Source organism: Azospirillum sp. RU38E (assembly GCF_900188385.1).
Lineage (GTDB): Bacteria > Pseudomonadota > Alphaproteobacteria > Azospirillales > Azospirillaceae > Niveispirillum.
Genome location: NZ_FZOI01000027.1, coordinates 1 through 46,850, shown reverse-complemented (window position 1 = coordinate 46,850; position 46,850 = coordinate 1). Strand labels below are relative to the sequence as shown.

Here is a 46,850-nt window from a genome sequence, read left to right as displayed (position 1 = left end):
CCGGGGGCATGCCCCCGGTCCTGAACGCCCCTCAACCCCAATACCAAACCAGAGGCCTCTACTTATAAACGGTGACAATTAGGGGAGCAGGTCACTCCGGCGCCGGGTTGGGGGTAGGATTTTTCGGGTCAGGGCTTCGCGCAAAACCGGGACGAAATCCAGCCTCGACATAGCTGCCGCCGTTACCTTCAACAGCGGATCGTGGCGCAGAAGGTCGTGATCGCAGCCGGGCAATCCTATTCCTGCAAGCGGAGGTAGGTCACCTCGAACTGCTTCACCGCGCGATATTCCTGTAGCCGGTTGGCCAGACTGAAGGCGTCGTTCATGGGGTATTGCTGGAAAATATCCAGGCCCCGGTCCAGAGATATCTTCCAGCCGGTATCGGTTACGATGTGGCGGGCATGGGCGGTGCCGGTGCCATCATAGGCCCAGGTGAAGTCCACGCCGCTGCCTTTGCACGCGGCGGAGATGGCGTCCAGGTTCTCGCGCTGCTTGAGAATATTGCCCTCATCCGGGCAGGTGAGCAGGTGCAGGGCGATCTGGTCTTCCGGGGCTTTGCGCCGGACGATCATTTCCACCAACTCCATCACATTGCGGATCTGATAGAACAGACGAATGTACGGATCGGTGATGGTGATCTTGCGGGCACCATCCAGGTAAGGGCCGAACAGCCTTTCATAGCTCACCCCCTTCCGGTTCTCTGCGAACACCAAATGGCCCTGCTTTGCCGCAGGGGCTTTCGCTGGTGCGGCTTTTACCTCCACGGGGACCGGAACGGCCAATGCCGCCGCAACGGGCGCTTCTGCCGGCGGTTCAACCGCTGCCACCGGTTCAGAGGAACCCTGGTGGTAGAATTGCGGAAACTCCTCCTCCTCCACCGTTGTGACGGGATGCTTGGTGCCGTCGGGGCCGACATAATGGAAATCGACCTGGGGATAGGTGCTGTCGATCCGGGCCAGCTGGTCCTTTACCCGCTTGCGGCTTTCCATGGCCAGCCGCAACAGCTCTTCCACCTCTTCCTGCGTCTGGCCCCCATGGGGGAACAGCAGCTTCAGCATCCCCGACATGGTTTTGTGGATGGCATCGCGGTCGCGGGTGGAGATCTGCGGGCTGAGCTTGAAGAACGCCTCATGCCGGTGAGAGAAATCGTCATTGCGCAGATGGCGCAGGATTTCCGCCAGATAATCGACGATGAAGCCATAACCGCTGGTGAACATCTCCCCGCGGATCACATCCACCTCCCATCCCGGCAGATAGGCGTGCAGCCGGTCGATGAAGGCGCTGTCATGGAACTGCGCGGGCAGGCTTTCAAACAGGTCGCTGTTTTTCAGCATATAGGGGACATTATGGTCGGTATTGCCGACAAAGGCGAAGCTGGCCTCGGCCCCCATGGGCGTGATCCCGCGCGAGAAGCTTTTGTTGGCCATGTAGTTTTTCATGATATCGACCAGCGCCTTGTTCGCGGATTTCTCCCGCCCCGCGAACTCGTCAAAGGCGATGACGTCCCAATAGCCGACCAGCCCGATCCGGCCATTGGCATTGTTGACGAACAGCTTTGCCACCGTCACCTCACCGCCGGAAATCAACTGCCCGTGGGGTGAGAATTCGGAATAGATGTGGGATTTGCCGGTCCCCTTGGGCCCCAGTTCGATGATGTTGTAATTGCGCTCCACAAACGGGATCAGGCGCATCAGCTGCAACAGCTTGGACCGCCGGCCAAAGGCGGCGGGGGCAAAGCCGATGCTCTGCATCAGCAGGTCGATCCATTCATCGGTGCTGAATGACCCACGCGCGCGGATATAGGCGTCATGGTCGATATGGGCCACCTGGATCGGCTTGATGCTGTCCAGGAACCAGGGCGATTGCTTGCTTTCGCTGTCAAAGTCATAGCGCACATCGGCGATGCACCAGACCCCGGTGACCAGCAGGCGCGGATGTGCCTTCACGATGGCGCTGTCCACAGCGACCTTGCGGATGCCCAGATTGTCGAACACGCCTTCGTAACTGTCGGTCTTCTCGTTCAGGGAGACACTGACCTGATCGATGACGCGATAGCGGCCGCGCTCCTTGATGGTGGATTGCACCAGGCCGGCTTCGCTGCGATGGACATAGTGCTTGCGCAGTACCTCCTTCACCGTTTCGATGCCGGTCTGGATGGAGGCGGCATCGTCCGTGGCGCAATATTGGCCCAGCAGATATTCCAGCACATAGGTGGGGACGATGGCATTGCCCTTGACCGCCTTGACCAGATCCTTGCGGACGACATAGCCGGCGAAATGCTCGTTGATCTTGGCATCCAGCGTGGTCATCAAGGCCCCCTTCAGAAATCGAAATCCGACACGATGCCGCGTCGCAACTGGAACCGGTGCTGGGAATAATCCTGGTGGTGGCTGGTGCGGCCCACCCGTTCACGCAGCTTCAGGAACACATCCTTGGTGTTATAGGCATCGGCTGCCCGTGACAGCAGGAACTTCCGCGACAATTCCCGTTCGCGGGGATTGTCGGAACTGAAATCGAAGGTCAGCACCTGTTCATCGGAAATCAAGGTGCCATCCTCCGCATAGAGGCCGACCAGCAATTCGCGCGGCTGCACCTTGGCCGAAACCGGTTCAGCCTGATAGAAGGCGACGGCGATCTGGCCGGAGGTGATCTGGCTTCGGCCCGTGACGATGATCTGCACATCCACCTGCCGCAGATCGGCTTCCCGCCGCTTGGACACGCGCAGCAGCGGCACCACCACTTCCTGCAACGATGCGCCACCATGCACGAAGCGGGCGCCGGCCCCCTTGACCCGCAGCCGGTTGATGGAATTGGGGATCAGCACATCCGGCCCGTCGCCCAGGCCCAGTTGTGCTGCCGTGAAATGTTTCAGACCCGGCGTTTCCTGCAATTGCCGGCCCAGCACGAAACGGCGGTTGCGCACCAGAATGGCCGCCCCCTGCGGTTCGGCGATGGCGTAATCGCTCTCGTCCAGCGGGCGATGCTGGTAGAGGAAGCCATGGTCAGCCGTGATCAGGATGTTGGAGAAATTGGCGGAGGTCAGCCGCCGCACCAGTTTCACCAGATCGTCAATGGCGTCATCGGCGGCCTCTGCCAGCCGATCTTCCGTCGCCAGCTTGTCGCCCACGGCGTCGATGCGGTTGTGATAGATGTAGATGGTGTCATGGTCGCGAAACAGGTCGCGGCCATCATCATTATGCATTGCCAGCGCCTCTTCGGCGCGCATGGCCTTCACCCGCCCGCTGTCGGGGGCGGTGGCCAGTTGCCTTTCACGCGCCGCCGTGCCGGTCAGCAGGCTGTCACCGGCATAGACCTGGGCGCTGTCATCATGGGCGATGCGCAACCCGGCATGGGGCAGCAATGCGGCCATGCCAAGCTGGGTATAGCTGGGCAGGGCCCCCAGCATCGCCGTCAGTTCCGCATCGAACCGGTTCAGCGCGCGGATGCGCGACAGGCATTCGTCCGCCACCTCAAACCGCAGCGCGTCGGAGATGATGACGACAATTTTCTGGTCCTTGCGGCGGAACTTCGCGGCGTGGTCCTGCCAGAAATTGATCTGCCGGTCGATGCCGGGCAGGGTCCAGTCCCGCATCCGGGCCACCTGATCCTGCCAGGCATCGTTCAGCGCCAGCAGGAAGCGGGTGGAATAGCGGTTCTCTATGGTCGTGAACAGGTCCGCCAGCAGGCCCGGATGCCCGCTGCGCTGCATATGATGCACGAATTTGCGATAGAACTGATCGATCTGGTACCAGCTGGCGACATAGCGGCGGAAGCCTTCTTCCGCCGATGCCATGCCAAGCTCGGCCGTCGCCATCGCCTGCTGGAAACGGGCGGCATGGTCCAGCGCCTGATACAGGTCTTCATAGCGGCTGAACCAGTGGCTTTGCCGGCGTTCGCGGATCCAGCGCTGCACCTCCCCCGCCGCCACCGACTGATCGGACAGGGCGGCGACGCATTGGCGGATGACGTGCCGTTCCACGGCATCGAAATGGTCCACGGCCAGCAGTGACCGCACATCGCGGCCCGTGACCTCCCCTGCAATGTTCAGCACCTCCTGATAGCGCAGCGACAGCACCTCAAACGACGGCGCGCCCAGGCGGTTATTCTTCCAGCGGCGGAACAGCAGGCCGGCCTCCGCATTCAGCCCCGCATCCTCCCCCAGCGCCTGGGCATAGGCGGCCTTGAACAGGGCGATGGCGAAATCTTCCAGGTCCGGCGCGGCAGGGCGATAGAAATAGGATTGCGCCAGCTGTTTCCACAGAAAGCCGGTCAGGTTGGCGCGGTCGATCAGGTGCCAGCTTTCCTCCCGCCCGGCGGCAAGGTCGGCCAGCAGCGCCTCCACCACCTGATCCAGCCCGCCATCGGTCCCGGTGCAGACGGATAACAGGCACAGGCGCATCTGATCCTTGCTGCGCAGCCGGTCGCGCAGCGCCTTCAACCCCTCCAGCCGCGCCTTGGCCCGGAAGAATTCCACATGGTCGGTGATGACATCGGCATATTTGCCATCCAGGCCCAGATCGGCCAGCCATAGTGCCGTCTGGTCCGCCTTGAACAGATAGCCGCCCAGTTGCAGGTCCAGCAGCCAGTTATCCGCCGGCGCCGGCTCCGCGATCGGCGCGTATAGCAGGAAGCAGCGCTTGGGCTCCTGCCGCAGCACCCGGTATTTCAGGCCGAATTCATTGTTGGCGATGACGCATTTTTCGACATCGCCCCCCGTGTCGCTGAAGTCCAGCGCGTCGAACAGCGCCCGCATCTCCCCGCCCGCATCATACCAGACGATGATGCGGTGTTCCTCGAACAGACGGGCCAGGCTGGCCTTGATCCGTTCAATCATCCGTTGCCTCCAGCCCGGCGATCTTTTTCAGGGCGGGCCCGAATTTCGGGTAATTGGCCTTCACCCCGTCATCCAGATCAATCTCAATCTGCTGTTGGGCCAGCGGGAAGATGGTGTCGCGTTCCCATTCGGTCAGTTCCACAAGCATTTTGGCGATGGCCGCCCCATCCTTCACGGCCTTGGTGCGCTTGGCCTGCGGTTGCGACGGATCATCGGCCAGCCGTTCCAGCCGTTCGCGTTCCCCCGTCAGCTTGCGGATGAATTCACGCAAATAATCGTTCAGCATCACCGATACCGTGTCGGGGCGGTAGCGGTGCATATAGATCAGGGCCTGGAAACTGCCCTTCGGGCTGCTGAACAGCCAATAGATCGGCCGCTTCTTGTAGCGCTTCACATGGTCAGTGAAGAAATCACGGGTGAAATAGCGGCGCAGGGTGCCGCCCAGTGCCCCTTCCACAAAGGCCAGATTATCCAGGAACCGTTCCTCCCCAAAGGTCAGGCGCAGGAACAGGCGGAACCGTTCCGTGATGTCATCGGCAAACCAATCGCCATCCAGCACGGGGATGACATTGTCACGGTCGGGCAGGAAGCGCGGATCGGGCACCCGTTCCAGATATTCCGCCAGCCCTTCACCCTGGTTGGCCAGGATCAGGCCCGGCGCATCCAGGCTGTAGCGCCCGAACATGCAGCCCACGGCATAGGAGATCAGTTCGCGCACCGTATCGGCGCGCAACCGCTCCTCCCGCTCCGCCATATCGGCATTGCCGCCATAGCGATAGGCGGGATTGCAGGTCAGGGTGATCTCGGCCAGCGGCACCTCTGGCGTCAGTTCATCCTGCAGGCCATAGGCGTCGATGAAGATGCGGTTATTCTCTTCCTCCAGCCGCTGCATCTCGTCGGTCATGCCCTGCCAATGCGTGCGCAGGTTGGTATAGGTGGCCGCCAGCGTCTCGCCCCGATGCTCCGGGGCCAGCAAGGGCAGGCGGGTGAAGTCCCACGAGGTTTCGTAGGCGTCCCAATCGGATTTGGCGAGGGAGATTAGCCGGGTAGATACAGACTGCGCTTTCCTGCTAGCTTCAGGTAGCAGCGGTAGACTCAATAGCTGCCCTATCTTGTAGTCCAAGTTTGGACTTAACATACCAAGAAGGTGCCCGCTCACAGAGCTATTAAGAAAAGCGACAATAGAAATCGGTTCTATGCCATCGCGACTGAACCCCATGGGTCCCTTCGCATCGAACATACAACCTCCAAAGCTATATCGAGATGAAAATTTCCCGCTTGTCACGCCAGACCAAGAGAAGCCTTCACGAAAGCCATAGGTTCCATTATAATTATGAGATCTAACTCGGCCCGTCTCCTCGTCTTTAAATTCTCGAAGTTCGATGCCGTCTTTGTACCAATTCACTACAAAATCGTGGTTGCCATACCATTTGTTGAACTCTCCACCTTTCAAATATGGAAACCATCGCTTTCCCGAACCCCCGGCCTCAGCCGTCGAAGATATGGAGAACCCGATTTGAGAGCACGACACCTCATGCCAATTTCGCATGAATGTGTCATTACTCCCTGTGGTTAGCCCTTCACGAGCCTCCACGAAGGATTCGATGCTAGGCATCTTTTGAAATGCGGCCAATACGGCAGGGGATACCCAGTATGCGAACGGTGTTCCTGGTAGAATTCCAAGAGCCGTTTGTTTAACTACGTGTTTTTCTATGCCGCCTTCAGTAAATATTTGTCGAATTTCTTCTGGTCTGCGCACATCAACGTGTCGTGTAAAAAGCTTGAGGTAAGTCCCTACCTGATTAGGCTCCGGTCGAGAATTCTTGAGGCAGAAGGCCACAGTTCCAAAATCTGATCCGAACAATCCACGACCAATATGGAGCAGTGAGATAATAGATTGGCCAGAAACAAGGTTCCCGCGAAGCTTCTGAGATGCCGCGCCAAACATCCAAGTTGGTATGTTTAACATGGACCAGTAACCTTTGCTTCTTAAAAGAAACATGGACCGTTCCATAAAACATGTCATCATGTCCAATTTTGACGTTTTATAGTTTTGAGAAACCCAATCCTTAAGCTTAGAATTCATACCCCCGTTACCCATATAAGGCGGGTTCGCTACCACCACATGGTATTTCTGGCTGAGGAAATCGGCCATGCGCAGTACGGTCAGCACGCGGCGATGGGTATCGTGCAGGAACAGGTTGCCCTCGAAGTTCCGGGCTTCCAGCACACGGCGGACCTCCGCCACCTCCTTCAGGGCGGGGATGATCAGGGAGCCGAAATTCTTGGCCTGTCCGAACTGTTCCAGGGTCTGGCGCAGGTCGGCGGTGAACAGATCATGCCCCACCTCGGCCATATAGGGGCGCAGCTCATCCGGGCCGAACCGCACATCCTCCATCACGCAAATCTGCGGCTGTACGGCCAGCCGCAGGAAACGGCGGCGGCCCAGCCGGGCGGCGGCCTTCATCGACAGCGCAAAGGCGGCCAGCGCGCCGGCCCGGTCGTCAATCTCCAAACCATACAGATTATGGGTCAGGATCAGGGCCGGGATGGCATCGGCGTCGTACCCTTCCTCCTCATAAATCGCGAACAGCAGATCGAAGGCATAGGTCAGCATATGGCCCGATCCGCAGGCGGGATCGCACAGGCGGATATCCTGGGGCCGGTCGATGCGCAGGAAATCCTCCTCCGGTTCCACAGGCGCAATGTAATAATCCATGCGCTGGGCCAGGGTGGAATGCGGCCGGTTCAACAGCCACAGGCGGCCCAGCGAATTTTCCACCAGATAGCGCACGATCCAGTGCGGGGTGAAAAGCTGGGTGGCGGCGGGGATATTCTCCGCCGTGATCTTGATGTTCTTCTTCAGGCCGGCAAAGACCTGATCCTTCTTTTCTGAGATATAGAACTGGTAGAGCCAGCCGATCACCTCCACATCCTGGCAGGCATCTTCGTCCATCGCCTCGCGCACCCGCGCCAGGATGGAGGTGGCGGACAACAGGTCCGCCGGCATCAGCAGTTCGGTGTAATCATCAATCCGTTCAAACAGGAAGGGCAGGGTCTCGTGCCACTGGTTGCAGGCGGCCACCAGCAACAGGCGATAGGCCTCCCCCTGCGGATCGTCCGACGGGCTGGCCCCATCCAGCAGGGCGCGAACGCGGGCCGCCGTGGTGGCGGGCACCCCCTCGTCAATATGGCCCGCCATCGCCTCTGACAGCAGTTCCGGCCGCGTCTGCCCATCGGCGGGCGACACGGTGCGGGTGCTGGTGTAACCGTTCATATCCATGAAGCGCAGGGCGCTGAACCGGTTGAACCAGGTATAGGCAACCTGTTCCACCACCGCCTGCTGCCCCCGCGCCGCAATGGCGGCTTCCAGCACACCGACGGCGCGGGGATGTTCACGCCGCGCCGCACTGCCCACGGAAAGCACCTGGGTCAACCGCACCTCCACCTGTTCCAGCAACAGGTTGCGGGCGGCCTGGGCGAATTTCTTCAGTGCGTTGGTATCCATCAGACAATCACCTTCTTGCCTTTGGCGATTTCCGCCAGCAGCGATGTGCGCAGGGCCTCAATATAAACATCCACATCCGGGGCCGTGGACAGAACGGGCAGGGGGCTGGGCACCTTGATGTCCGCCGCATTCACATAGGCCACGGTTTGCGGGGCGGGCTTATGCACCGGGCGGCCCATGCTGTCCATGGCCCCCTTCGCCGTCGGCTCCGGTGCTTCCGGGAAGTCCAGGTCGGTTATGGCCGGCGTTGCCGCTTTGGTGCGGGCGGGGCTGGGCGGCGGCGGGGGCGGGGCCGTGTGGCGGTCCACCTCCATCAGCAGCGTTTGCAGCAGATCGCGGCGCACCCCGGCGGCCCGGTCACGCAGGGTGCCGATGAAGGCGATGCTTTCCACACCTTCTTTGTGTTTCTGGCCGTGGCGGATGATGTCGGCCTGCTGCGCCGCCGTCAGGCGGGTGAAATCCGGCACCCCGGCCAGCTTGGCCAGCACCTCCTCCACCGCCGCCGCGACATCCCGCCGCTCCGCCGACAGGCGCAGTTCCACCGCCGCCTTCAGATCATAATGAATGGTCTTCAGCGCCTGCAGCGCCGGGCCCTTGTAACAGGTGGGATCGTCGATGCCGCTGCGCAGCGATGCGGCCTTGGCGGCATCGACATAGGGCAGGTTGGCATCCTGCGCCCGCAGGAAATCCCGCACCCCATCATAGATTTCCCGCAGCGGCCCGGTCATGAACCGGCGGATCGGGTCCAACTGGTCGTCCTTGGCATCCAGCAGTGCGTCCGCGTGGGTCGGCAGATCGGTGATGAACCAGGCCGGTTGCTGCCCCCTGGCCGTGCGGACCAGGGCGGCCAGCGGGTCCAGCGCCGTGACAAAGGGATATTGCCCGCGCTGGGCCAGCAGCCGGTCCAGCTCTGCCGCCAGCTTCTCCAGCCCCTTCGCCCAATCGCCCGCCAGGGTGCGGGCATCGCTGCTGTCGGACGGGATGTCGAACAGTTCCTTGTACAGATCCTTGGATTTGCGGATCTGCGCCGGGGTGAATTCTACCTGCGGGGTCAACAGCACATTGGCCAGCACGGCGTTATTGCCCAAGGCACTGGCCAGCGCCTTGCCCTCCAGCGGGGTGCTGTCCGACCGCGCCTCCAGCTTGCCCTTGGACACCAGGGAAGCCACCATGGTCAGGATGGCCGGATCGGGCCAGCCATAGGGGCGGGTGCTGAACCGTTCCTTCAGCGCCTTGACCGACACTTTCACGCCGATGCGGGCCTGGCCCTGGACATGGTTCAGCACATCCTGTTCAGCCTCCGTCAGCCCGGCAGTGTCGCCCGTCAGCAAGGACCGTTCGGCATTGGCCGCCTTGGCGATATCCGCCTCGGTATAGACGGCCCCGCGCAGGACGGGCAGGCTGACATAAACCTTGTCCACCAGGGTCTGGAAGGCGCGGACAATGCGTTCCTGCGGGTCTTCGCCGCCAATCTCCAGCTCATCCCCGCGCACGAACAGCCGCGCCTCGGCCAGCAGGCGGCGCAGGCGCAGTTCCAGATCCTTGTACCGGCGGCTGTTCTGCTCCCCCTTTTCCGAGACGATGCGGTCGCGCCCCGGCTGGTGCGTACCGGTGCGGGCCTGGCGGACAAACTTGTCCGTCTGCCGGTACAGGCCCAGATCGCGCACGAAGCGGATATCCGGTTCCAGGGCGACCACCAGTTCCTCACGCTGCATGGATTGCAGGCGCAGCGCCTCGGCAGAGTTGGTATCGCCGCTCAGCGGGCTGATGATATTGACCGATAGTTCATAGTCGCGGCCCAGAAGCTGGTCATCCAGCTTGCGGGCATAGGGATATTCCGTGCCGGTGGTGGCGTGCCGGATCTTGCGCAGCTTGATCAGCCCATCGAAGGCCAGTTCTTCCAGCAGGCGGGTCAGTTCGGATTGATCGACCTCCAGCGACTTGATCTCCGCCTCGACATCCTTTTCCTCGTTGGTCAGGAACTCATACATCTCGCCATTGCGCTGGATCAGCGTGGCGCTTTCCAGCGTGTTCAGCGCCGCCTCGATCTGGCGGCGCTGGGCGGCCATGTCGGCATCCAGATCGCCCAGCAGCAGGATGGCGATGTTGCGCACCGTCGGCTTGAATTCCTTGACATATTTGACCAGGAACAGCGCCTTCAGCACCCGCACGGCGAAGGGGTCGATCTGTTCGACCTGCTTCTTCGCAATCTGGATGGATTGCTGGGCGGCGGATTTCAGGGCGGTTTCGATGCCGTCGAACATCAGGTCGAAGGTGGCGAACTGCCCCACCGGCATGTCGGTCAGCTTCTTCGCCACCTCCTGGAAAACGCCCAGCATCGACCGTTCACCGACGGAGCTGTGCTTGCCCTCGAACGCATTATGTTCGGACAGACTGGTGATGGCCCGCTGGAACAGCACGTACTGATAGGGGGGGAACGGGTAGCTGTTGATGAAATGCTGCCGGCCCTGGAAACTCTTGAACCGCATCGACCCGTCGGCAAAATCGAACAGGGTGCGAAGGTTGTTTTCCTCCCGGTCATACTGCAGGCCCAGCAGGGTCTCACCATCATCGGTCTTGACCAGCAGGCGCCGCTGAATCACCTCCGCCACGTCGGCGGAATTCAGCGGCATCCGGTTGGCAAAGCGCGCCTGGATTTTGGAGAAGTCATTCTTCTGCTGCGCCGTGCGGTCGCCGGTGATGGAATCCATGTCCTGCTGCGCCGTCACGATCAGCCAGGCCTGCCCCCGGCAGCGCGTGTTCAGCGTCTCAGCGATGGTTTGCAGGTTGGTCATCAGCTTGACGTTGTCGGCAATATACTGGCCCACCTCATCAACAAAGAAATTCAGCCGGAATTTCGGGCCGCGCTTGTCCACCCAGGCTTTCACATTGTTGGCGAAATCCTCGATCGAGATGCGGGTGTCGCGCCGGTACTGGCCCAGGATATCGCCGGTTTCCGTGGCATTGCCGCCGGTGGCCATGGCAAAGGCCTTGGCAATGTTGGTCTTCTCCAGCAGTGCCTGTTCGCGGCCCCGTTCCCACGGCTTGCCGGACAGTTCCTGGAACTCCGCCCGGAAGGTGGATAACAGGCCGCGCTCATCCAGGTCGCGCTCGAACTGTGCGACATGCGGCTGCTTGCCGTAATAGCCGCACATCTCGTCAAACACCTTCTGGAACACTGCCAGCAGCGCATCCACATCCGTCTTGGAAATGACATCGGCCTTCTGGTCGATGTTGAACAGGATGCTGCGGGACCGGATGGAAACGGCCTTGCGAAAGGCCCCCTCCAGCATCGGTTTGCCGACCAGCTTTTCCTTGAAAATATCATACGCCTGCACGCCATCGATGTGCCTGTTCTCCAGCAGCAGGGCCAGCATCTTCAGCAGATGCGACTTGCCCGATCCGAAGAAGCCGGAAATCCATACGCCATTGGCAGAGGTATAATTATTATAAGCATCCAGAAATTGTTCCAGCCGCTGTTCAATTTCAGTCGTGATGACATACTCGTCCAACTCGACCCGCAGGCTGGCCTCGTCATCCGCCTTGATCACGCCGTCAATCGGGCGATCAATCGGCTTTGCAAAGATGGCGTGTAACGGCGTCGTCATTGGATCAGACCTCGTAATTGAGGATGTTGAAGGCACGGTAGTATTTGTCATCATGCAGTCGCCCAAACAGATCAAGCGAGGCACCGGTCGCCAGGGCATGGGTGTATCGGCCGGGGAAGAACATCACCGTCGGCTTGTCCTTGGCCGTGCTTTGCAGGTTGTTCAGCACATTATGCGAGCGGATGTAGGGGTATACTTCGCCCACGCCAGACAGGAAAATCACGTCATGCGGCGTGGCGTTGATCGCCTGGGCAATGCGAGGAATGATGTGGGTCTTGGGGTCCAGCACCCCTTGCAGCAGTTCGCGCAGCTCTGCCTTGTCGGTGTCGGCCTCTACCGCCAGCACATCATCAAAGATGTCCCGTTCCCGCAGGATGTCCAGGGACAGGTCGTAAAGGTTGATATCAAGGATGCGGATACCCTTATTGGCCAGCCGCCTGATCAGGCCCTCCCGCATATCATCGGCAGCCAGCCCCTCAGAGGCGGGGAATGGGCAGATGAAGAAGGGGACCTCGTTACCCAGCCCTTGCTTGTGGAGGAAGCGCTGGCTGGAAATCACCTTGAACAGATGTTCCTGCCGCTGTGCGCTGGTCATCCCCTCCGCCATTCCTATCCCCGGTCAATCAGCATCCCTGGAAACACCGCCAGATCCGACGGATGGGATTGACCTATCAGATTACGCAGGCGAAGTGAAAGGTATGATGGCACTATCCGGTTGTCTTCGGTGATGATCGACGCCTCGCGCATCATCCGGAACAACACCTGCCGCAGCTTCAGGAAGGTAGACCGGCTGATTGCGGCCAAGTCCTCATCCCATTCCGCCTTGGCCTCGTACAGCCGGTCAAACGATTCCAGCGGCAGATCCATATGAAAAGAGAGGTATCGATCCTGAATCACCTCTACAGCGAACTCCCTGACGAGCCGGTAGGCACGACATGCCGCGACCCATAGCAGCGAAGCCTGTTCCTGGCGATCTGCTTCTTCCACCAAAAAGGACAGCTCATCATCGGAAAGACAGGAGAGGCGATTCACAATCTCCCGCAACGTCCGGCGGCGCGAAGCTGATTTCGGCAGGGAGGTGAGACCTTCGATAGCCGCCTGGGTCAACGTTGCCTGCCAGTCAGGCAGCCGCAACCTGAGCCGGGCGACGTCGACGCTCTCGTTGAGGAACAGTCCCCCCGTACTGAATGACATCCGATAGGGCTTCATTGTGCTCACTTTAATGCCTTCTGCTCCTGCCAGCCGTGCGGCATCCATATGTATGCTCGCGCAACGCCAGTGTGCCAGGGGTGATTTACCTCCTGCTCAGTGCAGCGAAATCACTCATCGCTGGCAAAGCAATCCCGCATCCGTCGCCATTTATCGCCCCACCTTAGCACGGATTGTGATGAGGCCGGGTGTCTGGACAAGCCTGGACCGAAACTTGCGTTTCAAGCCCCGTTGAGCGCGGAGACCTGTTTGGTTAGCGATGAAGGCGGCCAAATGCGCATAGCGAGCCGTGGTCTGCACTTGAGGATGTCCGAGCAGCTTTCCGATCATTGGCAGCCCTTCTCCCAGGAACAGGGCGCCGCTGGCGAATGAGTGCCGCAGGTCGCGGCAACCCGTCAGCATCAGCAATCGGACGGTGGCGATCACGGAGGGAGGTTCGGAGCCATCCGCTTCGACCTCAGCCAATGTCCGACCGAGGGCAGCGTATTCAACAGCGCCCAGGAACCGTTCGCGTTTCTCCTCGTGATACTTCTTCACATGCAGGCAGGGATTGCTGCCGTCAGGCCGCAGCCCCCAAATCTCGGCCAGATTGAACATCTTGGACAGCCGCATCCAAACTCAAAAGCCGTTGATCCTCAAAAAGGATCAACGGCTTTTGTCGTTCTGGGCAATCACATCCGGCGAACCCAATTTATTACTATTACACCCATCTCCCTTGATCGTGGCCGATCAAGGGAGATTTTGCGTTCCCTCAGTCGCCGGGCGTTGCCATCCGGCAGCTGGCTTGCGCGCCATGTGGTGCTGAGCCGGCAGTCTCCGGCCTCCAACCCGCCTAAAGGTCAACCTTTAGGCGGGTTGGTATTGCAGACGGTTACCGGTACTTCGCCAGTTCCAGCTTGCCCAACTGCGCCCGGTGAACCTCGTCCGGGCCGTCGGCCAGGCGCAGGGTGCGGGCGTTGGCATAGGCCCAGGCCAGGGGGAAATCATCTGATACGCCGCCGCCGCCATGGGCCTGGATCGCCATGTCGATCACCTTGCAAGCCATGTTGGGGGCCACCACCTTGATCATGGCGATCTCGGCCTTGGCCACCTTGTTGCCCACCGTATCCATCATATAGGCTGCCTTCAGGGTCAGCAGGCGGGCCTGTTCGATGGCGATGCGGGCTTCGGCAATCCGTTCGTGCCACACGCCTTGCGTGGCGATGGGCTTGCCGAAGGCCACGCGTGACGACAGGCGCTGGCAGGTCAGTTCCAGTGCGCGTTCCGACGCCCCAATCAGCCGCATACAATGATGAATTCGCCCCGGCCCCAGCCGGCCCTGCGCAATCTCAAACCCGCGCCCCTCGCCCAGCAGGATATTCTCCACCGGCACGCGCACATTCTCGAACAGCACTTCGGCATGGCCATGCGGGGCATCATCATAGCCGAACACCGGCACCGGGCGCTTCACGGTGACGCCGGGCGTGTCGGTCGGCACCAGGATCATGGATTGCTGGCGGTGCCGGTCGGCATTGTCCGGGTCAGTCTTGCCCATGACGATCATGATCTTGCAGCGCGTGTCATTGGCCCCGCTGATCCACCATTTGCGGCCATTGATCACGTAATGATCGCCGTCGCGCTGAATGGTGGTGGCGATGTTGGTGGCGTCCGAGGAGGCAACCGCCGGTTCCGTCATCGCAAAGGCAGAACGGATCTCGCCCGCCAGCAGCGGTTTCAGCCAGCGTTCCTGCTGCGCCGGCGTGCCATAGCGCACCAGCACTTCCATATTGCCGGTATCCGGCGCGCTGCAATTGAAGATTTCCGGGGCCCAGTGGCTGCGGCCCATCACCTCGCACAAAGGGGCATATTCCAGATTGGTCAGCCCGGCCCCCTGGTCGGATTCCGGCAGGAACAGGTTCCACAGGCCGGCGGCCTTGGCCTTATCCTTCAATTCCTCCAGCAGGGGCAGCGGCTTCCACCGCGTCGCCCCCGCCGCCACCTGGGCGTAAAGCGCCGCCTCGTTCGGATAGACATGCTCGTCCATGAAACGGCTCAGGGCCGCGTGAAGGGCGGTGGTGCGCGGGCTTTGGGTGAAAATGCCGGTCATGGGGGCCTCCTGTGGTGGCCGGATGGGTGGTTTTTTGTGAGCGGCCCACGGTTGTTAAGGCCTTTTGTTATCAGCCCTGCCACCGTCACCCCGGCGCAGGCCGGGGTCCAGAATCAAAGGGCGCTTTGCTTTACGAGCTGGACCCCGGCCTGCGCCGGGGTGACGGTACTAGAGGATGGTCTGATGAGGCGATAAGGGAGACGCGCGCCCCCTCAGCCAAACCGCTCCCGCCCTTCGGCCACCAACCGCACCAGCAAGGGTGCCGGGGACCAGTGGGCGCCGGTGGGGTCGTCGCCGGCCATCTGGGCAAAGCGGGTGATGTCGGCCAGCACATTGGCCAGCCCGGTCAGTTCGGCCTGCTTCATCGGGCCGCCACGCCAGGCCGGGAAGCCATAGCCATAGAGATAGACGATATCGATATCGCCCGGGCTCTGCGCCATGCCTTCTTCCAGGATGCGCGCGCCCTCATTCACCAGGGCATAGATCAGCCGCTTCTGGATCTCTTCCTCCCCGATGGCGCGGGGGGTGATGCCGTGCTGCTGGCGATAGGCATCCACCATGGCGGTCACGGCAGGGTCGGGGCGGGGTGTGCGGTCGCCCGGTTCATAATGATACCAGCCGCGCCCGTTCTTCTGCCCCTTGCGCCCGTCGGCGGTCAAAAGGTCGGACAGGGCGGTGCCGTAAATTTTGCCTTCTGCCACCCGCCGGTCGCGGATCGCCTGCATCACATCCAGCCCGGCCATATCGCCCATGGCAAAGGGCCCCATGGCCAGACCATAGCGGCGGGCGGCCTGATCCACCGCCGCAACCGAGGCCCCTTCGATCACCAGCCGCTGCGCCTCCGTGGCGTAATATTGCAGCATCCGGTTGCCGACAAAGCCATCGCAATTGCCCACGGCGACGGCCACCTTGCCGATCTTGCGACCGATACCCATGGCGGTCTGGATGGCATCCGCCGCACTGTCGCGCCCGCGCACCACCTCCAGCAGTTTCATCACATTGGCGGGGCTGAAGAAATGCATCCCCACCACATCCGCTGGCCGGCCACTGGCCGCAGCGATGGCATCAATATCCAGGGTGGAGGTATTACTGGCCAGCACCGCACCCGGCTTGGCGACATCCCCCAGCCGGGCGAACACGGCCTGTTTCACCGCCATATCCTCGTAAGCCGCCTCCACCACCAGATCGGCGGCGGACAGGTCGGCATAGTCGGTGGTGGGGGTGATCAGCGACAGGCGCTTATCCATCGCGGCCTGGGTCAAGCGGCCCTTGGCCACGGTGGCGGCATAGTTGCGGGCGATGATGCCGATGCCCCTGTCCAGGGCCGCCTTATCCATATCCAGCAGCGTCACCGGAATGCCGGCATTGGCAAAGCACATGGCGATGCCGCCGCCCATGGTGCCGCTGCCAATCACCCCCACCTGGGCCACGGGGCGGGGCTTGGCATCGCCCAGCCCGGCCACCTTGGCGGCGGCGCGTTCGGCGAAGAAGGCATGGATCAACGCCTTGGACTGGTCATGCGCCATGCAATCCCAGAACAGGGCGCGTTCCCGCGCCAGCCCGTCGGCAAAGGGCAGGGTGATGGCGGCTTCCACCGCATCGATACAGCGCTGCGGCGCGTGCAGCCAGGGGGTGCTGTCGGCCAGTTTCTGCCGGGCCGCCGCCACGGCGGCACCATCGCCCGGCCCCAGCTTGTCGGCGCGCAGGCTGGCGCGTGGCAAGGGCGGCGTGTCGGGCAAACTAGCGGCAAAGGCGGTGGCCAGTTCCAGCGGCGTGCCGCTGCCCACATGGTCCAGCAGGCCCAGCGCCTGGGCCTGCGTTGCCGCCAGGAAATCCCCGCTGGTGATCAGGGCCAGCGCCTTGGCCACGCCCACCAGCCGGGGCAGGCGTTGCGTGCCGCCGGCACCGGGCAGCAGGCCCAGCTTCACCTCCGGCAGGCCCACCTGGGCATCCAGGGTGGCCACACGGTAATGGCAGGCCAGCGCCACTTCCAGCCCGCCGCCCAGGGCAGTGCCATGGATGGCGGCGATCACCGGCTTGGGTGCGGACTCGATGGCGGCGTTGATCTCGTTCAGGTCCGGCTCCGCCAGCCCGCTGCCCAGGAATTCGGCGATGTCGGCCCCGGCAATGAAGGTGCGCCCGGCCCCCAGAATCACCAGCGCCTTGGCCGTCGCATCGGCCAGCCCCTCGGCCAAGGCCTGCCCGATGCCCTGGCGCACGGCCTGGCTGAGCGCATTGACCGGCGGGCTGTCCACCGTGATGACACCGACATCGCCCTGTCGGGCGTAATGGACAACCCGCCGATCCATGGCATTTCCTCCGTTCAGGTGGGCGCCTTTGCCGGCACCTCATCGCTGTTCTTATGCTAGTTTCAAACAAGTGTTTGCGTCAACCTGTTCCCTGTCGAGGCGATAGGGGTGGTTGACGCAGGGTCAACCGGGGCCTATCCCCAGCTTTTGAGCTCTTTGCAGTGATCAGCGGGAACGCTAAGCTGGAAAACGCCTGTTTGAGACAGGCCAACAACAGCGGGGCTGCCCGGTGACCGGGCCGGCCCTGTGCGGACGGGTAGGGACGCGAAAAGGATGAAGGCGGAAGCCGAGCAGAAGGAAGGGGGCACGGCCCCGGCGGACAGCGCGCGCCCGGACACCAAGGAGGTGATTCTGGATGCGGCAGAAAGGCTGTTCGCTGAAAAAAGCTATGCCAGCGTCTCGCTGCGCGAATTGACGGCGGCGGCCGGTGTCAATCTGGCAGCGGTGAATTACCATTTCGGGTCCAAGGATGCGCTGCTGGTGGCGGTGTTCCGCCGGGGGGCCGTTGCCCTTAACCGCGAACGCGCCCGCCTGCTGCGGGAGGCGGAGGAAAGGGCCGGTGGTGGCACCCCGCCCTTGCGGGAGATTGTGGAGGCGCTGATCGCGCCCGCCATCCGCTACAGCTTCACCTCCAACCGGTTGGCGCTGTACAACCAGTTCGTCGCCTTTGCCCGCGGCGATGGCCCGCCGGAAGCACGGGAGATGCTGGATAAGGATGTCGGGCACCTGCAACGCTTCGTGCTGCCCCTGGCCCGCGCCCTGCCGCACCTGCCGCAACAGGAAGTGTACTGGCGGCTGCATTTTGTCATGGGCGTGCAGCACTCGCTTTATACTGACATGAAGCGGCTGGAAACCCTGTCCGGCGGCCAGTGCCACCTGGATAATCTGCCGGCGGTGACGGCGCGGGTGGTGGATTTCGTCGTCGCCGGGCTGGAGGCGCCGCACCGCGTGGTCTGAAACCTTTGATGTCAGTGCGGCGGGCGACCCTGCCGGAGTCGCCCGGCGCAAGCCGTTGCGGTGTCAGGGCGAAACCTATCGTCCGGGCATATTGAGGGGGGCGGAGCGTCCCCGCTATGGCCGGCGTGCCACACTGACCCTCCGACGAAAGCAATAGGGTGAAATCCGTTACAGCAGAACGGCTTACCCTTGCGCTGCCACGCTGGCTGCGGCAATCTGGGGACGAATTGATGCAAAGGTGGCCAAGCGTGTCCGGCCTGCCGTCCGTGGCAGCGGGCGCACCGGCCCGCTACCCGTTTAGAACAGGCCACCACATCCCAGGGGGGATTGACAGGTATGACCAAGTCGGAACTGATCCAACGTCTGGCGGAGCGCAACCCGCACTTGTACCAGCGCGACGTTGAAAAGATCGTCACCACCATCTTTGACGAGATTACCGAGGCGCTGGCCCGGGGCGACAGAGTGGAACTGCGCGGGTTCGGCGCCTTCTCGGTGAAGAAGCGCGACGCCCGCACCGGCCGCAACCCGCGCACCGGTGAAAGCGTGGATGTGGATGAAAAGGTCATCCCCTTCTTCAAGACCGGCAAGCAGCTGCGGGAGCGGCTGAATACGGATGAGTGATTAGCCGGGCCGGCGCTGACGGCGCTTCGGGCTTTCATATCCCATCCCTGGCGATGTAACTGACGAAAACAGGGGCGCGGCGGTTATCTGCCGCGCCCCATGGTGTTTCTTACTTCCGCCGATAGAGCTGGCTCACATCACGCACCGCCCCCTTGGCCGCCGACGTGGTCAGCGCGGCATAGGCCTGCAACGCCTGGGAAACATAGCGTTCGCGCGGGGCGGTGGGCTTCCAGCCGTCCAGACCCTTGGCATCCATGGCGGCGCGGCGGCGGTCCAGTTCAGCGTCGGTCACATCCAGATGGATGCGGCGGTTGGGGATGTCGATCAGGATCATGTCCCCTTCCTCCACCAGACCGATGGTGCCGCCCTCGGCGGCTTCCGGGCTGGCATGGCCGATGGAGAGGCCCGACGTGCCGCCGGAGAAGCGGCCATCGGTGATCAGCGCGCAGACCTTGCCCAACCCCTTCGACTTCAGATAGCTGGTCGGGTACAGCATTTCCTGCATCCCCGGCCCGCCCTTCGGCCCTTCATAGCGGATCAGCACCACATCGCCCGCATTGATGCGGTTACCCAGAATGGCGGAAACGGCGGCATCCTGGCTTTCAAACACGCGGGCGGGGCCGCTGAAGGTCAGCGCCGACGGGTCCACACCCGCCGTCTTCACGATGCAGCCTTCTTCCGCCAGATTGCCGAACAGCACCGCCAGACCGCCATCCTTGGAGAAGGCGTTATCGACCGAACGGATCACGCCCTTGGCCCGGTCGGTGTCCAGTTCGTGATACCGGCTGGCTTGGGAGAAGGCGACCGTGGTGCGCACGCCGCCGGGGGCGGCCTTGAACAGCGTCTGCACATCCGGGTCATTGCTGACGGCAATGTCCCAGCGGGCCAGCGCATCAGCCAGGGTCGGGGCATCCACGCGCTTGGCATCGGTATGCAGCAGGCCGGCGCGGGCCAACTCACCCAGGATGGACATGATGCCCCCGGCGCGATGCACATCCTCAATATGCACATCGGCCACGGCGGGGGCCACCTTGCAGATATTGGGCACGCGGCGCGACATGCGATCAATGTCGGCCATGGTGAAATTCACCTCGCCCTCATGGGCGGCGGCCAGCAGGTGCAGCACGGTGTTGGTGGAACCGCCCATGGCGATATCCAGCGCAATCGCGTTCTCAAACGCTTCAAACGTGGCGATGTTGCGCGGCAGCACGCCCTCATCGTCCTGGAAATAATAGCGGCGCGCCAGATCAACGATGGTGTGGCCAGCCTGCACGAACAGGGCGCGGCGGTCGGCATGGGTGGCCAGCACGGTGCCGTTGCCGGGCAGGGCCAGCCCCAGCGCCTCGGTCAGGCAGTTCATCGAATTGGCGGTGAACATGCCGGAGCAGGAACCGCAGGTCGGGCAGGCCGACCGCTCAATGACCTTCACATCCTCGTCGCTGTACTTGTCATCGGCCGCCGCCACCATGGCGTCGATCAGGTCGATGGCGATTTCCTTGCCCTTCACCGTCGCCTTGCCAGCCTCCATCGGGCCGCCAGACACGAAGATGGTGGGGATGTTCAGGCGCAGCGCCGCCATCAACATGCCGGGCGTGATCTTGTCGCAGTTGGAAATGCACACCAGCGCGTCGGCGCAGTGGGCATTCACCATATATTCCACCGCATCGGCGATCACCTCGCGCGAGGGCAGGGAATAGAGCATCCCGTCATGGCCCATGGCGATGCCGTCATCCACGGCGATGGTGTTGAATTCCTTGGCGATACCGCCCGCGGCCTCCACCTCGCCGGCCACCAACTGGCCCAGATCCTTCAGATGCACATGGCCCGGCACGAACTGGGTGAAGGAATTGGCAATGGCGATGATCGGCTTGCCGAAATCCTCATCCTTCACGCCGGTGGCGCGCCACAGGCCACGGGCGCCGGCCATATTGCGGCCATGGGTGCTTTTGCGGGAGCGGAGCTGAGGCACGGGGGTTATCCTCTGGGTAACAAGATTTCAAAAGTGTTGGATTGTTGGATGGAAAAATATCCATCCGGCGGCGGCTCTGCATCCAACATTCCTGCAACCCGTGTATGCCCGCGCCCGGTGCCGGTCAAGCCGGGGTGGGATAATTTGTCCGCAGGCCACAAGGGGGCTGGATTCCCCATCGATAATCTGTTGAAAATTTCCTGAGCGAATTTTTGTGCGGTGCCGAAGACGAAAAGGCGGTGGCAATGGGACAGGGTCGGCGGGGCTGGCTTCTTGGCGCGGTGCTGCTGGCATCGCTGGTTTCCACCCTGCCGGCGGCGGCACAGGCGCCGCTGATCGCTGACATGCCCTGGCTGACATCCCATGCGGTGAAGCAGGGCAAGCGGGAGATCACCTATTACCGGGCCGATCATGGCGCAGATAAGCCGACCATCCTGTTCATTCAGGGCTCGGGCTGCGACAGTTGGTTTGAGCGGGAGGATGATGGCACGCTGGAACCGCGCACCAATGCCGCCACCATCATTCTGGACCGGCAGGATATCAACGCGGTGCTGGTGGAGAAGCCGTTCAGTAATGATGAGGATGCCGACCGTGGGGATGATTGCAGCCCCGCCTTCATCGCCGATTTCTCGGCCGACAGTTGGCAGGCGGCGCTGTCGGCTGTGCTGACCGATGTGCGCCGCACGCTGCCGCCCGATGCCGCCCCGGTCATGCTGTTCGGCCATTCGGAAGGGGCGGATATGGCGGCCTATCTGGTGGGGGCCGACCCTGACATTGGCAGGGCCGCCATCATCGCCGGCGGCGGCCTGGATATCCTGTTCGAGATGACCAGCTTTGCCTATATCGGCGGCGGCTGGACCGGGGTGCGGGAGGAAGAGGCGGGCAAGATGTCCGACCGGCTGCGCGCCATCATGAATGGCAAGGGTCGGGATGATGAAATCCTCTGGGGTTCCAGCCTGCGGCAATGGCGTTCCTTCCTGCGCCGCCCGCCGGGGCTGGAGCTGCTGAAAAGCGATGCCAGCCTGTTGCTGGTTGGCGGCACGCGGGACAAGGACGCCTCCATGCTGGCGATGGAAGCGTCTTATGCCCTGCTGGTGGCGGGGGGGCATGATGTCACCATCTGGCGGCTGGTGGGGGCCGATCACCGGCTGATGGCGCGCGGCGACCGCGCCGAAACCCGCCGCCATTATAATCAGGCCATCGACTGGCTGATCGGCCGCAAACTGGTGGTACAGGACAAGGGCGCCATCCCCGCCAATGCCACGGTGCAATAGCCGGTGGACAGCGGCGGGTGCCACGGGTAAGCCTTGTGGGAACTTTTCCCGAACATCGGTAGAGGGCTGCCCCCGTGCGTATCGCCACCTGGAACATCAATTCCGTCCGCCTGCGCATCGATCTGGTGATGAAGCTGCTGGACGAACAGGCCCCCGATGTCCTGTGCCTGCAGGAAACCAAGGTGGTGGACGATGCCTTCCCCCGCAATGCCTTCAAGGATCGCGGGTACGAGCATATCCATATCCATGGCATGAAAAGCTATAATGGCGTGGCCATCCTGTCGCGCCTGCCCTTTTCCTCCCGCGATATCCGCCATTCCTGCGGGAAGGAGGATTGCCGCCACGTGCTGGCCACGCTGGAAAACGGGGTGGAGATCCATAACCTCTACATCCCCGCCGGCGGGGATATCCCCGATCCGGCGGTGAATGACAAATTCGCCCACAAGCTTCAGTTCCTGGCGGAAATGCAGGAATGGTTCCTGGCCAACCGGACCCCGGATCAGCCGATGATCCTGGTCGGCGATCTGAATATCGCGCCCCTGGAACATGATGTCTGGTCGCACAAGCAGTTGCTGGATGTGGTTTCCCACACCCCGATCGAGGTGGAGAAGCTGACCGCCCTGCAAAACAGCCTGAACTGGGTCGACGCGGTGCGCCATTTCGTGCCGCCCGACCGCAAGCTCTATAGCTGGTGGTCCTATCGCGCGGCGGACTGGAACGCGTCGGACAAGGGCCGCCGGCTGGATCATGTCTGGGTGACACCGCCGTTGGCACCGAAGCTGAAGGGGCAGACCATCCTGCGCGACGCGCGCGGCTGGGAACCCAAGCCCAGCGACCATGTGCCGGTGATTGTCGATCTGGAGATGTGAGGGAGGGCGGGAACGGCACTGTCGCCTTAAATTCCCTCACCGATCATTTCCGGCCGGGCGGGCAGGCGCACGGTGACCAGGGTGCCGTGGTCGGGCTGGCTGTCGATGGACAGGCTGCCCCGGTGCAGGGCCACCAAAGCCTGTGCCACCGGCAGGCCCAGCCCGGTGCCCTGCCGGTCGCGGCTCAGATGCGAATGCACCTGGCGGAACGGTTCCAGTGCCAAGGCCACTTCCTCTGCCGTCATGCCGCAGCCGGTATCGGCGACGCGGAACAGCACATGGTCGGGGCCGTCCGCCAGGGCGGACAGGCGTACCGCACCGCCGGCATCGGTGTTCTTCACCGCATTGGTCAGCAGGTTCAACAGAATCTGGCGCAGTTTCAGCGTATCGGCCACCAGGGCGGGGACCGGCTGTTCCACACTGGCCCCCAGTTCCACCCCGCGTTCGGCCGCCAGGGCGCGCAACATGCGCACACATTCCAGGCTCAGCGCCCGCACATCCACCGGTTCGGCATGGAGTTCCATCCGCCCGGCCTCAATCTTGGCCAGATCCAGCGTGTCATTGATCAGGGCCAGCAGGTTCAGCCCGCTTTTATGGATGTCATCGGCATATTCGGCATAGCGCGGATGGCCCAGCGGGCCATGCAGGCCCGACGCCATCACCTCGGCAAAGCCGATGATGGCGTTCAGCGGGGTGCGCAACTCGTGGCTGGCCACGGCCAGGAACTGTGACTTCACCGCACTGGCATGTTCCGCCTCCGCCCGCGCCGCACGGGCCGCCGCCTCGCTCTCCTGCAGGCGCAGGATGTAGCGGTTGACCAGCAGGGCCAGCAGCAGCAGCAGCAGGCTGCCGATCAGCCCCTGTGCCAGCATCTGGTTGCGCGCTATGCGGTAACCGCGCAGGGCCGACTGCATCTCATAGCCGACGGCCACCACCAGCCCCGTGCCTTCCAGCCTTTCATAGCTGGTAATGCGCAGCGTACCATCCACGGCACTGCGGCCATGCACCACCCCGCGTGGCTTCTCCCGCGCGGCCCGCACAATGGTCGCCCCGGGAAAGGTGGCACCTACGGCGCTGCGATTCTCGCTGCCACGGGCATAGATGGTGCCATCCATATCCAGCAACGTGGCCACGCCGCCCAGATCCAGGTCCATCTGGCTGAACAAGCCAGAGAAATATTCCGACAGCACGTCACCCACCACCACCGCCCTTATTGTACCATCGCGCCCTTCCACCCGCACCCAGAAGGGGATGGATGACATCAGGGGGGAGCGGCCGACAATGGGCTTGCCAAAACCGATGGCGCGGCTGCCGGGCGCGGTGGCGCGCTGGAAATAGTCGCTGTCGGCAAAATCCATGCCCAGCACGGCAGTGCGGGTGCTGTCCAGCACCCGGCCGGTGCCGTCCAGCACACCCAGAAATTTCGACACGCTGTCCATGCCCGGCACCCGGCGGCGCATCTGGTCCAGGTGCAGCGGCTGGTCGGCGGCCACCCGGTCGGCCACCTCCATCAGCAATTGCTGCACCTGGCTGAGCGTGCGGGTGACATGCTGGGCGAAGGCGCGGGTCAGATTGCCGGTGTCCCGCTCAGCCGAGGCAACGGCATCGGCATAGGACAGGCGAATCTGCCAGCCGATCAGCAGCCACAGCCCGCAGAACAGGGCGACACAGAGCAGATTGATCCCCGCCCGGCCGCGCGGTACGGCGGATGGCTTCATCCTGCGAACGGGGACGGCAAGGGGGCTGACCATACCGGATGGGTAGCACGAAATGGCCGTTTCCGCCATCCGGTGGAACCTCATCCCAAGAGCCATGGATCATGGCTCTTGGTGTTTACCCATTCCCTCAATCGTCGGCCGCTTCCATTGCGCGATCATCGTGTGGTGGATCGCGTATTTCGCCGCCAGTCCCGCCAGGGTCTGTTCACCCTTGATCGCCTCAAGCGCCTCCCCCGAATAACGCTTCCGCGTTACCTTGCTCATAAATCCTCGTCCTTCCAGCAGACGGGATTAGCTTATCATCCTGTCCGATCAGACGGGGCCTCCTCTGTGTGGCGATGGCAACGGTCACTGCCACACCAACGATCATCCCTGATGATCGTTGGTGTTTCGCACGCCTGCCGATCAATCCTTCAGATCGGCCCAGAGTTCCTTGACCTTGGCGAAGAAGCCTTCCGATTCGGGGTTATGGCCGGCCTCGGCCTCCTTGTCGAACTCCTTCAGCAGTTCCTGCTGACGCTTTGTCAGGTTCACCGGGGTTTCCACCACCACCTGGATATACATGTCGCCGCGCGCCGGGCTGCGCAGTACGCTCATGCCCTTGCCCTTCAGGCGGAACTGGTGGCCGGTCTGGGTGCCGGCGGGCACGCTGATCTTGGCGCGGTTGCCGTCGATCGTCGGTACTTCCACATTGCCGCCCAGGGCCGCCACTGTCATCGGGATCGGCACCCGGCAATGCAGGTTGGCCCCGTCACGCTGGAAGAAGCGATGCGGTGCCAGGGAAAGGAAAATATACAGGTCACCGGGGCTGCCGCCGCGCAGGCCCGCTTCCCCCTCACCCGCCAGACGGATGCGGGTGCCATCCTCCACGCCCGCCGGGATATTGACCTGCAGGGTCTTTTCCTTGCGCACGCGGCCCTGGCCACCACAATGGCGGCAGGGATCCTTGATGACGCGTCCGGCACCGCCGCAGGTGGGGCAGGCGCGTTCGATGGTGAAGAAGCCCTGCTGGGCCCGCACCTTACCCGCCCCGTTACAGGTGGTGCAGGTGGTGGGGCTGCTGCCCGCCTCCGCCCCCGACCCGCCACAGGGATCGCACATCACGCTGGTGGGCACGCGCACCTGGGTGGTGTTGCCCTTGAAGGCATCCTCCAGGCTGATTTCCAGATTATAGCGCAGGTCGTTGCCGCGGTTATTGCTCTGGCCCGGGGCGCCGCCGCGGCCGCGGCCCATGAATTCGCCGAACATCTCATCAAAGATGTCGGCGAAACCGCCACCGAAATCAAAGCCGCCCGGCCCGGCGCCAGGGCGCCCGCCACCACCGCCTTCAAAGGCGGCATGGCCGAACCGGTCATAGGCGGCGCGCTTCTGCTCGTCCTTCAGGCAGTCATAGGCTTCGCTGACTTCCTTGAATTTCTGCTCGGCCGCCTTGTCACCCTGGTTGCGGTCCGGGTGGTACTGCATGGCCAGCTTGCGATAGGCCTTTTTCAGGTCATCCGCGCTGGCGGATTTCTGAACGCCCAGAACATCATAATAATCGCGCTTCGACATGGCGGCCTCAAGCCCCTTCCCAACCGGTCCGGCTGCTCACCATGGTGTGCTGCTGCCGGATCCGCAACATTCCAACATCTGACATGCCCTGTCCCTTCATGCAACAGGCCCGCCCGGAGATTTCCGGGCGGGCCCGCGCTTTCTGGACCGGCGGTCCCGCCCCCTGATCAGGGGAAAGGCTGGCGATCAGCCCTTCTTGCGGTGATCGTCGTTGACTTCCTCGAAGTCGGCATCGACCACCTTGTCACCGGCGGGCGCGTCATCATCGGACGGGCCGGCGCCGGCGGCACCGGCGGGGCCTTCCTGGCCGGCCTTGTACAGCGCCTCACCCACCTTCATGGAAGCCTGGGCCAGGGCGTCCGTCTTGGCCTTGATGGCGGCGGCATCCTCACCACCCAGCGCCGACTTCAGGTCAGCGATGGCGGCTTCCACCGCGCTCTTGTCGGCGGCGGCGATCTTGTCGCCATTTTCCGACAGGGTGCGCTCGGTGGAATGGATCAGGCCGTCAGCGTGGTTGCGGGCTTCCACCAACTCCTTGCGCTTCTTGTCCTCGGCGGCGTGCGCCTCGGCGTCCTTCACCATCTTGTCAATGTCGGCATCCGACAGGCCGCCAGAAGCCTGGATGCGGATGGTCTGCTCCTTGTTCGTCGCCTTGTCCTTGGCGGACACATTGACGATACCGTTGGCGTCGATGTCGAAGGTCACTTCGATCTGCGGCACGCCGCGCGGGGCGGACGGAATGCCCATCAGATCGAACTGGCCCAGCATCTTGTTGTCGGCGGCCATTTCGCGTTCACCCTGGAACACGCGGATGGTCACGGCCGACTGGTTGTCCTCCGCCGTGGAGAAGACCTGAGACTTCTTGGTCGGGATCGTGGTGTTACGGTCGATCAGGCGGGTGAACACACCGCCCAGCGTCTCAATCCCCAGCGACAGCGGGGTGACGTCCAGCAGCAGCACGTCCTTGACGTCGCCCTTCAGCACGCCGCCCTGGATGGCCGCACCGATGGCCACCACCTCGTCGGGGTTCACGCCACGGTTCGGCTCCTTGCCGAAGATCTGCTTCACGGTCTCAATGATCTTCGGCATACGGGTCATGCCGCCGACCAGGATCACCTCGTCAACCTCGGAAGCCTTCAGGCCGGCATCCTTCAGCGCCGCTTGGCAGGGGCCGACGGTGCGGCGCACCAGATCTTCCACCAGGGCTTCCAGCTTGGCGCGGGTCAGCTTGATGTTCAGGTGCTTCGGGCCGGACGCATCGGCGGTGATGAAGGGCAGGTTCACTTCCGTCTGGATGGAGCTGGACAGCTCAATCTTCGCCTTCTCAGCGGCTTCCTTCAGACGCTGCAGGGCCAGACGGTCCTTGCGCAGGTCGATGCCCTGCTCCTTCTGGAATTCCTCGGCCAGGTAATCGATGATCTTGCCGTCGAAATCCTCACCGCCCAGGAAGGTGTCGCCGTTGGTGGACTTCACCTCGAACACGCCGTCGCCGATTTCCAGGATCGACACATCGAAGGTACCACCACCCAGATCGTACACGGCAATGGTGCCGGCACCCTTCTTTTCCATGCCATAGGCAAGGGCGGCGGCCGTCGGCTCGTTGATGATGCGCAGCACTTCCAGGCCGGCGATGCGGCCGGCATCCTTGGTGGCCTGACGCTGGCTGTCATTGAAATAGGCGGGCACGGTGATGACGGCCTGGGTGACCTTTTCACCCAGATAAGCCTCAGCGGTTTCCTTCATCTTCTGCAGAATGAAGGCGCTGACCTGGCTGGGGCTGTACTTTTCACCATGGGATTCGACCCAGGCGTCGCCATTGCCGCCGGAGACGATCTTATAGGGAACGAGGGCGGCGTCCTTCTTGGTCACCGGGTCGTCATAGCGACGGCCGATCAGGCGCTTAATCGCGAACAGCGTATTGTCGGGGTTGGTGACGGCCTGGCGCTTGGCCGGCTGACCGACCAGACGTTCGCCGCCCTGCGTGAAGGCGACCATCGACGGGGTGGTACGCGCACCTTCGGCATTCTCGATGACCTTGGCCTGCGTGCCTTCCATAACGGCCACGCACGAATTGGTGGTGCCCAGATCGATCCCGATAACCTTGCTCATGACGACCTCTCGTTTCCGGCAGAACGCCCGCGGCCCGATCATCTTCCGGCACCGCAGGGGCGATCCCCATGGGTTTTGCTGTATCCATATATGGCCGCAACCGGCCAAACCCCAAGGGTCCGTGATCGGCCCCTGGTGCAAAGCAGATATAGGCACCTGTTGCGCAAGCTGCAACTGGCAGCTTGCGGGTCCGCTCTGTTTCCCGGCCTTGCCACCCTGACGCGGCCTTTCCGATGGCGATCCTTACCCCCGAGTCGGGACAGTCAACGTCATAGGACTGACACAACAATATAAAATAGTATGAGTCTTCCGTTAAGGGAAATGGGGAGACACACAGGCAGCATACAGGAGAAACCAGGAGATTTGTCTGGTGCACAGACTGCCCTTATCAAGGGTTTCCAATAAATCCTAAGGCGAGAGGTCACCCCTGAACCAGTTCAACCAGGGTTTGTTTGCATACCGTTAAAACAGGTGCTATTGTTAATATCGTTAAAACGAAATATTAATACGTTTACAGCTATCAAAATAGATGGATTTTATGTAAAGTCATGGAAGTGAGGTAATCAACAAGGCCAGATGACGGCTGGGGGACTCATATGACTTATGCAAACCAGATGCTGATCGCCGAAAATAGCAGCAGCAACCGCGAACAAGAGGTGGCGATCGCCATCAAGCGCTGCCTGGAAAGTCTGGTGGTGGATGCAAAGCGCAGCCAGATGAAGGACTTGGCAGAATTTCTGGCCCTGGCTGCCCTGGCGGCGGACGATGCGGCCCGGGCGGCGGCCCGCACGGCACCGCGTGCAATGCCCACCCGTTCCGCCTTCGCTGACCTGAGCAACAGCCGGATCGTCGGCAACTGCTGATAGGTAAAATGGCGGGTGTTCTTTGCTGTTTTTCATCCGCCTGAACAGTGGCGGATAAGGTTTTATTTGATAAAAAGCAGAAATGCAGAACTGATATCAACCGCCGTTGATTATACCAACGGTCAAGAATTTTGACCGTTGGTACGGCGGCGCCTGCCGCCGCGCTGCTTGGTAGCGACGTAGCCAATCCAGCGGAGGCTGGTGCCGCCGGTATTATATCAGATCAATGGCGGCGGCCGTCGGCGATCCAGTAGGAGACAATGCCGGCGGCATCGGGCTCTGTGCTTTCCGGGTGATACCATCGGTAAACCGCCAGGGCGGCATCCAGGCAATAAGGTTCCGGCGCGCCGCTGGCGCGCATTTCCCGATAGGCGCGGGTGACGGCGGGGCGGCAGCAATCGCCATCCCCCGCCATACCCCCGTCACTGCCCCCCGTGCCGCAACGGCGCATGGCTTACATCTTCTTGGCAGCGGCCAGACCACCGGCCTGCGGCTGGCTGATCGGGCGATCCTTGCGCACGCCGTACAGTTCCAGCCGGTGGCCGATCAGCTTGTAGCCCAGCTCATCGGCGATCTTCTCCTTGATGATCTCCAGATCCTCATTGGAGAATTCCACCACTTCACCGCTCTGCACATCGATCAGATGGTGGTGATGTTCGTCGCGCGCCTCTTCATAGCGGGCGCGGCCATCGCCGAAATCCAGCCGTTCGATCACGTTCGCCTCTTCAAACAGGCGCATGGTGCGATAGACGGTGGCGATGGAAATATGCGGATCGATCTCAATGGCCCGCCGGTAAACCTGCTCCACATCCGGGTGGTCCTGGCTGTCGGACAGGACGCGGCTGATGACGCGGCGCTGTTCGGTCATCTTCAGGCCCTTCTGGACACAAAGCTGTTCGAGGCGGGATGGCATGGGTCGGCTCCGGAAAACGGTCAGCGGCAAATGGTTCCGCCAACATATGGACGAAAGTTTCGGCGAAGGGGAGGGGGTACGGCAACGAAAAAGGATGTGGAAACAGCCATGCCGTTCCCGTTGACCGTCAATCCACCGGATCATAAGCCAGAACGGCGTCGAACTCGGCATTGGCCGGGTCGATATCTGCGCTGATCGGGTCGGCCTTGCCCAGCACCTTGCGCACGAAGCGGCAGGCGACCAGCCATTTGCGCCGGTCGCCCAAGGCCAGGTCGGCCACCGCCTCCTCACATAACAGGGAGGCCGCCGCCGTGTCGGCCAGCAGCGTCAGCAGGCGGCGACCATGGCGCGGCCCCTGGCCGGGATTGCGGCGCAGGAAGGCCAGTGCCGCGCGGCATTCCTCCAGCGCCCCTTCCAGAATGGCGGTCACGTCATCGGCCGCCGGTTCACGGTTGGGGCTGGGCAGGTCGGCCAGGATGGCGCCCATCCGGGCCAGGAAAATCTGGTCGCCGGCCCGCTTGCCCGCCACCAGTCGCAGCAGTTCCAAAGCCTGGATATTGGCCGGCCCTTCCCAGACCGACACCACCAGACAATCGCGGTAGAAGCGCGATGTCGGCATTTCGTCGGTATAGCCGTTGCCGCCGACGATCTCCACCGCCTGCCGGCAGGCCGTCACCGCCTGTTCCGCCGTGCGGTATTTGGCCAGTGCTGTCACCAGCCGCAGCCAGTCATCCCCCTGATCGGGATCGGCCAGATGGGCATCAAAGGCGAAGACCGACTCGAAGGACAGCACGGTGGCCGCCTCCAGCTCCATCTGCATGTCCAGCAACTGGTCCTGCACCATCGGGTAATGGCGCAGTGTGTGGCCAAAGGCGGTGCGGTGCCCGGCCCAGCCGGCGGATTCCAGAAAGGCGCGGCGCAGCAGCCCGGCGGAACCGACGGCATTATGGATGCGGCTATATTCCAGGGCCGCCATCATCGCCTTCAACCCGTCGGGCGGGGCCGCCACCTCCAGGGCGAAGGCGCCCTCCAAATCCAGTTCCGCCGTGGCCAGCCCGCGCGTGCCCGCCTTTTCCTTCAGGCGGCGGGTGCGGTAGTGGTTGGGCGTGCCATCCTCCAGATGGCTGGGCACCAGATAGCAGCCCAGCCCGCGCCCGCCCGGTTCCGCCCCGTCGGGCCGGGCCGTGGCCAGCGCCAGGCCGGACCCGGCATTGCTGGTGAACCATTTGATGCCATGCAGCCGGAACCCGTCATTACTGGCTTCGGCCCGCGTGGTGCTGGCCCCCACATCCGACCCGCCATGCAGTTCGGTGGCCCAGGTGCCGCCGGACAGGGCTTGGCCATCCATCCGCACCAGTTCGGGCAGGTACCGCCCGCGCACGGCCGGCGGGGCCAGCCGGTCCAGCACATAGGCCACCGCCCCCGTCATGGTGACCGGGCAATGGATGGAGATATCCGCCTGGGAGAGCATATAGCCCATGGTGAAACAGGCGGTATGGGAGGGGGCCCCCGTCGGCCCCAGCCCTTCCGGCTGATAGGCCAGCCCCACCGCCCCCCGGCGATAGGCCTCCGCATGGCAGGCGCGGTAATCCGGGTTCAGGATGACGCGGCCCTGCCGCTTGCCATCAACATCATAGGCATCCAACCGGGGCGGGGCGAATCGGTCGGTATATTCGGCCTGTTCATCCAGCGGCCCGCCGGCCCAGGCGCCAAATTCCGACAGGCGCCCTTCATGGGCTTCCAGCACATGGGGGCTGCGGCGTTCCAGCAACCGGATCAGGTTGGTGTCGCTGTCGAACAGGTTGCTGCCGCGCGCGGTGCGCGGATAATCACTGTCGCTGGTCATCGGCGTTTCCCCTTGGTTATCCGCAGGATGGACCAAGGGCGGCCGCGGCGAAAGGGGCTTGGCGTGGAGAGGCCGCGCCGGTCACCTTCCGCCGCGGTGGCTTACAAGAACAGCGTCAGCACGCCGGTATAGCCATAAAGCTGGGCATTCGAAATCTCCCCGCCGGCGAAATAGCCGGTCAGGGGGAAATCCCCCAGATGCTGGCGGATCAGGCCCAATTCCACCCCGTCCGTGCCGAACAGGTTGCGGCCCCGCGCCACGCAGCTGATATAGATGCCGGCCTGCACCGGGCCGGACAGGCGGCGTTTCACCTGTTCCAGCATCCGTTCCAGGTCCGCCAGGGCGGCCTCGCGGTCACGGCGGCAGAACAGGATGGATTGGCCGGTATTGAGATTTTCCCCAATGGCGATCCAGCCGCGTTCCAGATCAATGGCGGTCAGATTGCGCATCAGGTAATCGCCGCGATCAAAACCCTGGATGGGCAGGCCGGCAAAGACCAAGCCGCCCACACGCCGCAGATCACCGGCCAATTCGGGGCCGATATCCTGCTTGAAGACCTCCAGCGCCGGCTTGCCGTCAATCTCCATCACCACATGCTTTTCCGCCCGCGTGATGGTGTGGATGCCGCCCAGAACTGTTGACCCTTGGGTCAAACCTGTCACCACCGGAACGTCGGCATCGAACAGCACACCGCCCACACCCTCACCACTGACCAGCGGGCCGGCGGCCAGTGCCTGTTCCCCCCGTGATGCCGTCAGCCCGCCGACCAAAAAGCAACCGGTGCGCCCGGCCAGATCGGTCAACAGGTCGGGCAGGCGGGCATGGCGCGGGTCGCCATGCACCAGCCCCAGCAGGGGCGCATGGTCACGCAGCCAGGGTTCCAGGCTGGACAGCGGTGCGGTGGCGTCGGTCAGCGGCGGCAAGGCGGCAAAGCTGCCCTCCTCAAACCGGCCCAGCAGCACCGACACGGCGGGCTGATCGAACAGTTCCACCGATCCGGCACAGACACCCAGCCCCACCGTGCCCACCCAGTCGCGCACGCCGGTAACACCGCGCAACAGGGTGACGATGCTGGAAAACTGGTCGGCCAGCGCATCGGTGACATAGACGATGCCCAGATTGGCACCGGGTACCAGGGTCAAGCCATCCAGGCAGGCCTTGGCGGCCTGTGACCAGTCCGGCCCGATGCCCAGGCTGCTGGCAAAGCGGGGGGTATCCGCCGGCAAATCCTCCATGATCACTCAACCTGCCTTCTTCATCTTGTCCAGCACAGCGGTGACGCTGGGCAGGATATTGCGCACGATCACCGCCACACCTTCCTGTGTCGGGTGCATCCCGTCTTCCTGGTTCAGTTTCGGGTCCATCGCCACCCCTTCCAGGAAGAAGGGATAGAGCGGCACATCATGCTGTTTGGCCAGTTCGGGATAAATGGCATCGAAGCGGCGACCATAATCCGCCCCCAGATTGCGCGGTGCCATCATGCCGGCCAAAAGCGCCGGCACGCCGCGTTGTTTCAGCTTGCTCAGGATCTTGTCCAGGTTTTCCCGCGTGGCGGCGGGGTCGATGCCGCGCAAGCCATCATTGGCCCCCAGTTCCACGATCACCAGATCGGGCTTGTCCGCCAGCAGCCAATCCAGCCGGGCCAGCCCGCCCGCCGTGGTTTCACCCGACACGCCGGTGGGCGGGGCAACGACGTTATAGCCCTTATCCTTCAAGGCCTTTTCCAGCTGACTGGTGAAGGCGGCGTCGCGCGGCAGCTTGTACCCGGCGGAAAGGCTGTCCCCCAGCACAATGATCTTGGTGGGGGCGGCCTGTTGCGCTGGCGCCGGGGGCGCCATGGCGAACATAGTGAAAAGAAGCAGCCCGAAGGCGGCAACAATCCGGTTGAATAAACCCACACCGGGGCCATATCGCATCACACTATCCAACACGCGGGATTCCCTCATGGCGCAGCCCATTTCTCCGGCCGAGTCCGTTGTTGCCCTTCGGCAGGTCCACCTTAAGCTGGAGAGTGAGGCCGGCCCCGTCAACATCCTGAAAGGTATCAATCTGGTAGTGGGGCGGGGTGAACGCGTGGGCGTGGTGGGGCCCAGCGGGTCCGGCAAATCCTCCATGATGATGATTTTGGGCGGTTTGCAGCCGCCCAGCAGCGGGTCGGTGCAGGTGAACGGCCATGAACTGACCCGCATGGGGGAGGATGATCTGGCCCGTTTCCGCCGGGATGAGGTGGGGATCGTCTTCCAGTCCTTCCACCTGATCCCCACCATGACGGCGCTGGAGAATGTCGCCATCCCGCTGGAATTTGCCGGCTTGCCCGATGCGTTCGACCGCGCCCGGCGCGGGCTGGAGGCGGTGGGGCTGGGCCACCGGCTGACCCATTATCCAGGCCAGCTTTCCGGCGGTGAACAGCAGCGCGTGGCCCTGGCCCGCGCCTTCGCCCCCGAACCGGCCCTGCTGCTGGCCGATGAACCGACGGGCAATCTGGATGGCGATACCGGGCGCAAGGTAATTGACCTGATGTTCGGCATGGCCGAACGCCACGGCACCACCATCGTGCTGATCACCCATGATCCGGCCCTGGCCGAAAGCTGCGACCGGGTGATCCGGCTGGTGGATGGGCTGATCGTCGATGACCGGGCGGGGAGTGTCGCACCATGAGCGTGACAACCCTGCCAGGACAGGCGACGGGCGGTCGTCCTGCCGCCGGGCCGCTGGGCCAGCTTGCCATGGCGCTGCGCATTGCCCGGCGGGAGTTGCGCGGCGGCCTGTCCGGCTTTCGCATCTTCATCGCCTGCCTGGCCATTGGCGTGGCGGCGATTGCCGCCGTGCAGTCCATTTCCGCCGGCATCACAGACAGCCTGCAAAGCGATGGCCGCGCCATCCTGGGCGGCGATGTCTCCGCGCGCATCCTCTATCGGGAAGCGACGCCGGAACAGTTGCGCTGGCTGGCCGATCGGGGGGAGGTGCTGACCAGTGCCGAGATGCGGGCCATGGCGCGCGATCCCGCCGATAGCGGGCAAAGCGCGCTGGTGGAACTGAAATCCGTCGGCCCGGCCTATCCGCTTTACGGTGAATTCCAGATTCAGGGGGCGGATGGCCAGCCGCAGGTGGTGGATGTGCAATCGCTGCTGGCGGCGCGTGACGGCACCTTTGGTGCGGTGATTGAGGATACGCTGGCCACCCGGCTGGACCTGAAGACCGGTGCCAAGGTGGCAGTCGGTGAATTGACGCTGGAGGTGCGGGGCATCATCGCGGCCGAACCGGACAAGGCGGGTTCCGGCAGCTTCTCCCTTGGCCCCCGCATGATGGTGTCAGAAGCGGCCCTGAAACAGACGGGGCTGATCCAGCAGGGCAGCCTGATCACCTGGTCCTATCAGGTGAAGCTGAACAATGGCGTGACGGTGGATCAGTTCCGCGATCAGGCCAAGGCGGAAATGGCGGACGCCAACTGGCGCCTGCGTGATTACACCAACGCCGCCCCCGGCCTGACCCGCTTCATCGACCGGCTGGCCCTGTTCCTGACCCTGGTGGGGCTGACGGCCCTGCTGGTCGGCGGGGTGGGCGTGGGCAATGCCGTGCGCGCCTATATGGATACCAAGTCGGCCACCATCGCCACGCTGAAATGTCTGGGCGCGCCGGGCGCGCTGATCTTCCAGGTCTATCTGATCCAGATTTTGGCCCTGGCATCGGTTGGCATTGCGATCGGCCTGATCGTCGGGGCCATTGTGCCCCTGTTGGCGGGCCAGGCCCTGGCGGGGCTGCTGCCCATTACCGCGCGCATCGGGCTTTATCCGGGGGCGCTGGCCATTGCGGCGGGGTTTGGCTATCTGACGGCCATCTGCTTCTCGCTCTGGCCGCTGGGCCGGGCGCGGCAGGTGCCGGCGGTGGCCCTGTTCCGCGATCTGGTGCAGAAGGCCCACGGTCGTCCCGGTGCGGCCTATCTGGCCGGAATTGCCCTGTCCGGCCTGGCGCTGGCGGGGCTGGCTGTGGGGACGGCGCGGGAACAGCTGTTCGCCGCCGGCTTTGTTGCCGGTTCCCTGCTGGTGCTGGCGGCCTTCTGGGGGGCTGGCTGGCTGATCACACGCGGGGCGCGGGCGCTGGGCCGGCCCAAGCGCCCGGTGCTGCGGCTGGCGCTGACCAATATCCACCGGCCCGGCAACCCCACCAGTGCGGTGGTGCTGTCGCTGGGGCTGGGCCTGACCGTGCTGGTGGCCATCGCCCTGATCGAAGGCAATTTCCGCCGCGAGGTGCAGGAGAAATTGCCCGTCGACGCGCCCTCCTTCTTCTTTGTCGATATCCAGGGCGATCAGGCGGATGAGTTCCGCCAGACGGTGATGGCGGTGCCCGGTGCGCATGACCTGAACATGGTGCCCAACCTGCGCGGCCGCATCGTGGCCGTGAATGGGGTGGAGGCCGAACAGGCCGTGAAGGACAAGGCCAATGCCTGGGTGCTGAATGGCGACCGGGGTGTCACCTATCAGGCGGCTGCGCCCAAGGATGATGTGGTGCTGGCCGGCCAATGGTGGCCGGCGGATTACCAGGGCCCGCCCAAGCTGGCTATTTACAAGGACATCGCCACCACCTTCGGCATCGGCCCCGGCGACCGGATGACCCTGAACATCCTGGGCCGCGATATTGAGGGCGAGGTGGCCGTGGTGCGGGAGATCGACTGGGAGAGCATCGGCATCAATTTCACCCTGATCTTCTCCCCCGGTGTGCTGGAGGCGGCGCCGCAGACCTATCTGGCCACCATCATGGCCGATCCGGCCTCAGAAGCCACAATCCAGCGGGAGGTGGCGCGGCGGTTCAGCAATATCAGTGCGGTGCGGGTGAAGGATGCGCTGGAAACCATTTCCGGCATCCTGGGCAATGTCGGCGTGGCGGTACGGCTGACGGCGGCGGTGACGCTGGTGGCCGGTACGCTGGTGCTGGCCGGGGCCATTGCCGCCGGGCACCGCCGCCGCGTCTATGATGCGGTGGTGCTGAAGGTGCTGGGGGCCACGCGCGGCACGGTGCTGCGTGCCTTCCTTCTGGAATATGGCTTGCTGGGGCTGGTGACGTCGGCCTTTGCCGGGCTGCTGGGCACGCTGGTGGCCTGGGCGGTGCTGACCAAAGTCATGGATTTCGGTTTCACCTTCCTGCCGCAGTCGGTGTTGTTCACCACCCTTCTTTGTACCGGCATCACGCTGACATTGGGCTTCATCGGTACTTGGCGGGCGCTGGGCCAACCGGCAGCACCCTTGTTACGCAATGATTGATGCGACCGGTTTTTGCTTGTTTTAACCTTGCCGCCCCATGATGCTGTTGCGGCGGCATCTTCACCGGAGATGCCGCCTACAACCGTCATGGTGAATGGTCATTAAACAGGCCTATCAATAAGCGGGGTTCGGGGATGGAAACGGTGGACGAGGCGCTGAACGCCAAGCTGATTGCCTGCTGGCAGGCGGCACTGAATACCGACGACCCGGATGAAAGTCAGCGCTGGGTGGATATGGCCGAATGGTTGAGCCATCGCGGCGACACGCCGATGCCACCGCCTGAACCGGCCACCAGCAGGCGGCGGGTGAGTGATGAGCGCCGCCGCTTCCCCCGCGTGCCCGTGCGCAGCCCCGCCTTGCTGGCCCTGGAAGGAAGGGTGCTGCGTGGGGAAACCCTGAACCTGTCCCGCACCGGCGCCTGTTTCATCTTCACCGATCAGAGCGATCTGGGCGAGGGGGAGAGCGGCAGCTTCACCGTACAAGGCTGGCTGGAGGACCGCCCGGCCCTGGTGGTTGCCGTGGAGCCGGGAATGCTCCGCCTGCGGTTCGCGGAGCGGTAACATCAAGCGGGGAACGTGAAATGCCCCCCGCTTGATCGGCGCATGATGGCTGCATACGCGCGTGAGAGCTGCCTTGATCAGGGCCGCAGGGTCTGATCAAGGCAGCGCGCTGTCACAGACCCTTTGCCTTCACCAGTTCGGCCAGATTGGCTTCCGAGCGGGCACCGTAATGGCTGATGATCTCCCCGGCGCAGATGGCGCCCAGGCGGGCGCAGCTTTCCGGGTCGCGGCCATTGGTATAACCGAACAGGAAGCCGGCAGCGAACAGGTCGCCCGCGCCGGTGGTATCCACCACCTGGGCCACCGGTTCGGCATTCACATGGACGCGCTGGCCACCGGTGAAGACATAGGCGCCCTGTTCGCCCTTGGTCAGCACGGCCACTTCCACATCGCGCTGGGCGGCGGCGGCGGCACTGTCGAAATCGCCGCCGTAAAGGGCCGTGATCTCGCTTTCATTGGCGAACAGAATGTCGATATGGTCGCGCACCAGTTCCAGGAAGCTCTCATGGTGGCGATGCACGCAGAAGGCATCGGACAGGGACAGGGCCACCTTGCGCCCCGCCTCATGCGCCAGCTTGGCGGCCTTCAGGAAGGCTTCCTTGGCGGCCGGCGGATCCCACAGATAGCCTTCCAGATACGTCACCTTGGCCGACTGGATCAGCGCCGGGTCGATATCGTCCGGGGTCAGCAGCTGACAGGCACCCAGGAAAGTGTTCATCGTGCGGTGCGCATCCGGCGTGACCAGGATCAGGCAGGTGCCGGTGGGCGTGCCATCAGTCAGGTCGGGCGTATCGAAGCGCACGCCGACGGCGCGGATATCGTGGCGATAGACCTTGCCCAACTGGTCATGCGCCACCTTGCCGATGAAGGCGCCCTTGCCACCCAGGCCGGCAATGCCGGCCATGGTGTTGCCGGCCGACCCGCCGGACATTTCCAGCCCCGGCCCCATCTTGCTGTAAAGCTCTTCCGACTGCGCGGCATCGATCAGACGCATCCCGCTTTTCGCCATGCCATTGGCGGCCAGGAAAGCCTCATCGGCCTTGGCGATCACATCCACAATGGCATTGCCGATACCCACGACATCATACGCAGTCGTCACGAACACTCTCCAACCAAATAGGGAAATTGAGGCGGAGTATAGACATGGCGGGCCTTGCGGCAAGTGCAGCCTGATACCCATATGAACGCTTGGAACGCATGGATGGCTGACGGGGACGCTTAAATCGTGATGTTTGCCCACCTGACACGCGCCATCCTGCAATTGCCGGACAAGGCGTTCACCCGCACCATCATCCTGTCCATCCTGGGCAGCCTTGTGATGTTTGCTCTGCTGCTGGCCGGGTTCGGCTGGGCGCTGACCCATACAAGCTTCTTCGATATTCCCTGGCTGGATACGGGGATCGATCTGCTGGGCGGGCTGGCTGGGCTGTTCCTGGCCTGGATGATGTTTCCCGCCGTCACCGTGGCCATTTCCTCCCTGATGCTGGATGGCATTGTGGACGCGGTGGAGCGCCGGCATTACCCGCATATGGGCCCGGCGCTGGAAATCCCGCTCTGGCGGTCCATTGCGGAAAGTCTGCGCTTTCTGGGGCTGGTGCTGTTGTTGAACTTGGTGGCCCTGCCGCTCTATTTCGTGCCGGTGGTCAATCTGGTCGTCTTCTATCTGGTCAATGGCTATCTGATCGGGCGGGAATATTATGAACTGGTGGCCGTGCGGCGGCTGAACAAACCGGGTGTGCGCTGGCTGCGCTCCCGCGAGAAGCTGAGACTTTTTGCGGCCGGCGTCATTATTGCCTTTATTTCGTCACTGCCGATCGTGAATCTTGTCGTGCCCGTCGTGGCCGCAGCCTTCATGGTGCATCTTTTTGAACAGATCCGCCGTTCATTGCCGCCGGAGGCGGCTGCGCATCGGCCGGAGATGTGATAACCATTTGCAGGTTCGGCCACCGGGGCGCCAACACCGCCCGTTGAAGCGAGATCAGGGACTTTTCCACCATGTTCCGACGCCAGAAACCGCCTTCCATGCCCGTCAAGCCGGAACCGCCCCCGCCCGCTCCTGAGCCGGCGCCGGCCAGCGGCGGGGGCCCCGGTTTCGTGGCGGCGGTGGAACCACCCGCCCCGCAGCAGGCGCCGGCAACCCCGGCGGCCGGGGAACGTGGCGCCTATTCGTCTTTCGTCAGCCCCACCCCGCCCAGCACGGGTTCTGAAACCAGCACGAGGCCATCGATGAACACGCCCTTTTCCACCAGTCCCGCCCCCGGTACGGCTCCCGGTGCGGCGCTGAAGTCGGATATTCCGCGCCGCGTGGTGGATATTCCCGGCACCCCGCCCAAGCGCACCACCCCCAGCACGGACAGCGCCACCCCGGCGACGGAAATGCGCAAGCTGATCGTCGGCCGCGACATCAGCCTGTCGGGTGAGATCGCCGCCTGCGACGTGCTGGTGGTGGAAGGCACGGTGGAAGCCAAGCTGCGCGACGGCCGCATCGTGGAAATCGCCGATACCGGCCTGTTCAAGGGCTCGGTGGAAATCGACGATGCCGATATTGGTGGCCGTTTCGAAGGCGACATCACCGTGCGCGGCACTTTGCGGGTGCGCGCCACCGGCAAGATCCAGGGCAATATCCGCTATGGCACGCTGGAAGTGGAAAATGGTGGCCAGCTCTCCGGCACCGTGGAGGTGCTGACCGGCACCGCCGCCAAGGCCCCGGCGCCGGCTCCGGTCTATAATCCGGCCCCGATCCTGGCTGATGGCGGTCTGGTGGATTAATTTCGCCCGAGCTGCCGTAAAGAAAAACCCCGCCCGGAGCCACCGGGCGGGGTTTTTTGTTTCATTGCTGCCCGCCCCTTACCGGGTCAGCAGGCCGGCCACATTCTGCATGTCATTGCCATTCAGCATGATCCGGCCGTCGGGCAGGATTTGCAGTTGATAGCGATGGGTGATGCCATCGGCCCCCTGTTCCGGCTGGCCCAGCCCCTGCACCGCATAAAGTGCTATGGCTGTGCCGGCCGCCTTGGCCCCGCCACTGGCCTGGATGGCGGCGATCAGCCGGTCAATGCCGGTCATCGACAGATCGGCCTGCCCAGTCAGGCCGCGCGGGTTCTGGCTGGAAAACTTGAATGCACCATTACCGGTCACGGCCGTTTGCGGGCTTTTCAGCGAAAGCCGGTCAATATTCAAGCTGGAGCCGGCGGCCTGCATGGCGGTGAACATATGGTCGCGTGCCGTCTTGCGTGGCCCGTCGCTGCTGTCGCTGGCATAGGTGGCCAGCAGGGCCAGCAGCGGGGCTGGTGGCAGCCGGCTGCCATTGAGCGCGATATCGGCGCTGGCGGGCACCAGGGCGGGCTCGATATCGGCCCCGCGCCGGTCCAGCCCGGCATGGCGCCAATCCAGCCGCATTCCCGCCCGGTCGCCGGACAAGCCATCCAGCGCCAGGGTGCCGCCGCCGCTGTCCAGCTTGGTGCGGCGGCCATCATTATGCACCTGCTGATAGCCTGCCAGATCAAGCTCCAGCTTCAGCGCCGTGGCCAGCCGTTCCATCTGGTCGGCCGTGGGCAGGCCACCGCCCCGCCAGACGCGGCTGACCTGGGCGAATTTGGTCAAATCCAGCCCCGCCGCATCGCCGCGCAGGCGCAGCTTCTGCAGGGTGATCTTCTCCATCCCCGTGGGGGCCTGAAAATTCAGCCCGCCCAAGGCCAGATTGAAAATCCCCGTCCAGGCGTCACCGGTCACGCGTGCCGGGTCCAGTTTCAGGGTCAGGCTGGCCAAGTTGAACAGGCCGCCGCCACTGGTGGGGTGGAAGGCGACATTGGCCAGCGACAGGTCGGCCGCATTCAGCAGATAGCCGTCCGCCGACCAGCGGGCGCGCAGCTTCTGCTGACCGATGGTCAGGTCACCGGCGCGGAAGCCGCGTTCACTGAACACAGACAAGGGCTGGGGAATGCTGGCCTCCACCTCCCAGCCGCCATCGGGCAGGGGCTTCACCTCCGCTTCCACCACCGGGGCTTCCAGCAGCCAGCCGCCATCGGTCAGCACCCGCAATTTGGGCAGGCTGACGGCATAGACGTCGCCCTGGGCCGTCACCTGCACTTCCGGCACCCGTTCCAGGCGGAACTGGTCCGGCTCGCTGCTGGTGGCGGCACCCAGCCGGTCCTGGATCAACCGTTCCAGATTGGCGGCACCGGCCGGCGTGGCCTGGGCCAGAACCGCGGGGGCCGGCAATGACAGCCCGGCCAGCAACAGCAGGGCGGCGGCGGGGCGGGTGATATGGCGGAATATCTGTCGCATGGAACCTGAGATGGTGGGCGTGCGTGGCGATTCTATGGCGGGTCTGGGGCCATCGCGGGGCCTCTTGCATTATCGCGCCGGCCCGCCCATCCATAGGGGCATGAACGCGCATCCGCCATCCGCCCCTGCGGGCCCCCCGCTTGCCACCATCCAGGGCCGGGTGACCGCCGTGCTGGGCCCCACCAATACCGGCAAGACCTATCTGGCGATGGAGCGGATGGCCGCCCATCGCACCGGCATGATCGGCTTTCCCCTGCGCCTGCTGGCGCGGGAAAACTATGAAAAGCTGGTGAAGCTGAAAGGGGAGGCGCATGTCGCCCTGGTGACGGGGGAGGAGAAGATCATCCCCTCTTCCCCGCGTTACTGGGTCTGCACCGTGGAAAGTATGCCGCTGGACCGCAACGTGCAGTTCCTGTGTGTGGATGAAATCCAGCTGTGCGCCGATGATGAGCGCGGGCACATTTTCACTGACCGGCTGCTGCACGCGCGCGGCGGGGAGGAGACGATGTTCCTCGGCTCCGACATGATGCGCCCGCTGATCCAGAAGCTGATCCCCAAGGTGGAGATCATCTCCCGCCCCCGCTTCTCGCAGCTGACCTATGGCGGGCACAAGAAGCTGACCAAGCTGCCGCCGCGCAGCGCCATCACCGCCTTTTCGGTGACGGAAGTGTATCAGTTGGCCGAAATGGTCCGCCGCTCGCGTGGCGGCACGGCGGTGGTGATGGGGGCGCTGTCTCCCCGTACCCGCAATGCCCAGGTGGCCATGTATCAGGCCGGCGACGTGGATTATCTGGTGGCGACCGACGCCATCGGCATGGGCCTGAACATGGATGTGGACCATGTCTGGTTTGCCCGCCTGTCCAAGTTCGATGGCCATCGCCCCCGCCGGCTGACCGCACCGGAAGTGGCGCAGATCGGCGGCCGCGCCGGCCGCCACCAGAGTGATGGCACCTTCGGCACCACCTGGGACTGTTCGCCCCTGGATGAACAGACCATCCAGGCCGTGGAAAACCATGAATTCCAGCCGCTGACCAACCTGACCTGGCGCAACTCTGACCTGGATTTACGCTCCGTGGAGGGGTTGATTCGCACGCTGGAGGCGCGGCCCCCCTCGCCGCTGCTGCTGCGGGCCCGCCCGGCCGATGACCAGTTGGCCTTGCAGGCGCTGGCCCAGGATGGCGAGTTGATGGGGCTGACCCGCCGGCCCGGCGGGGTGAAGCAGCTTTGGGAGGTCTGCCAGATCCCCGATTTCCGCAAGACCATGACGGATGCCCATACCAAGCTGCTGGCCCAGATTTATCACCATCTGATGGCGCCGGGCGGGCGGCTGCCCACCGATTTCATCGCCGCCCAGGTGCAGCGGCTGGACAAGGTGGAAGGCGATATTGATGCGCTGGTGGCCCGCATCGCCCATGTGCGCACCTGGACCTATGTGGCCCACCGGCCCGACTGGTTGAAGGATGCCCGCCACTGGCAGGGGCTGACCCGCGCGGTGGAGGACAAGCTGTCCGACGCGCTGCATGAACGGTTGACCCAGCGCTTTGTCGACAAGCGATCGGCCGGGCTGGTGAAGGTGCTGCGCGACGGGCGCGACCTGCTGGGCCATGTCGATACGGCGGGCGTGGTGATGGTGGAGGGGCACCGCGTCGGCGCGCTGACGGGTCTGTCCTTCACCATGGAAGCCGATGTGGGGGAGGATGACCGCCCCACCCTGATGACCGCCGCCCGCCGCGTGCTGCGGGAAGAGGTGGCGCGCCGGATGGCAGCCCTGGAAGCGGCAGGGCCGGACACGCTGGCGCTGGGCAGCGACGGGGTGCTGCGCTGGCAGGATGTGCCGCTGGCCCGGCTGGCACCGGGCCGCGACCTGCTGCACCCCGATGTGCGCCTGTTGCGCGATGATCTGCTGGATGGAACGCAGCGTGACCGGACACGACAAAAGCTGCTGGATTTCGTGCAGGAGCGGATAAAGCGTGACCTGTCCGCCCTGTTGCGGCTGCGCGATGCCGATCTGTCCGGCCCGGCGCGCGGTATCGCCTATCAATTGGCCGATGCGGCAGGGCAATTGCCCCGCCCGGTGCTGGACCCGCTGATTGACAGCTTGGACAAGCCCGCCCGCAAACAGCTTTACGATCATGGGGTGCGGCTGGGCTTCAGCCGCGTCTTCCTGCCCGCACTCGCCAAGCCACGCCCGGCCTCCCTGCTGGCCCTGCTCTGGTCCGTGCGGGAAGGGGCGCCCCTGCCGGCCCCGGTGCCGCCGCCGGGGCGGATTTCCGTGCCACGCGGGCCAGATGTGGCCGATGGGTTGCTGCTGGCTGCCGGCTATCTGCCGGTGGGGCCGCGCGCCATCCGCATGGATATGGTGGATCGGCTGGAGGCTGAACTGGCGCGGCGCAGCGGTGCCGATGGACGCTTGAGCGATCTGGCCGGGCTGGCCCCGCTGGCCGCCTGTGGCAATGAGGAAGTGCCGGGCATTCTGGCTGCCCTGGGCTGGCGTGAACGCCGCCAGCCGCCCCCGGCAGAGGGGGAGGCACCATCGCCGCCCGCCTGGGTGCGCCGCCGCCCCACCCAGGCCAAGGCGGAACGCCAGCGCAATGCCCCGCCGGTGGATGAAAACCACCCCTTCGCCGCCCTGGCCCGGCTGCGGGAAGCGGGATCAAGGAAATGAGCATGTCGGACGAAGTTGAACTTTCCCCCCTGCTGGCGGCGGCAGAGGCAAGGCTGGCAGCGCTGGGCGTGGAGGAGGCGCGGCTGGACCTGCTCTATCTGGCCGAAGCGGCCTTTGGTATCCCCACCAACCGCCTGCGCCGGCCACAGGGCCTGCGCGTGCCAACGGACAAGCTGGCGCATTTTGACGGGCTGGTGGAGCGGCGCGCCGCGCGCGAACCGGTGCAGCGCATCCTGGGCAATTGGGAATTCTGGGGCCTGGAACTGCTGCTGGGGCCGGAAACCCTGATCCCCCGCCCGGATACGGAAACCCTGGTTGAAACCGTGCTGAAACGCCGGCCAGGCCGTGACCGGTCATGGCGTATTCTTGATCTTGGCACCGGGACAGGGGCCATCCTGCTGGCGCTGCTCTCTGAATATGGCACGGCCTTCGGGGTGGGGGTGGATTTGTCGCCCGATGCTGCCGCCGTGGCGCGGGGCAATGCCCAAAGGCTGGGCTTGGGGGACCGCGCGCAATTCCTGGCAGGAGATTGGGCGACGGCGCTGGGGGGAGGGGGCTTTGACATCATCGTCTCCAACCCGCCCTATATCCCCGATGCCGATATTGCCGGTCTGCAGGTGGAGGTGGCGCGGTTCGAACCCTGGCGGGCGCTGGCTGGCGGGCCGGACGGGCTGGGCCCTTACCGGCTGCTGCTGCCCGATCTGGCGCGGCTGGCGGCCCCTGCTGCGCTGGTGGCGATGGAGCATGGGGCGGACCAGGGGCCAGCGGTGGCGGCCCTGTTCCGCGCCGCCGGATTGGACAAGGTTGCCACCATTTGTGATCTGGGCGGGCGTGACCGCGTGGCGGTTGGTGAATGGCCAGCCCCGGCCAATGAAAAAAACCTGTTGGAATAGGCCGCAACACCCGCTAGGGTCCGGCTTATGCGGCAGCCGCGCGTGGGGCGCCTGCCGACATGACAGCCCTCGGGACCAGGGCTTGGGGCGTGCCCATGGGGGCATGGGGTCAATATGCCCCCTGAAAATGGTCAATCGCCAAGAACAGGCATGGGCCAGAACGCCGACAGTCCGAGGGCAGGAAACTCCAGGGGCCAGAGCACAAAACGAATGAGACAAGGACCGAATACACGGCGTTCACGCGGCCGCGGCGGTAATAATGGCGGCGGCAGCAACGGTGGTAACGGCGGCGGCGGTGGCAATAATAATGGCGGCAATCGCCGTCAGAACGGGCCGCAGCGGCAGCAGAATTACGACAGCAATGGCCCGGATGTACGCATCCGTGGCAATGCTTTCCAGGTTTATGACAAGTATCAGGCGCTGGCGCGCGATGCCCAGGCGTCTGGCGACCGCATCGCGGCGGAGAATTATCTCCAGCATGCGGAGCATTATTTCCGCATCATGTGCCAGATCAACGAGCAGGAAGCCCGTCAGCGCCAGAACAACCCGCGCTATGACAATGGCCCGGCCGGCAGCGGACCCTTCGAAGGTGAAGAGGGCGATGACGGTGACGAGGTTGATGGCAACGAGGCCGAACAGGAACAGCCGGTCGCCTGACCGGCTTTGCCTTCACGTCTGATGATTGCCCCGGGATGGTGGCGCCATCCTGGGCTGGCTATTTTTTTGCCATCGGTCCCCTGGCCCCGATGGCGGCAGCGCGCTGTACCGCAAAAGCAAAGCTGGTCGAGGCAATGCCCTGCAGCTTTTTGCAAAGCAATAATGTTGCAAAACAAAACTCGCCTTGATGGCTAGTACTACAGTTGCGTTTGTTGTAATCGATAGTGGACGAGAGCGGCGTTTGCCTGATGTCTTCGCCTCCAGAGTGACCAGTCGAGGACGGCGT

General features: G+C 63.5%; 34 protein-coding genes and 1 pseudogene. 13 read left to right on the top strand and 22 right to left on the bottom strand.

Annotated features, from left to right (window positions below; genetic code table 11):
• Positions 1–236: 236 nt before the first annotated feature.
• From brxL to CHB97_RS24095, 9 genes are all read right to left on the bottom strand, one after another.
• Complete coding sequence (gene brxL, locus CHB97_RS24135; protein ID WP_089290581.1) at positions 237–2,309, bottom strand: BREX system Lon protease-like protein BrxL; 2,073 nt, start codon at positions 2,307–2,309, stop codon at positions 237–239.
• Positions 2,310–2,320: 11 nt separating this feature from the next.
• Positions 2,321–4,834 (bottom strand): BREX-1 system phosphatase PglZ type A, encoded by a 2,514-nt coding sequence (gene pglZ, locus CHB97_RS24130; RefSeq protein ID WP_089290580.1) that lies wholly within the window; start codon positions 4,832–4,834, stop codon positions 2,321–2,323.
• Entirely contained in the window at positions 4,827–8,342 is a 3,516-nt protein-coding gene (pglX, locus tag CHB97_RS24125; protein WP_089290579.1) for a BREX-1 system adenine-specific DNA-methyltransferase PglX, read from the bottom strand. Before pglX ends, pglZ begins: the two co-directional genes overlap by 8 nt.
• Positions 8,342–11,950, bottom strand: coding sequence for a BREX system P-loop protein BrxC (gene brxC / locus CHB97_RS24120; RefSeq protein ID WP_089290578.1), 3,609 nt, complete (start codon positions 11,948–11,950; stop codon positions 8,342–8,344). The genes pglX and brxC overlap by 1 nt, the downstream gene beginning before the upstream one ends.
• A 4-nt stretch (positions 11,951–11,954) precedes the next feature.
• Positions 11,955–12,545, bottom strand: a complete 591-nt coding sequence (locus CHB97_RS24115; RefSeq protein ID WP_089290586.1) for a DUF1788 domain-containing protein — start codon at positions 12,543–12,545, stop codon at positions 11,955–11,957.
• Positions 12,546–12,559: 14 nt separating this feature from the next.
• On the bottom strand, positions 12,560–13,207 hold the full coding sequence (locus CHB97_RS24110; protein WP_200820106.1) for a DUF1819 family protein: 648 nt from the start codon (positions 13,205–13,207) through the stop codon (positions 12,560–12,562).
• A gap of 102 nt (positions 13,208–13,309) precedes the next feature.
• Positions 13,310–13,771, bottom strand: a complete 462-nt coding sequence (locus CHB97_RS24105) for a hypothetical protein (RefSeq protein WP_371333138.1) — start codon at positions 13,769–13,771, stop codon at positions 13,310–13,312.
• Between the two features lie 259 nt (positions 13,772–14,030).
• Positions 14,031–15,245 carry an acyl-CoA dehydrogenase family protein gene (locus CHB97_RS24100; RefSeq protein ID WP_089290577.1) on the bottom strand — a complete coding sequence of 405 codons (1,215 nt, stop codon included), beginning with the start codon at positions 15,243–15,245 and terminating at the stop codon, positions 14,031–14,033.
• Positions 15,246–15,457: 212 nt separating this feature from the next.
• Complete coding sequence (locus CHB97_RS24095) at positions 15,458–17,554, bottom strand: 3-hydroxyacyl-CoA dehydrogenase NAD-binding domain-containing protein (protein WP_089290576.1); 2,097 nt, start codon at positions 17,552–17,554, stop codon at positions 15,458–15,460.
• A 273-nt stretch (positions 17,555–17,827) separates the two neighbouring features.
• On the opposite strand from CHB97_RS24095, the gene CHB97_RS24090 reads away from it, so the two are divergent.
• Both CHB97_RS24090 and ihfB read left to right on the top strand, forming a co-directional pair.
• Positions 17,828–18,511: a TetR/AcrR family transcriptional regulator gene (locus CHB97_RS24090; RefSeq protein WP_089290575.1), complete on the top strand. Its 684-nt coding sequence runs from the start codon at positions 17,828–17,830 to the stop codon at positions 18,509–18,511.
• Positions 18,512–18,847: 336 nt separating this feature from the next.
• Positions 18,848–19,132, top strand: coding sequence for an integration host factor subunit beta (gene ihfB / locus CHB97_RS24085; RefSeq protein ID WP_089290574.1), 285 nt, complete (start codon positions 18,848–18,850; stop codon positions 19,130–19,132).
• Positions 19,133–19,241: 109 nt separating this feature from the next.
• On the opposite strand, the gene ilvD is transcribed toward ihfB, so the two are convergent.
• Positions 19,242–21,101, bottom strand: coding sequence for a dihydroxy-acid dehydratase (gene ilvD, locus CHB97_RS24080; protein WP_089290573.1), 1,860 nt, complete (start codon positions 21,099–21,101; stop codon positions 19,242–19,244).
• Between the two features lie 245 nt (positions 21,102–21,346).
• Between ilvD and CHB97_RS24075 the strand changes: the two genes are divergently transcribed.
• Both CHB97_RS24075 and xth read left to right on the top strand, forming a co-directional pair.
• Positions 21,347–22,375 carry a S9 family peptidase gene (locus CHB97_RS24075; protein WP_143271173.1) on the top strand — a complete coding sequence of 343 codons (1,029 nt, stop codon included), beginning with the start codon at positions 21,347–21,349 and terminating at the stop codon, positions 22,373–22,375.
• A 74-nt stretch (positions 22,376–22,449) separates the two neighbouring features.
• Positions 22,450–23,244, top strand: coding sequence for an exodeoxyribonuclease III (gene xth, locus CHB97_RS24070; RefSeq protein WP_089290571.1), 795 nt, complete (start codon positions 22,450–22,452; stop codon positions 23,242–23,244).
• Positions 23,245–23,270: 26 nt separating this feature from the next.
• Here the strand turns inward: xth and CHB97_RS24065 are convergent, their stop codons facing one another.
• From CHB97_RS24065 to dnaK, 4 genes and pseudogenes are all read right to left on the bottom strand, one after another.
• Positions 23,271–24,962, bottom strand: coding sequence for a sensor histidine kinase (locus CHB97_RS24065; protein WP_160106221.1), 1,692 nt, complete (start codon positions 24,960–24,962; stop codon positions 23,271–23,273).
• A gap of 120 nt (positions 24,963–25,082) precedes the next feature.
• Positions 25,083–25,226: pseudogene (locus CHB97_RS26230) on the bottom strand (IS3 family transposase); the annotation flags it as partial.
• A 141-nt stretch (positions 25,227–25,367) separates the two neighbouring features.
• On the bottom strand, positions 25,368–26,513 hold the full coding sequence (dnaJ, locus tag CHB97_RS24060) for a molecular chaperone DnaJ (protein ID WP_089290569.1): 1,146 nt from the start codon (positions 26,511–26,513) through the stop codon (positions 25,368–25,370).
• 186 nt (positions 26,514–26,699) lie between these two features.
• On the bottom strand, positions 26,700–28,622 hold the full coding sequence (gene dnaK, locus CHB97_RS24055; protein WP_089290568.1) for a molecular chaperone DnaK: 1,923 nt from the start codon (positions 28,620–28,622) through the stop codon (positions 26,700–26,702).
• Positions 28,623–29,218: 596 nt separating this feature from the next.
• Between dnaK and CHB97_RS24050 the strand changes: the two genes are divergently transcribed.
• On the top strand, positions 29,219–29,485 hold the full coding sequence (locus CHB97_RS24050; RefSeq protein WP_089290567.1) for a hypothetical protein: 267 nt from the start codon (positions 29,219–29,221) through the stop codon (positions 29,483–29,485).
• A gap of 223 nt (positions 29,486–29,708) precedes the next feature.
• On the opposite strand, the gene CHB97_RS24045 is transcribed toward CHB97_RS24050, so the two are convergent.
• From CHB97_RS24045 to CHB97_RS24025, 5 genes are all read right to left on the bottom strand, one after another.
• Positions 29,709–29,936 carry a hypothetical protein gene (locus CHB97_RS24045; RefSeq protein ID WP_244559689.1) on the bottom strand — a complete coding sequence of 76 codons (228 nt, stop codon included), beginning with the start codon at positions 29,934–29,936 and terminating at the stop codon, positions 29,709–29,711.
• Positions 29,937–29,939: 3 nt separating this feature from the next.
• Entirely contained in the window at positions 29,940–30,398 is a 459-nt protein-coding gene (locus CHB97_RS24040; RefSeq protein WP_089290566.1) for a Fur family transcriptional regulator, read from the bottom strand.
• A 127-nt stretch (positions 30,399–30,525) separates the two neighbouring features.
• Positions 30,526–32,244: an acyl-CoA dehydrogenase family protein gene (locus tag CHB97_RS24035; RefSeq protein ID WP_089290565.1), complete on the bottom strand. Its 1,719-nt coding sequence runs from the start codon at positions 32,242–32,244 to the stop codon at positions 30,526–30,528.
• 101 nt (positions 32,245–32,345) lie between these two features.
• Positions 32,346–33,479, bottom strand: a complete 1,134-nt coding sequence (locus CHB97_RS24030; RefSeq protein ID WP_089290583.1) for an FIST C-terminal domain-containing protein — start codon at positions 33,477–33,479, stop codon at positions 32,346–32,348.
• A gap of 6 nt (positions 33,480–33,485) precedes the next feature.
• Complete coding sequence (locus CHB97_RS24025) at positions 33,486–34,160, bottom strand: arylesterase (protein WP_244559688.1); 675 nt, start codon at positions 34,158–34,160, stop codon at positions 33,486–33,488.
• Positions 34,161–34,188: 28 nt separating this feature from the next.
• On the opposite strand from CHB97_RS24025, the gene CHB97_RS24020 reads away from it, so the two are divergent.
• From CHB97_RS24020 to CHB97_RS24010, 3 genes are all read left to right on the top strand, one after another.
• Positions 34,189–34,902: an ABC transporter ATP-binding protein gene (locus CHB97_RS24020; RefSeq protein WP_089290563.1), complete on the top strand. Its 714-nt coding sequence runs from the start codon at positions 34,189–34,191 to the stop codon at positions 34,900–34,902.
• A complete protein-coding gene (locus tag CHB97_RS24015) occupies positions 34,899–37,502 on the top strand; it encodes an ABC transporter permease (RefSeq protein WP_089290562.1) in 2,604 nt (867 codons plus the stop codon). Before CHB97_RS24020 ends, CHB97_RS24015 begins: the two co-directional genes overlap by 4 nt.
• Positions 37,503–37,636: 134 nt before the next feature.
• Positions 37,637–38,062, top strand: coding sequence for a PilZ domain-containing protein (locus CHB97_RS24010; protein WP_089290561.1), 426 nt, complete (start codon positions 37,637–37,639; stop codon positions 38,060–38,062).
• A gap of 112 nt (positions 38,063–38,174) precedes the next feature.
• Here the strand turns inward: CHB97_RS24010 and CHB97_RS24005 are convergent, their stop codons facing one another.
• The gene (locus CHB97_RS24005) at positions 38,175–39,161 is read right to left on the bottom strand and encodes an adenosine kinase (RefSeq protein WP_244559687.1); all 987 of its coding nucleotides are present in this window, start codon (positions 39,159–39,161) and stop codon (positions 38,175–38,177) included.
• 129 nt (positions 39,162–39,290) lie between these two features.
• Between CHB97_RS24005 and CHB97_RS24000 the strand changes: the two genes are divergently transcribed.
• Positions 39,291–39,986, top strand: coding sequence for an EI24 domain-containing protein (locus CHB97_RS24000; protein ID WP_089290559.1), 696 nt, complete (start codon positions 39,291–39,293; stop codon positions 39,984–39,986).
• Between the two features lie 98 nt (positions 39,987–40,084).
• The gene (locus CHB97_RS23995; protein WP_089290558.1) at positions 40,085–40,831 is read left to right on the top strand and encodes a polymer-forming cytoskeletal protein; all 747 of its coding nucleotides are present in this window, start codon (positions 40,085–40,087) and stop codon (positions 40,829–40,831) included.
• A gap of 78 nt (positions 40,832–40,909) precedes the next feature.
• On the opposite strand, the gene CHB97_RS23990 is transcribed toward CHB97_RS23995, so the two are convergent.
• Complete coding sequence (locus CHB97_RS23990; RefSeq protein ID WP_089290557.1) at positions 40,910–42,349, bottom strand: DUF2125 domain-containing protein; 1,440 nt, start codon at positions 42,347–42,349, stop codon at positions 40,910–40,912.
• 100 nt (positions 42,350–42,449) lie between these two features.
• On the opposite strand from CHB97_RS23990, the gene CHB97_RS23985 reads away from it, so the two are divergent.
• From CHB97_RS23985 to CHB97_RS23975, 3 genes are all read left to right on the top strand, one after another.
• Positions 42,450–45,014: a helicase-related protein gene (locus CHB97_RS23985; protein WP_089290582.1), complete on the top strand. Its 2,565-nt coding sequence runs from the start codon at positions 42,450–42,452 to the stop codon at positions 45,012–45,014.
• A 2-nt stretch (positions 45,015–45,016) separates the two neighbouring features.
• Complete coding sequence (gene prmC, locus CHB97_RS23980) at positions 45,017–45,907, top strand: peptide chain release factor N(5)-glutamine methyltransferase (RefSeq protein WP_089290556.1); 891 nt, start codon at positions 45,017–45,019, stop codon at positions 45,905–45,907.
• Between the two features lie 210 nt (positions 45,908–46,117).
• Positions 46,118–46,564 carry a DUF4167 domain-containing protein gene (locus tag CHB97_RS23975; protein ID WP_089290555.1) on the top strand — a complete coding sequence of 149 codons (447 nt, stop codon included), beginning with the start codon at positions 46,118–46,120 and terminating at the stop codon, positions 46,562–46,564.
• 58 nt (positions 46,565–46,622) lie between these two features.
• Here CHB97_RS23975 and CHB97_RS26715 read toward each other — a convergent pair.
• On the bottom strand, positions 46,623–46,850 hold a 228-nt coding region (locus tag CHB97_RS26715; RefSeq protein WP_211098334.1), incomplete at its 5' end, for a hypothetical protein.

Excerpts from the sequence above, each read along its gene's own strand:
- CHB97_RS24095 (WP_089290576.1), bottom strand. The coding sequence starts at position 17,554 with ATGGATCGGCGGGTTGTCCATTACGCCCGACAGGGCGATGTCGGTGTC.
- CHB97_RS24015 (WP_089290562.1), top strand. The coding sequence starts at position 34,899 with ATGAGCGTGACAACCCTGCCAGGACAGGCGACGGGCGGTCGTCCTGCC.
- CHB97_RS23985 (WP_089290582.1), top strand. The coding sequence starts at position 42,450 with ATGAACGCGCATCCGCCATCCGCCCCTGCGGGCCCCCCGCTTGCCACC.
- dnaJ (WP_089290569.1), bottom strand. The coding sequence starts at position 26,513 with ATGTCGAAGCGCGATTATTATGATGTTCTGGGCGTTCAGAAATCCGCC.
- brxL (WP_089290581.1), bottom strand. The coding sequence starts at position 2,309 with ATGACCACGCTGGATGCCAAGATCAACGAGCATTTCGCCGGCTATGTC.
- CHB97_RS24100 (WP_089290577.1), bottom strand. The coding sequence starts at position 15,245 with ATGACCGGCATTTTCACCCAAAGCCCGCGCACCACCGCCCTTCACGCG.
- CHB97_RS24075 (WP_143271173.1), top strand. The coding sequence starts at position 21,347 with ATGGGACAGGGTCGGCGGGGCTGGCTTCTTGGCGCGGTGCTGCTGGCA.
- CHB97_RS24010 (WP_089290561.1), top strand. The coding sequence starts at position 37,637 with ATGGAAACGGTGGACGAGGCGCTGAACGCCAAGCTGATTGCCTGCTGG.
- CHB97_RS24025 (WP_244559688.1), bottom strand. The coding sequence starts at position 34,160 with ATGCGATATGGCCCCGGTGTGGGTTTATTCAACCGGATTGTTGCCGCC.
- CHB97_RS23995 (WP_089290558.1), top strand. The coding sequence starts at position 40,085 with ATGCCCGTCAAGCCGGAACCGCCCCCGCCCGCTCCTGAGCCGGCGCCG.
- CHB97_RS23975 (WP_089290555.1), top strand. The coding sequence starts at position 46,118 with ATGAGACAAGGACCGAATACACGGCGTTCACGCGGCCGCGGCGGTAAT.
- CHB97_RS24030 (WP_089290583.1), bottom strand. The coding sequence starts at position 33,479 with ATGGAGGATTTGCCGGCGGATACCCCCCGCTTTGCCAGCAGCCTGGGC.
- pglX (WP_089290579.1), bottom strand. The coding sequence starts at position 8,342 with ATGGATACCAACGCACTGAAGAAATTCGCCCAGGCCGCCCGCAACCTG.
- CHB97_RS24020 (WP_089290563.1), top strand. The coding sequence starts at position 34,189 with ATGGCGCAGCCCATTTCTCCGGCCGAGTCCGTTGTTGCCCTTCGGCAG.
- CHB97_RS24045 (WP_244559689.1), bottom strand. The coding sequence starts at position 29,936 with ATGCGCCGTTGCGGCACGGGGGGCAGTGACGGGGGTATGGCGGGGGAT.
- ihfB (WP_089290574.1), top strand. The coding sequence starts at position 18,848 with ATGACCAAGTCGGAACTGATCCAACGTCTGGCGGAGCGCAACCCGCAC.
- CHB97_RS24115 (WP_089290586.1), bottom strand. The coding sequence starts at position 12,545 with ATGACCAGCGCACAGCGGCAGGAACATCTGTTCAAGGTGATTTCCAGC.
- CHB97_RS24040 (WP_089290566.1), bottom strand. The coding sequence starts at position 30,398 with ATGCCATCCCGCCTCGAACAGCTTTGTGTCCAGAAGGGCCTGAAGATG.
- CHB97_RS24110 (WP_200820106.1), bottom strand. The coding sequence starts at position 13,207 with ATGGATGCCGCACGGCTGGCAGGAGCAGAAGGCATTAAAGTGAGCACA.
- dnaK (WP_089290568.1), bottom strand. The coding sequence starts at position 28,622 with ATGAGCAAGGTTATCGGGATCGATCTGGGCACCACCAATTCGTGCGTG.
- CHB97_RS24050 (WP_089290567.1), top strand. The coding sequence starts at position 29,219 with ATGACTTATGCAAACCAGATGCTGATCGCCGAAAATAGCAGCAGCAAC.
- brxC (WP_089290578.1), bottom strand. The coding sequence starts at position 11,950 with ATGACGACGCCGTTACACGCCATCTTTGCAAAGCCGATTGATCGCCCG.
- CHB97_RS24000 (WP_089290559.1), top strand. The coding sequence starts at position 39,291 with ATGTTTGCCCACCTGACACGCGCCATCCTGCAATTGCCGGACAAGGCG.
- CHB97_RS24035 (WP_089290565.1), bottom strand. The coding sequence starts at position 32,244 with ATGACCAGCGACAGTGATTATCCGCGCACCGCGCGCGGCAGCAACCTG.
- pglZ (WP_089290580.1), bottom strand. The coding sequence starts at position 4,834 with ATGATTGAACGGATCAAGGCCAGCCTGGCCCGTCTGTTCGAGGAACAC.
- CHB97_RS24065 (WP_160106221.1), bottom strand. The coding sequence starts at position 24,962 with ATGAAGCCATCCGCCGTACCGCGCGGCCGGGCGGGGATCAATCTGCTC.
- CHB97_RS24090 (WP_089290575.1), top strand. The coding sequence starts at position 17,828 with ATGAAGGCGGAAGCCGAGCAGAAGGAAGGGGGCACGGCCCCGGCGGAC.
- CHB97_RS24105 (WP_371333138.1), bottom strand. The coding sequence starts at position 13,771 with ATGCGGCTGTCCAAGATGTTCAATCTGGCCGAGATTTGGGGGCTGCGG.
- prmC (WP_089290556.1), top strand. The coding sequence starts at position 45,017 with ATGTCGGACGAAGTTGAACTTTCCCCCCTGCTGGCGGCGGCAGAGGCA.
- CHB97_RS23990 (WP_089290557.1), bottom strand. The coding sequence starts at position 42,349 with ATGCGACAGATATTCCGCCATATCACCCGCCCCGCCGCCGCCCTGCTG.